General features: G+C 72.2%; 55 protein-coding genes (2 of these 55 running past the window's edge). 13 read left to right on the top strand and 42 right to left on the bottom strand.

What is annotated here, in order from left to right; genetic code table 11:
• The 14 genes from ABTY62_RS28145 to ABTY62_RS28210 all read right to left on the bottom strand — a co-directional run.
• Positions 1 to 644, bottom strand: partial view of an MFS transporter gene (locus ABTY62_RS28145; RefSeq protein WP_352132199.1) — the beginning only. The gene continues 790 nt to the left of window position 1, outside the view; 644 of the gene's 1,434 nt are visible here — the first part of the coding sequence; it begins with the start codon at positions 642 to 644; its stop codon lies off the left edge, out of view.
• A 249-nt stretch (positions 645 to 893) separates the two neighbouring features.
• Positions 894 to 2,447: a mannitol dehydrogenase family protein gene (locus ABTY62_RS28150; protein WP_352132200.1), complete on the bottom strand. Its 1,554-nt coding sequence runs from the start codon at positions 2,445 to 2,447 to the stop codon at positions 894 to 896.
• A gap of 2 nt (positions 2,448 to 2,449) precedes the next feature.
• Positions 2,450 to 3,685 carry a D-mannonate dehydratase ManD gene (gene manD, locus ABTY62_RS28155; RefSeq protein WP_352132289.1) on the bottom strand — a complete coding sequence of 412 codons (1,236 nt, stop codon included), beginning with the start codon at positions 3,683 to 3,685 and terminating at the stop codon, positions 2,450 to 2,452.
• A gap of 8 nt (positions 3,686 to 3,693) precedes the next feature.
• Positions 3,694 to 4,692 carry a 2-hydroxyacid dehydrogenase gene (locus ABTY62_RS28160; protein ID WP_352132201.1) on the bottom strand — a complete coding sequence of 333 codons (999 nt, stop codon included), beginning with the start codon at positions 4,690 to 4,692 and terminating at the stop codon, positions 3,694 to 3,696.
• Entirely contained in the window at positions 4,689 to 5,735 is a 1,047-nt protein-coding gene (locus ABTY62_RS28165; RefSeq protein WP_352132202.1) for a LacI family DNA-binding transcriptional regulator, read from the bottom strand. The genes ABTY62_RS28160 and ABTY62_RS28165 overlap by 4 nt, the downstream gene beginning before the upstream one ends.
• Before the next feature lie 176 nt (positions 5,736 to 5,911).
• A complete protein-coding gene (locus ABTY62_RS28170; protein WP_352132203.1) occupies positions 5,912 to 7,102 on the bottom strand; it encodes a cytochrome P450 in 1,191 nt (396 codons plus the stop codon).
• A gap of 100 nt (positions 7,103 to 7,202) precedes the next feature.
• Entirely contained in the window at positions 7,203 to 8,417 is a 1,215-nt protein-coding gene (locus ABTY62_RS28175) for a right-handed parallel beta-helix repeat-containing protein (protein WP_352132204.1), read from the bottom strand.
• Positions 8,418 to 8,540: 123 nt separating this feature from the next.
• The gene (locus ABTY62_RS28180) at positions 8,541 to 8,777 is read right to left on the bottom strand and encodes a hypothetical protein (protein WP_352132205.1); all 237 of its coding nucleotides are present in this window, start codon (positions 8,775 to 8,777) and stop codon (positions 8,541 to 8,543) included.
• 153 nt (positions 8,778 to 8,930) lie between these two features.
• Positions 8,931 to 9,944 (bottom strand): phosphotransferase family protein, encoded by a 1,014-nt coding sequence (locus ABTY62_RS28185; protein WP_352132206.1) that lies wholly within the window; start codon positions 9,942 to 9,944, stop codon positions 8,931 to 8,933.
• A gap of 83 nt (positions 9,945 to 10,027) precedes the next feature.
• On the bottom strand, positions 10,028 to 10,402 hold the full coding sequence (locus tag ABTY62_RS28190) for a hypothetical protein (protein ID WP_352132207.1): 375 nt from the start codon (positions 10,400 to 10,402) through the stop codon (positions 10,028 to 10,030).
• A 95-nt stretch (positions 10,403 to 10,497) separates the two neighbouring features.
• Positions 10,498 to 10,947, bottom strand: coding sequence for a roadblock/LC7 domain-containing protein (locus tag ABTY62_RS28195; protein WP_311728926.1), 450 nt, complete (start codon positions 10,945 to 10,947; stop codon positions 10,498 to 10,500).
• A gap of 37 nt (positions 10,948 to 10,984) precedes the next feature.
• Positions 10,985 to 11,761: a transcriptional regulator gene (locus tag ABTY62_RS28200; protein ID WP_352132208.1), complete on the bottom strand. Its 777-nt coding sequence runs from the start codon at positions 11,759 to 11,761 to the stop codon at positions 10,985 to 10,987.
• Positions 11,758 to 12,183: a hypothetical protein gene (locus tag ABTY62_RS28205; RefSeq protein WP_352132209.1), complete on the bottom strand. Its 426-nt coding sequence runs from the start codon at positions 12,181 to 12,183 to the stop codon at positions 11,758 to 11,760. Before ABTY62_RS28205 ends, ABTY62_RS28200 begins: the two co-directional genes overlap by 4 nt.
• A 147-nt stretch (positions 12,184 to 12,330) precedes the next feature.
• Positions 12,331 to 12,801: a MarR family winged helix-turn-helix transcriptional regulator gene (locus ABTY62_RS28210; protein WP_352132210.1), complete on the bottom strand. Its 471-nt coding sequence runs from the start codon at positions 12,799 to 12,801 to the stop codon at positions 12,331 to 12,333.
• A 159-nt stretch (positions 12,802 to 12,960) separates the two neighbouring features.
• Here ABTY62_RS28210 and ABTY62_RS28215 point away from each other — a divergent pair, with 159 nt between their 5' ends.
• Positions 12,961 to 13,833, top strand: coding sequence for an NmrA/HSCARG family protein (locus ABTY62_RS28215; protein WP_352132211.1), 873 nt, complete (start codon positions 12,961 to 12,963; stop codon positions 13,831 to 13,833).
• 67 nt (positions 13,834 to 13,900) lie between these two features.
• Here the strand turns inward: ABTY62_RS28215 and ABTY62_RS28220 are convergent, their stop codons facing one another.
• Together ABTY62_RS28220 and ABTY62_RS28225 are read right to left on the bottom strand one after the other, a co-directional pair.
• Positions 13,901 to 14,614: an HAD family hydrolase gene (locus ABTY62_RS28220; RefSeq protein ID WP_352132212.1), complete on the bottom strand. Its 714-nt coding sequence runs from the start codon at positions 14,612 to 14,614 to the stop codon at positions 13,901 to 13,903.
• Positions 14,615 to 14,644: 30 nt separating this feature from the next.
• Positions 14,645 to 16,003 carry an MFS transporter gene (locus tag ABTY62_RS28225; protein WP_352132213.1) on the bottom strand — a complete coding sequence of 453 codons (1,359 nt, stop codon included), beginning with the start codon at positions 16,001 to 16,003 and terminating at the stop codon, positions 14,645 to 14,647.
• Positions 16,004 to 16,084: 81 nt separating this feature from the next.
• Here ABTY62_RS28225 and ABTY62_RS28230 point away from each other — a divergent pair, with 81 nt between their 5' ends.
• The gene (locus tag ABTY62_RS28230) at positions 16,085 to 17,050 is read left to right on the top strand and encodes a PfkB family carbohydrate kinase (protein WP_352132214.1); all 966 of its coding nucleotides are present in this window, start codon (positions 16,085 to 16,087) and stop codon (positions 17,048 to 17,050) included.
• Here ABTY62_RS28230 and ABTY62_RS28235 read toward each other — a convergent pair.
• From ABTY62_RS28235 to ABTY62_RS28270, 8 genes are all read right to left on the bottom strand, one after another.
• Positions 17,037 to 17,537 carry an NUDIX hydrolase gene (locus ABTY62_RS28235; protein ID WP_352132215.1) on the bottom strand — a complete coding sequence of 167 codons (501 nt, stop codon included), beginning with the start codon at positions 17,535 to 17,537 and terminating at the stop codon, positions 17,037 to 17,039. The genes ABTY62_RS28230 and ABTY62_RS28235 overlap by 14 nt on opposite strands.
• 14 nt (positions 17,538 to 17,551) lie before the next feature.
• Entirely contained in the window at positions 17,552 to 18,817 is a 1,266-nt protein-coding gene (locus ABTY62_RS28240) for a UbiD family decarboxylase (RefSeq protein ID WP_352132216.1), read from the bottom strand.
• Positions 18,814 to 19,401: a phosphoribosyltransferase gene (locus ABTY62_RS28245; RefSeq protein ID WP_352132217.1), complete on the bottom strand. Its 588-nt coding sequence runs from the start codon at positions 19,399 to 19,401 to the stop codon at positions 18,814 to 18,816. Before ABTY62_RS28245 ends, ABTY62_RS28240 begins: the two co-directional genes overlap by 4 nt.
• A complete protein-coding gene (gene guaB, locus ABTY62_RS28250) occupies positions 19,394 to 20,554 on the bottom strand; it encodes an IMP dehydrogenase (RefSeq protein WP_352132218.1) in 1,161 nt (386 codons plus the stop codon). The genes ABTY62_RS28245 and guaB overlap by 8 nt, the downstream gene beginning before the upstream one ends.
• Positions 20,555 to 20,592: 38 nt before the next feature.
• Positions 20,593 to 21,207 (bottom strand): GTP cyclohydrolase I, encoded by a 615-nt coding sequence (folE, locus tag ABTY62_RS28255; protein WP_352132219.1) that lies wholly within the window; start codon positions 21,205 to 21,207, stop codon positions 20,593 to 20,595.
• A complete protein-coding gene (locus tag ABTY62_RS28260; protein WP_352132290.1) occupies positions 21,207 to 21,836 on the bottom strand; it encodes a 7-carboxy-7-deazaguanine synthase QueE in 630 nt (209 codons plus the stop codon). Before ABTY62_RS28260 ends, folE begins: the two co-directional genes overlap by 1 nt.
• A 146-nt stretch (positions 21,837 to 21,982) precedes the next feature.
• A complete protein-coding gene (locus tag ABTY62_RS28265; RefSeq protein ID WP_352132220.1) occupies positions 21,983 to 22,372 on the bottom strand; it encodes a 6-pyruvoyl trahydropterin synthase family protein in 390 nt (129 codons plus the stop codon).
• Positions 22,373 to 22,610: 238 nt separating this feature from the next.
• Positions 22,611 to 23,435, bottom strand: a complete 825-nt coding sequence (locus ABTY62_RS28270) for a hypothetical protein (RefSeq protein WP_352132221.1) — start codon at positions 23,433 to 23,435, stop codon at positions 22,611 to 22,613.
• Positions 23,436 to 23,649: 214 nt separating this feature from the next.
• Here ABTY62_RS28270 and ABTY62_RS28275 point away from each other — a divergent pair, with 214 nt between their 5' ends.
• Positions 23,650 to 24,162, top strand: coding sequence for an ArsR/SmtB family transcription factor (locus tag ABTY62_RS28275; RefSeq protein WP_352132222.1), 513 nt, complete (start codon positions 23,650 to 23,652; stop codon positions 24,160 to 24,162).
• 2 nt (positions 24,163 to 24,164) lie between these two features.
• On the top strand, positions 24,165 to 25,265 hold the full coding sequence (locus ABTY62_RS28280; protein WP_352132223.1) for a serine hydrolase domain-containing protein: 1,101 nt from the start codon (positions 24,165 to 24,167) through the stop codon (positions 25,263 to 25,265).
• On the opposite strand, the gene ABTY62_RS28285 is transcribed toward ABTY62_RS28280, so the two are convergent.
• The 3 genes from ABTY62_RS28285 to ABTY62_RS28295 all read right to left on the bottom strand — a co-directional run bounded on the left by ABTY62_RS28285 (position 25,262) and on the right by ABTY62_RS28295 (position 28,304).
• Entirely contained in the window at positions 25,262 to 26,398 is a 1,137-nt protein-coding gene (locus ABTY62_RS28285; RefSeq protein WP_352132224.1) for a hypothetical protein, read from the bottom strand. The two genes, ABTY62_RS28280 and ABTY62_RS28285, sit on opposite strands and share 4 nt — an antisense overlap.
• Entirely contained in the window at positions 26,398 to 26,946 is a 549-nt protein-coding gene (locus ABTY62_RS28290) for a hypothetical protein (RefSeq protein WP_352132225.1), read from the bottom strand. The genes ABTY62_RS28285 and ABTY62_RS28290 overlap by 1 nt, the downstream gene beginning before the upstream one ends.
• A gap of 98 nt (positions 26,947 to 27,044) precedes the next feature.
• Positions 27,045 to 28,304: a cellulase-like family protein gene (locus ABTY62_RS28295; protein ID WP_352132226.1), complete on the bottom strand. Its 1,260-nt coding sequence runs from the start codon at positions 28,302 to 28,304 to the stop codon at positions 27,045 to 27,047.
• A gap of 124 nt (positions 28,305 to 28,428) precedes the next feature.
• Between ABTY62_RS28295 and ABTY62_RS28300 the strand changes: the two genes are divergently transcribed.
• The gene (locus ABTY62_RS28300; RefSeq protein WP_352132227.1) at positions 28,429 to 29,139 is read left to right on the top strand and encodes a FadR/GntR family transcriptional regulator; all 711 of its coding nucleotides are present in this window, start codon (positions 28,429 to 28,431) and stop codon (positions 29,137 to 29,139) included.
• Positions 29,140 to 29,150: 11 nt separating this feature from the next.
• Here ABTY62_RS28300 and ABTY62_RS28305 read toward each other — a convergent pair whose 3' ends face one another.
• The 6 genes from ABTY62_RS28305 to ABTY62_RS28330 all read right to left on the bottom strand — a co-directional run bounded on the left by ABTY62_RS28305 (position 29,151) and on the right by ABTY62_RS28330 (position 34,622).
• Positions 29,151 to 30,455: an SGNH/GDSL hydrolase family protein gene (locus ABTY62_RS28305; RefSeq protein ID WP_352132228.1), complete on the bottom strand. Its 1,305-nt coding sequence runs from the start codon at positions 30,453 to 30,455 to the stop codon at positions 29,151 to 29,153.
• A gap of 227 nt (positions 30,456 to 30,682) precedes the next feature.
• The gene (locus tag ABTY62_RS28310; protein ID WP_502997532.1) at positions 30,683 to 31,789 is read right to left on the bottom strand and encodes an ABC transporter ATP-binding protein; all 1,107 of its coding nucleotides are present in this window, start codon (positions 31,787 to 31,789) and stop codon (positions 30,683 to 30,685) included.
• Positions 31,790 to 31,794: 5 nt separating this feature from the next.
• Positions 31,795 to 32,658 carry an ABC transporter permease gene (locus ABTY62_RS28315; RefSeq protein WP_352132229.1) on the bottom strand — a complete coding sequence of 288 codons (864 nt, stop codon included), beginning with the start codon at positions 32,656 to 32,658 and terminating at the stop codon, positions 31,795 to 31,797.
• Positions 32,655 to 33,482, bottom strand: a complete 828-nt coding sequence (gene modA, locus ABTY62_RS28320) for a molybdate ABC transporter substrate-binding protein (protein WP_352132230.1) — start codon at positions 33,480 to 33,482, stop codon at positions 32,655 to 32,657. The genes ABTY62_RS28315 and modA overlap by 4 nt, the downstream gene beginning before the upstream one ends.
• Before the next feature lie 20 nt (positions 33,483 to 33,502).
• Positions 33,503 to 33,889, bottom strand: coding sequence for a TOBE domain-containing protein (locus ABTY62_RS28325; RefSeq protein WP_352132231.1), 387 nt, complete (start codon positions 33,887 to 33,889; stop codon positions 33,503 to 33,505).
• 160 nt (positions 33,890 to 34,049) lie between these two features.
• Positions 34,050 to 34,622, bottom strand: a complete 573-nt coding sequence (locus ABTY62_RS28330) for a TerD family protein (RefSeq protein ID WP_352132232.1) — start codon at positions 34,620 to 34,622, stop codon at positions 34,050 to 34,052.
• A 341-nt stretch (positions 34,623 to 34,963) separates the two neighbouring features.
• Between ABTY62_RS28330 and ABTY62_RS28335 the strand changes: the two genes are divergently transcribed.
• Entirely contained in the window at positions 34,964 to 36,835 is a 1,872-nt protein-coding gene (locus tag ABTY62_RS28335; protein WP_352132233.1) for a CASTOR/POLLUX-related putative ion channel, read from the top strand.
• A gap of 10 nt (positions 36,836 to 36,845) precedes the next feature.
• A complete protein-coding gene (locus tag ABTY62_RS28340) occupies positions 36,846 to 37,211 on the top strand; it encodes an MmcQ/YjbR family DNA-binding protein (protein ID WP_352132234.1) in 366 nt (121 codons plus the stop codon).
• A 12-nt stretch (positions 37,212 to 37,223) separates the two neighbouring features.
• On the opposite strand, the gene ABTY62_RS28345 is transcribed toward ABTY62_RS28340, so the two are convergent.
• Positions 37,224 to 39,653, bottom strand: a complete 2,430-nt coding sequence (locus ABTY62_RS28345; protein ID WP_352132235.1) for a glycoside hydrolase family 95 protein — start codon at positions 39,651 to 39,653, stop codon at positions 37,224 to 37,226.
• A gap of 123 nt (positions 39,654 to 39,776) precedes the next feature.
• Complete coding sequence (locus ABTY62_RS28350) at positions 39,777 to 41,036, bottom strand: pectate lyase family protein (RefSeq protein ID WP_352132236.1); 1,260 nt, start codon at positions 41,034 to 41,036, stop codon at positions 39,777 to 39,779.
• Between the two features lie 418 nt (positions 41,037 to 41,454).
• Here ABTY62_RS28350 and ABTY62_RS28355 point away from each other — a divergent pair, with 418 nt between their 5' ends.
• The 6 genes from ABTY62_RS28355 (at position 41,455) to ABTY62_RS28380 (ending at position 48,499) form a co-directional block, all read left to right on the top strand.
• Positions 41,455 to 42,999, top strand: coding sequence for a glycoside hydrolase family 43 protein (locus ABTY62_RS28355; protein WP_352132292.1), 1,545 nt, complete (start codon positions 41,455 to 41,457; stop codon positions 42,997 to 42,999).
• A gap of 120 nt (positions 43,000 to 43,119) precedes the next feature.
• Positions 43,120 to 43,821 (top strand): SDR family oxidoreductase, encoded by a 702-nt coding sequence (locus ABTY62_RS28360; protein WP_352132237.1) that lies wholly within the window; start codon positions 43,120 to 43,122, stop codon positions 43,819 to 43,821.
• A 40-nt stretch (positions 43,822 to 43,861) separates the two neighbouring features.
• Complete coding sequence (locus ABTY62_RS28365; protein ID WP_352132238.1) at positions 43,862 to 45,199, top strand: DUF3533 domain-containing protein; 1,338 nt, start codon at positions 43,862 to 43,864, stop codon at positions 45,197 to 45,199.
• 19 nt (positions 45,200 to 45,218) lie between these two features.
• Positions 45,219 to 45,785: a TetR/AcrR family transcriptional regulator gene (locus tag ABTY62_RS28370; protein ID WP_352132239.1), complete on the top strand. Its 567-nt coding sequence runs from the start codon at positions 45,219 to 45,221 to the stop codon at positions 45,783 to 45,785.
• A 45-nt stretch (positions 45,786 to 45,830) separates the two neighbouring features.
• A complete protein-coding gene (locus tag ABTY62_RS28375) occupies positions 45,831 to 47,762 on the top strand; it encodes an nSTAND1 domain-containing NTPase (protein ID WP_352132240.1) in 1,932 nt (643 codons plus the stop codon).
• Entirely contained in the window at positions 47,747 to 48,499 is a 753-nt protein-coding gene (locus ABTY62_RS28380) for a WD40 repeat domain-containing protein (protein WP_352132241.1), read from the top strand. Before ABTY62_RS28375 ends, ABTY62_RS28380 begins: the two co-directional genes overlap by 16 nt.
• 24 nt (positions 48,500 to 48,523) lie before the next feature.
• Here the strand turns inward: ABTY62_RS28380 and ABTY62_RS28385 are convergent, their stop codons facing one another.
• From ABTY62_RS28385 to ABTY62_RS28415, 7 genes are all read right to left on the bottom strand, one after another.
• The gene (locus ABTY62_RS28385; RefSeq protein ID WP_352132242.1) at positions 48,524 to 49,978 is read right to left on the bottom strand and encodes an FAD-dependent oxidoreductase; all 1,455 of its coding nucleotides are present in this window, start codon (positions 49,976 to 49,978) and stop codon (positions 48,524 to 48,526) included.
• Positions 49,962 to 50,264 carry a (2Fe-2S)-binding protein gene (locus ABTY62_RS28390; protein ID WP_352132243.1) on the bottom strand — a complete coding sequence of 101 codons (303 nt, stop codon included), beginning with the start codon at positions 50,262 to 50,264 and terminating at the stop codon, positions 49,962 to 49,964. Before ABTY62_RS28390 ends, ABTY62_RS28385 begins: the two co-directional genes overlap by 17 nt.
• Positions 50,254 to 51,465: an NAD(P)/FAD-dependent oxidoreductase gene (locus tag ABTY62_RS28395; RefSeq protein WP_352132244.1), complete on the bottom strand. Its 1,212-nt coding sequence runs from the start codon at positions 51,463 to 51,465 to the stop codon at positions 50,254 to 50,256. Before ABTY62_RS28395 ends, ABTY62_RS28390 begins: the two co-directional genes overlap by 11 nt.
• Complete coding sequence (locus ABTY62_RS28400; RefSeq protein WP_352132245.1) at positions 51,462 to 52,151, bottom strand: GntR family transcriptional regulator; 690 nt, start codon at positions 52,149 to 52,151, stop codon at positions 51,462 to 51,464. The genes ABTY62_RS28395 and ABTY62_RS28400 overlap by 4 nt, the downstream gene beginning before the upstream one ends.
• Before the next feature lie 13 nt (positions 52,152 to 52,164).
• Positions 52,165 to 53,166 carry a proline racemase family protein gene (locus ABTY62_RS28405; RefSeq protein WP_352132246.1) on the bottom strand — a complete coding sequence of 334 codons (1,002 nt, stop codon included), beginning with the start codon at positions 53,164 to 53,166 and terminating at the stop codon, positions 52,165 to 52,167.
• Positions 53,163 to 54,071 (bottom strand): dihydrodipicolinate synthase family protein, encoded by a 909-nt coding sequence (locus ABTY62_RS28410; protein WP_352132247.1) that lies wholly within the window; start codon positions 54,069 to 54,071, stop codon positions 53,163 to 53,165. Before ABTY62_RS28410 ends, ABTY62_RS28405 begins: the two co-directional genes overlap by 4 nt.
• 95 nt (positions 54,072 to 54,166) lie before the next feature.
• A protein-coding gene (locus tag ABTY62_RS28415; protein WP_352132248.1) for an aminopeptidase P family protein crosses the window boundary here: on the bottom strand, positions 54,167 to 55,466 show its 3' portion. The gene runs 233 nt beyond the window's last position; the window shows 1,300 of its 1,533 coding nt (coding positions 234-1,533); its start codon lies beyond the right edge, outside the window; it ends in the stop codon at positions 54,167 to 54,169.

Raw genomic sequence — 55,466 nt, forward strand, 5'->3', positions numbered from 1 at the left:
AGGCTGCTGCCGAAGACGAGCCGCCAGCCCCAGCTCATCAGGGCGTCCTCCGACAGCCGCTGGGCGAGGATCCAGGCCACGGCGCCGAGCGCGGTGCCCAGCGCGGCCCCGGTCATCACCAGGGAGGCCAGTCTGCCGCGCCGTCCGGTGGCCGCCGTCTCGGTGAGCAGGGTGGCGCCTCCCGACTGCTCGGCGCCCGCGCCGAAGCCCTGCGCCATGCGGCAGAGCAGCAGCAGGATCGGGGCGAGCAGGCCCACTTGGCCGTACGTCGGCAGCAGGCCGATCGCCAGGGTGGAGCCGCCCATCAGCAGCAGCGTCGCCACCAGCACCCACTTGCGGCCGAGGCGGTCCCCGTAGCGGGAGAAGAACAGCCCGCCGAGCGGCCGGGCGGCGAAGCCGACCGCGTAGGTGCTGAAGCTGGCGAGGATGCCGACGGAGGCCGACACATTCGGGAAGAAGAGATCGCTGAAGATCAGGGCCGAGGCGGTGCCGTAGATGACGAAGTCGTACTGTTCCAGGGCGGTGCCGATCAGACCGGCCCAGGCGGCACGACGTACCGCGCCCGGGTCGGCGGGTGTCTCCTCGGGCGGGGCGGTGGTGGTCGTCGTGGGCGGGGGCGCGGTGGTGCGCGGGGTGTTGTCCATGATCCATGCCTCCTTGAACGGATCGATTTCCGGAGCGGTTTCAGGGCAGGGCAGAGCAGGGGTGAGGGGGACGGGGGAGGGACCGGCCCCGGGCCGGGGGCCCGGGGAGCCGGAGAAGGGGGATGAGCGAGGGTTCGCCGAGGCGCCGGCCAGGGGCCGGCGGCCGGGAACGGGCGGGGTGGGTCGCTGTTCCGGCCCGCGGCTGAGCCGCGTGGCCGGAACAGGCGATCGGGATCCGCGGGACGGCGCTCAGGCGCCGGGGCGGCCCGCGGTCCCGACGGGAAGGGGGGCCACGGCCTTGGCGCCGGCCCGCAGGGCCTCGGCCGCCGCGGCGGCCGGGCCGAATCGCACGATGATGTCGATGAGTTCGGCGGTGCGCGCCGCGAACGCGGGGTGTTCGGGCAGCCCGTCGCCGAGCAGCCCGCCCTCCAGAACGGCCTCGACGAAGGCCGCCCCGGACGAGGCGCGGACCCGCTCGGCGACCGCGGCGAGCGATCCCCGGGCCGGATCCACCATCGCGGTGGCGTGCGGGCCCGGCGAGAAGCCGGCCGGGGGCGCCACACAGCACAGATAGGCGGCCACCGTCAGCGCCAGATGGTGCGGCATCCGCCCGGCGCGCAGCTGGAGCAGGGCCGGGTCGGGCACCCGCTGACGGAGCTTGACCGAGCCGTCCGAGCCGACCTGCCGGGTGCGGTGGCCCAGCGCGGAGTTGGCCCAGCGGTCGAACAGCTGGCCCACATAGCCGTCGAGGTCGATGTCGGCGGGCACGGTGAGGCTCGGCAGGTACTCCTCGTACAGCACGCTCCGCGCCGCCTCGGCGATGAACGGTCGGGCGACCGCGTCCGGGATGGTGTCCCGCCCGTCCAGGGCGCCCAGATAGGCGATGAGCGAGTGCGTGCCGTTGAGCAGCCGCAGCTTGAGCAGCTCGTACGGCTCGACGTCCGCCGTGAACAGCGCCCCGGCCGCCTCCCAGCGCGGACGACCGGCGGCGAACCGGTCCTCCATCACCCACATGGAGAACGGCTCGGCCGGCACCGGCACGGCGTCGCGCACACCGAGGTGGGCCGCGACCGCGTCGCGGTAGGCGTCGGTGGTGGCGGGCACGATCCGGTCCACCATGGAGCCGGGGAACGCCACCGAGCTCTCCAGCCACGGCACCAGCTCGTCGCGTTCGGCGGCCGGGAGCGCCTCGGTGAACTCGCGCACCAGCCGCCTCGTCAACTCGCCGTTGCCCACCAGGTTGTCGCAGCTCAGGACGGTCACCGGCCGGGCGTGGCCCCGGCTGCGACGCTGTAGCCCCCGCACGATCCGCCCGATGGTGGTGCGCGGTGGCGTGTCACCGCGCAGATCGGCGCGGACCGCGGGCGCGTCGAGATCCAGCCCGTGCGTGCGCGGGGAGAAGGTGTACCCGTGCTCCGTGACCGTCATGGTGATGACGGCCGTGCCGGGCGCGGCCAGGGCGTCGAGCACGGCGTCCGGCTGCTCCGCGGCCACCAGCGCCCCGGTGTGCACGGCGGGGACGGTGACCCGGGTGCGGCCGGGGGAGATCTCCACGACCGCGTAGCGCAGGTCCTGCTCGCGCATCGCCCGCACCACGTCGGTGGAACGGCCGGCGACGCCCAGGATGCCCCAGGGGCCGTCGGTCCGGGCCAGCGCCGCCGCGGTGTGGACGGCCTGGTGGGCGCGGTGGAAGTTGCCGAGGCCCAGGTGCACGATGCCGGTCTCGGCCGGTGGCCGGGCGAGAACCGGCGCGGCCGGGGGAACGGTCGCCCGGCCGAGGCGGGGCAGAGTCGTCGATCGCATCGTCACCAGTCCGTCATCGAGCCGTCGCGGCGCCGCGCGACGGGCAGGTAGGCGGGCTCGTACGGGAACCGGGCGGCCAGCTCCTCGTCGACCTCGACCCCGAGTCCGGGCCGGTCGCCGGGGTGCAGATGGCCGTCGGCGTAGCTCCACGCGTGGCGGAACACCTCGTGCACGACCGGCTCGTAGCCCATGTACTCCTGAATGGCGAAGTTGGGGGTGGCGAGGCCCACGTGCAGCGATGCCGCGAGGGCCACCGGCGAGACATCGGACGGCCCGTGCGGGCCGAGCCGCACCTGCCAGATCTCGGCGAGCGCCGCGATCCGCCGCAGATGGCTGATCCCGCCCGCGTGGGTCACACAGGTCCGGACGAAGTCGATCAGCTGCTCGGTGATCAGCGTCTGGCACTCCCAGACGGTGTTGAACACCTCGCCGATCGCCAGCGGCACGGTGGTGTGCTGCCGGACGTGCCGCAACACCTCCTGGTTCTCCGCCGGGGTGACGTCCTCCAGCCAGAAGAGGTCCACCTCCTCCAGCGCGCGCCCGAGCCGGGCCGCCTGGCCGGGGGTGAGCCGGTGGTGGGCGTCGTGCAGCAGGGCCAGCTCGGGGCCCACATGCGCGCGGACCCCCGCGAGCACGCCTGGCGCGTGCCGGAGGTAGGAGTCGGTGTCCCAGACCTCCTCCACCGGAGCCACGCCACGCCCGGCCGGCTCGTACCCCGGGCCACCCCTGGTCACCCCGTACACCGTGTCCAGACCGGGGACGCCGCTCTGCGCCCGCACCGCGAGAAAGCCCTGCTCGCGCCGTGCGTCGACCGAGTCGAGCAGCTCAGGCAGGTCCCAGCCGCTGGCGTGGGTGTAGGTCAGGATCCGGTCCCGCACCGCGCCGCCGAGCAGTTGGTACACGGGCTGACCGGTGGCCTTCCCCTTGATGTCCCACAGCGCGAGGTCCACCGCGCCGATGGAGGTCATCGTCACCGGGCCGCGCCGCCAGTACACCCCGCGGTAGAGGTACTGCCAGGTGTCCTCGATCCGCGCCGGGTCCCGGCCGATCAGCAGGGGCGCCACATGGTCGCGCAGATACGAGGCGACCGCCAGCTCACGGCCGTTGAGCGTGGCGTCGCCCCAGCCGACCAGGCCCTCCGCGGTGGTGATCTTGAGCGCGACGAAGTTGCGGCCCGGGCTCGTCACCAGCACATCGACCGCGACGATGGTGTCGCTCCCGGGCGTCCCGGCCTGCATCGGGCGGCTCACGGCGCCACCGCCACGACGTTGCGCAGCGGCTCGCCCGCGGCCAGCCGGCCGATGTTGGCGGCGATGTCTTCGGCCCGGCGCGCGAAGGTCTCGCGAGTGAGGCCCGAGGAGTGGGGTGTCATCAGCACGTTGTCCAGCGTTTCGAAGGGATGGCTGCTGGGGGCCGCGGAGTGTCCGTCGGCCGGGTAGCGGTACCAGACGTCGAGCGCGGCCCCGCCGATCGCGCGGTCGCTCAGGGCGCGGTAGAGCGCGTCCTCGTCCACGACCGGGCCGCGCCCGACGTTGACCAGCACCGCCGACGGGCGCATCCGGGACAGCTCGGCCGCGCCGATCAGCCCCGTCGTCTCAGGAACGAGCGGCGCCGACACCACCACCACATCGGAGCCCTCCAGCAGCGAGCCGAGGTCGCAGATGGTCCCGGACCAGTCCAGCCCCTCGGCCGCCGCGTCCACCTCGCCGCGCCGGGTGACCGCCACGCCCCGCGCGCCGAACGCCCGGAACCGCTGCCAGCAGCGCGCGCCGATGTGTCCGAAGCCGATGAACCCGACCGTCGCCGCGCCCAGCGTGTCCACCCAGGGGGAGCGCGGGTCGTACGCGGGGGAGTCCCACCGCGCGTGGCGCAGCGCCTCGTGCTGCCGCAGAAAGCCGCGGCGCAGCAGGATGGCGGCCGAGACGGCGTACTCGGCGATCGAGTCCTCGTGGTGGAAGGTGTTCGCGACCTGGGTCCCCGGGGGCAGCGCGGCGATGTCGATCCCGTCCGTTCCGGCGCCCGCCGCGTGGACCAGGCGGAGCCGGGTGGCGATCTGGGCCCTCCGGCGGTCGCACTTCCCCGACACCAGCACATCCGCCGCCTTCAGGGCGGCCTCGACCGCGGCGCCGTCCCGGGCGTCCGGCCAGCTGACGGACACCCCGTCCGGGAGCGCGGCCTCGAACTCGGCGCGCAGCGGGTCGAGATTGGGGTCGACGACCACCACGGTCAGTGTGTCGGCGGTCATGATCCGCTCCTTTCGGCTTTCGCGCGGCCCGCCACGGCACCGTGCCCGTCGGGCCGGGTACGGGCCGCGCCGGTCGAGCCGCGCACGATGAGCTGGGTCGGCAGCCGCAGGGTGCGCGGGGTCTGCCGCTCGCCCCCGATGACCTTGCCCAGCAGCTCCAGGGCGAGCGCACCGGCCCGCACCATCGGCACCGCGATGCTGGTCAGGGACGGCTGCGACACTTCCGCGAACGGGATGTCGTCGATGCCGATCACGCTCAGCTCCTCGGGGACGCTCACCCCCAGCGCCCGGGCGCCGGAGACCACCCCGAGCGCCACCAGGTCGTTGTGCGCGATCACCGCGGAGGCGCCCGAGGCCAGCACACCGGCCGCCGCGGCCGTCCCGCCCGCCACCGTCTCGGACTGCCAGCCCAGCAGCGTCAGCTCCAGCCCGGCCCGCTCGCTCTCCGCGCGGATCAGCTCCACGCGCTGCGCGTTGGACCAGGAGCGCTGCATGCCCTGGACGTAGCCGATGTGACGATGGCCGAGCGCGGCCAGGTACTCGACGGCCTGGCGCATGCCCTGGGTGGCGTCGGCCAGCACACAGTCCGCGCCAGGGGTCTCACGGTTGACCAGCACGGCGGGCGTACGGCCGCAGATGTCGAGGACCTCTTCGCCGTCGAGCCGGGGCGAGCACACGATCAGCCCGTCCGCCTGCTCGCGCAGATGGGCGAGGACTTCGCGCTCGTGGTCCGGGTCGAAGTCGGTGTCGGCGAGCACGACGGTCTGCCCGCGGCGCCAGCCCGCACCCTGCGCGGCCTTCACAAAGGCCCCGAACACGGGGTTGGCGATGTCGGGTACGACGACGGCGACCGTGGCGGTGCCCGCGTCGGCGGCCGGCTCGGCCGTGCGCGCCACGGGCGGCTCGTAGCCCAGCTCCTGCGCGACGGTCAGCACCTTGCGCAGGGTCTGCGGTCCGAGCCGGTTGGGGTCGCTGAACGCGCGGGAGGCCGTGGACAGCGCGACATTGGCGCGCTTGGCCACATCAGTGAGGGTGGGGGTCATGGGGACTCCGCTCCTGGTGCGACGGAGTGGGGGAGGTGAACGGCATGTTTCATGGTCGTCACCCTTGCGCAACCTTGTCAACGCTTGCCAAAACATTGGCAAGGGCATCGGAGGCCCTGGGCCGAGGCGTGAGCGGAGGGGCGATCTGCGGACAAACGCTCAGGTGGGGGCCGGTCTCACACCCGGCACGCGACGGTGCAGCCGCGCAGCTCGTAGCCGGCGATCTCGTCCTTGAAGCCGACCTCCGGCGCGGCCGCCATCCGGATTCCCGGCAGGGCGAACAGACGGCTGAGGAAGATGTCCGTCTCCAGGATCGCGATATGGGCGCCGGGACACTTGTGCGGGCCGTCCCCGAAGGACAGCCCGGCCGCGCCGGAGCCCTCGGACACGGGGCGGCCGGGGCAGATCCGCTCCGGCCGTCCGCCCATCGCGCGCGCGTCGACATTGGCGCGCTCGATGTCCACGTCCACCACCGCCCCGGCCGGCACCGTCACGGTGCCGTCGCCGCCGTCCAGCTCCAGCGGGGCGGTGGTACGGCGGCGGAGCCGGCCGATGACCGGCTCCAGCCGGAGGATCTCGTGCAGGATGGCGAGCCGGCCGGCCTCGTCCGCGCCCCGGTAGCGCGCGAGCAGCGCGCCGTCGGTGAACAGATGCCAGGCGGCCACATTGATGAACTCCCGGGTGGTGACCATCCCCGCGGCGGCGAAGGTGAGGCACTCGCCGAGGATCTCGCCCGCCGAGCACCCCTCGTCCAGCAGATGGGAGATCAGGTCGTCCCGGCGCCGCCGGCGGCGGGCCCGCACGGCCGGGCGCACATCGGCCAGATAGACCCGCAGCCAGTTCGCGGTCTGGCGCAGCAGCCAGTGGATCCCGTGCAGGCTGGTCAGCCCCGGCCGCCCGAACTTCTCGGGGAAGAAGCGCTCCAGCCGGTGCCGGATGCCGGGCCGGCTCTCCGTCAGACCGATCACGGACGCGGCCACTTCGATCGACAGATGGAAGCTCAGATCGGCCAGCTGGGCCCGCCCCGCGGCGCGGACCTTGCCGATCTGCGCCTCCGCGGCCCGGACCATGACCTCGCGGTACCGCTCGTCGACGCGGCGGGGCGTGAAGAACCGGGCGGTCTGCCGCCGGTGCTCACGGTGTTCCGGGCCGTCCCGGTACAGCACCGGCCGCCGGAGCCCCGACGGCAGGTTCTCCACGGTCTCGATGCCGAGACCGGCCTGCACGGTGCCGGTGGCGCGCAGCACGGCGCGCGCCTCCGGGTATCCGCGCACCTGCCAGACCCCGTCGGGGCCCCGCCGCACCGGGCAGTCGGAGGCTCCGTCGGGGTCCGCCGACCGCTCGATCTTGCGCGCCCCGTGTTCCATCCGTCCCCCCGCCTCCGGCCGGTCCGTCCGTCCCCAAGGACACTCGTCCCCCGTGGCGGGCCGGATTAACGCATTGCCGAAGCCCGGTGTCCGCGTGGCGTCAGAAGCGGGCGCCGAGGGCCGAGCCGTCGCGGGGGACGAGGAAGGGCGAGGACGGGATCGAGCCGTCCGCCGCGCGCGGACCGGTGATCGTCGCCGGGTCGGTGCTCCGCACCGAGCTCTCGTTCCATACTCCGCCCAGATCCCAGGAGTTGCCCCTGGAGGTGGAGCTGCCGAGGTGGACCGGCTCGGTGTCCAGGAGGGAGAGGTTCGCGTCGAGCGTGGCGTGCGACCGGTCCGTCCGGAAGCCGCTGCCGCCGTTGCGGTAGGTGGTGGTGCGGGTGATGGCGAGGTTGCCCGGGTTGCCGTTGTCGGTGATGCCGTGCGCCGCGTTGCGGAAGGCGAGGGAGTTGCGCAGGGAGTGGTCGGCCGCCGGGTCCACGTCGCCACCGCCGCCCATCTTGAAGCCGTTGCCGTCACCGGTGAAGTCGGGGAAGTTCCACCGGTTGAACCCGTTTCCGTAGGCGATCGTGTTCTCGATGCTGATCGCGGAGGTGAACTGCCAGGCGTCGAAGCCGTCGTCCGCGTTGTTCCACAGCCGGGCGCCGCGGACCCGATTGCCCTCGCCCTGGCCCTCCTTGATGGCCAGGCCATCGGCGCTCTCGCCGTTCTTGCGCGGGTCGTGGTTGCCGTACGAGTCGAGGTTGGTGATCAGGTTGCGGCTGGAGGCGCCCTGGAGCTGGAAACCGGACTCGTAGTTGTCGCGCGTGGTCAGCCCGGTGAACTCGTTGTCGTTACAGCCGGCGCAGTAGATCCCGTACGGCCCGCGGATGATCTCCAGGCCCTGGATCCGCCAGTACGAGGCCTCCTGGTGGATCGCGCCGCGCTCGGCCCGGGGGATGGAGCCGCCCACGGGGGTGTGGCTGGCGGGCAGCCGCTCGCCGTCGATGACGACGTGCTCCCCGGAGTAGTTGGTCAGCGTGATGGGGCTGCCCGCCTTGCCGGAGGTGGCGATGGTGATGTTGTCGGTCAGCTCGTAGGTGCCGCCGCGCACCGCGATGGTGTCGCCGGGGCCGCTGCGGTCCACCGCCGCCTGAATGGTGGCCAGCGGGTCCTCGAGGGTGCCCGCGCCCGTGTCGTGCCCGCCGACGGCCACGACGATCAGCCGCGCGTCGGCCGCGGGCGTCGCGGATGTCGCGGATAACGCCTGCGGCGCGCTCACCGCCGCCATGGACACCGCGCCGAGCAGCACCGTCACGGCTTTGTTGACCTTCACCTGGGCCCATCCCTTCACCGGTCCGTCCTGGCTCCCGGCTCTACGTCGCCGCTCCGGCCGGATAGGTTGCCGCCCCCGGGGCCGGGGCGCCCCGCGGGGGACACCCCGGCGGTGGACGGGGTGCTACAGGCTCTGCGAGAGCAGCAGCTCATGGGCCAGCCGGGCGCCGCGGGACGCCGCCTCCGCGGCGGCGGCGGTGTCCTGCGTCGGGATGTTCTCCAGGCCCTGGGCGAGCGCCCGGACCGCGTCGGCCAGGGTCTGCACATGCGTCTCCAGCAGCCGCAGCCGGTCCTCCTCACTCTGTGTGCCCAAGGTGCTCGGGCGGGTTCCGACCTCGTGTTCGGTGGTGTGGTGCGTCATCTCCGGGCCCTCCTCCCGGGTGCGGTGGTCTCCGAGGAGTGGCGTCTCCTCTCAGCGTCGCACCTGGGACGGCGCCGCGGTATGCGGTGGCGGCGGACACCGACGGTGACGGCGGCGCCACGGGGCCGAAACGGCGCCGGGGCGGTACGGGTGTCAGGCGCGGATCGTCTCCATGTCCCGCAGGGCCGCGAGGAGTTGTGGTGTCACATGCTGGTGGGTGCGGGCCGACTGCTCGGGGGGATATCCCCGGGGCACCGTCTCCACCAGCATGATCAGATAGAGATAGGCGCGGTAGAGCGCCAGCCGCAGCCGCACGGAGGCGTCGAAGCGCGGAGGGCCGGCGACCTCTGCGTAACCGGCCACGAAGTCCGCGTCCTCCTCCAGGCTTCCGAGCAGCGCCAACGAGACGAAGTCGGCCACGGGGTCGCCCCAGAACATCCGCTCGCCGTCGATGACACCGCTGAGGGTCCGGGCCCCCGCCTCGCCGTCGAGCAGCAGGTTTCCGTCCCACAGGTCGAAGTGGACCAGGGCGGGCCGGACCACGTCGTCGAGTGCGCCCGCCGCAGTGGCGAACAGCTTCCTGACCTGGGCCGGTGGCACGGGGAGCGGTGCCCGGTACCGCTCGGCGTCGTCGAGCACCGCGTCCGTCATCGCGGTGAACGCCTCCCGCCAGCTCGCGGACAGGGGGCCGAACGGCTCGGCGGGGTAGCCGAAGGCGGTTCCCGTCACGGTGTGGAGTCGGGCCACCAGCCGTCCGAGCTCCTCCCTGAGGCGGCGGCGCTCGTCGTCCCCGATCGCCCTGGCGAGCTGGTTCCAGGGTGCGCCGGGGCGGAGGGTGCTGATCAGATAGGGCCCGCAGGCCGCGTGCGGGTCCAGCTCGCTGTGCACGATCTCCGGCACCGGGAGGTCCGCCACCTCGGCCGCCGAGGTGTAGAAGACCACTTCGCCCCGCAGGATGTCCCGCTCGTAGCCGAGTACGGGGGTCTGTGCGGGCGGGGGGACCTTCACCACCCACTGCCGGCGGTCGTCGAGGTCGACGCGCACCACGGTGTTGTACGTCCCGCCGGTCAGGGGTGTGCACTGCGCGGCGTCCGCGTCGGCGACCCCCGCGGCCTTGAGCACGGCGGCGGCCGCGGCGACCTGGTCGTCCTGGGGCTGTGGGCTCACGCGTGTTCCTCCTCGGCGGGCCACCCACCCGGCGGCCGGCCCGAGGGACGGGTTCCGGGCCGGAAGCCGGGTGGGCTTTCGGGTCAGACCTCCAGATCGGCCTCGATCTTACGCAGTTGATGACGGGCCATCGCCAGGTTGGCCCGGTTCTTGTCCAGCGCCAGATAGAGGAAGAGCCCCTGGCTGTCCCGCCCTTTCAACAGCCGGATCAGGTGGTACTGGCTGCCGAGGGTGATCAGGATGTCTTCGATGCTGTCCTTGAGGCCGAGCTGCTCCATGGTGCGCACCTTGGCGCGCACCACATCCGTGTTGCCCGCGGCGGCCACCGTCAGGTCGAGCTCCTTCCCTCCGCCCAGGGTGCCCAGGGCCATACCGCTGGAGTAGTCGACCAGCGCGACGCCGAGCGCGCCCTCGATGCTCGTCATCGCCTCTTTGAGCGCGGTCTGGGTGTTCGCCATGATCGTGGCAGTTCCTTTCGGTGAGTGGTGTCCGGATGGTGCCGGTGCCGCTGTCGCGGCGGTGGGGGAAACCAAGGTGGGAGGGGACCGTGTGGTCAGGCCTGCTCGGCTTGGCCGAGTGCGTCGCCGACCAGTTCGGCGACGCGCGCGCCCGCCCTGCGGGCCTCGAGATGGAGCCGGCCGACGTTGGTGCGCCCGTCCGCCAGCACGGTCAGGACCGCCGCGGGACCCGCGGCGTAGGTGGCGACGTAGCCGTCCTCGCCCCGTACCAGCAGCTCGCGGAAGGCCCCCCGGCCGGTGGCCTCCGCCATCGACCGCGCCACCCCGAGGGCCGCGGCGGTCAGCGCGGCGACCCCCTCGGGTTCGATGGCGGCCGTGTCGTGCGCCAGCACCAGGCCGTCGCTGGTGGCGGCCAGGGCCCCGGTCACATCGGCGACGCGCGCCCGCAGCCGCCTGAGCTCCTCCAGCACCTCGGGCTCGGCGGCCATCAGCTGCTTCCTTTCCGTGCGCTGCCGCTCCGTGCGCTGCCGCAGGGTGCGTCTCATGAGGCCGGTCACCGGGCGGGCCGGGCGGTCGGGGGAATCACAGGTGTGCCTCCAAGGCGTCACGGAGCCGGCGCAGCAGAGTGATGTCGGGGTCGGCGAAGACGGCCGCGGCGGGGCCGCGGCCCGGGGTCGGTGGCGGGGGAGTGCGGGGCCGGGGTGTCACGACGTGTCCCGCGGCGGCCAGCCGCCGGATGTCGACGAGCGTGTGGAAGGCGGGGCGCCCCAGGGCCCGGGCGATGGCGGCGGGGGTGCGGACACCGTCGGCGAGCGCCAGCACCGAGCGCTGGCGGCGGGTGACCGGCGGGGCGTGGGCGTCGGAGCGGCGGGCCACCACGGGCTCCTGGTCGACCTGCGGATACGGCCACAGATCGGCGAGCAGTTCCTGGCGGCGGAGGGTCTCCCGCTCGACGGCGCCCGCGTCCACCGGGCGCACCGGGCCCAGCCAGTGGGCCGCGCCCCGGTAGAAGCCGCGCGGACGGCTGTCGTTGCCCAGCGCGAAGTACGCGGCGTCGAACAGCGCGCCCAGGTGGCAGATCTCCAGCTCCGCGAGCGACAGCCGGCCGGTGTCGACGAGGCACCGGCCGACGCCGCCGAACGCCTCCCTCCGGTCCACCGCCTCCCGCCAGGAGTCGGCGGTGAGCCGCCCGCAGACGGTCAGCAGCACATCGATGCCGGGGGCCGCGGCGCTCTCGGCGTGCATGACCCGGCCCTCGGTCAGATACACCGTGCCCGCGTCGCACAGCAGGGCGCCACTGGCCCGCTCGGCGGCGAGTTCGGCGAGGCCGGGAGCGCGATGGGCTCTGCCGGAGGTCATATGAGCGCCAGACGCCGGGCCAGATCGCGCAGCCGCATCCGGGCGAACGCCAGGTTCCCCTCCTGGCGGTCGAGCCACAGATAGAGGAAGACGCCGCTGTCGAAGGCCGTGTCGACGAAGCGCAGCAGGTGGTAGCAGGTGCGGGTGGTGACGATGACGTCTTCCACGGGCGCCGCCCCGGCCGCCTCGTCCTCCGCGCCCGTGTCCGTGCCTGTGTCGTCTGCCATGAGCGCGGCGAACGCGGTCTGTTCGGCGGCCATGCGGGCCAGTTCCGCGGTCTCCGCGGCGGTGGCCTCGGGGTCGCCGCCCCGGGTCTCGCCGACCATGCCGAGCGCGAGCCCGCTGGTCCACTCGATTACGGCCGCTCCCCGCGCACCGTGCACGGTCATGGCCTCGAGCAGACACTCGTCGATTCCGGGCATGCGGCTCCCCTCCAGCGTGGCCCGCGTCGCACCGGCGGCGTTTCGCCAGTGACGACGAGGTTACGCACCGTTCAGCCTTGGGGAGGGAAATCCGGCAATGCTCCGAAACAACGGGGTGTTTGTAGTAGAGTCCGCGGCCCCGTCGGGTCAGGTCACGGGCGGCCGCTCGGCGAGCCGGGCCATCTGGCGGCGCGCCAGTTCGGTGGTCCGCCGCATATGCCGCAGCAGCACGGCGAGATCGGCCTCGCCGTCCTCGTGGAACAGCTCCTCCCAGCCGGCGCCCAGCTCCCGCCACACGGCGCCGAACCGCTCCAGCGCCCCCGGCACCACCTCCACCAGGACCCGCCGCCGGTCCTTCTCGTCCCGGCGGCGGGTGACCTGGCCGGCCTTCTCCAGCCGGTCCACCAGCCGGGTGGCCGAGCCGCTGGTCAGCCCGGTCAGGTCGGCGATCCGCCCGGTGGTGACCGGGCCGTCCTCGAGCGTGAGGAGGTTGAGGCACTGGAGATCGGTGGGGTGCATCCCCAGATGGTCCGCCACCGCCTGGTTGAACAGGATGTACGAGGCCATGTAGCGCCGGGACTCCGGCCCCAGCTCCGCCAGCAGATCTTCGCGTGCCATGGGCAGGGCCTCCCGCGCCTCTCCGTCTCCAAGTGGGGCGTCTCGTGCGGGCCGCGGACGGATGCGCCCCGCGGCCGCTGCGCCGCGCAGACATCCTACGGCCGGACCGGTCGCCTAATTATTTGCGTCACGCAGTCGCTGCGCCCTATGTTTCTCTGCGTGACACAGATAATTGATCAGCTTCCGGTGGCCGTGACCGGTGCCACCGGCGCCCAGGGCGGCGCCACGGCCCGTGCGCTGCTCCGCCTCGGCCGCCCCGTCCGCGCCCTCACCCGCGACCCCGCCTCGCCCGCCGCCGCCGAACTGCGGGTGCTCGGCGTGGACGTGGTCCGGGCCGACTTCGACGACCAGGATTCGCTGGCGGCCGCGCTCGCCGGCAGCGCGGCGCTCTTCGCGATGTCCACGCCGTTCGGCAGCGACCTCTCCGCCGAGGTGCGCCAGGGGATCGCCCTGCTGGACGCGGCGGCCGCCGCCGGGGTGCGGCACACCGTGTTCACCTCGGCCGCCAACGCCGACCGGTCCACGGGCATCCCGCACTTCGAGAGCAAGTGGCGGATCGAGCGGCACCTCGCCACCCTCGATATGCCGTGGACGGTGATCGGCCCGGGCGCCTTCATGGAGAACTACGCGAACGGCTGGACCACGCGATCGCTCCGCGAGGGTGTCTTCCCCCTGCCCATGCCGCCCGGGCGCCCGCTGCCGGTGATCGCCGCGCGGGACATCGGCGCCTTCGCGGCCCTGGCGCTGACCCGTCCGGCGGAGTTCGCCGGCCGCCGGATCGACATCGCCTCGCAGTGGCGGACCCCCGAACAGATCGCCGCCGCGATCAGCGCCGCGAGCGGCCGTGAGATCCGCTTCCAGGAGGTGCCGCTGGCGGTCGCCGAGACCTACTCGGACGACCTGGCCGCCATGTTCCGCTACTTCCAGGAGACCGGGCTGGACGTGGACATCGACGGACTGCACCGCGACCACCCCGGGGTCGGCTGGCACACCCTCGAGAAGTGGGCCGCCGACCGCGCGTGGGACCTCTGACGCCCCCTCGGGCCCCCGCCGGGCCCTAACCGCCGTGTCCCAGCCGGGTGGGACACGGCGTACGAGGTCAGCGGGACGGCTGCTGAGCCGCCCAGGAGTCGAGCACCGTCAGCACGTCCTTGAGGGTGTGCGCGGTGGCGTCGGGCTCCGCCGAATCCGGCCCGAGCTCCTCGTCGGGGATCTCGCTGTGCGGCACCCAGATCGTGCGCATACGGGCCTGCCGCGCACCGTAGATGTCCTCGAAGAGCCGGTCCCCGACGAAGGCGCACGCGCGGGGGTCGTCGGCGCCCAGGCGCTCGGCGATCAGCTCGAAGATGAGCGGGTTGGGCTTGGTCCAGGGCACCTCGCTGGAGTACACCGCGGCGTCGATGAGGTCATGGACGCCGTCCCGCTCGAAGATCTCGTGGTGCCACTGGGCCGACCACAGCGTGTTGGACAGCACGCCGACGCCCAGGTCCCGCTCGCGCAGCGTGCTCAGCAGCTCGGCCCCCTCCGGGTCGAGATAGGTGTGCTCCTCCCAGGCCCGCCGGTAGGCCGCGATCGCGGTGCCATCCGGCACCACCTCCGCGGCGCGGAACACCTCGTCGAGGGTGGCCGAGCCCTGGGTGTCCCGGCAGCGGGCCGCCAGGTCCCGGTCGGCCCGCAGCAGCCGCTGGGCGAGGTCCGGCGCGCCGTCCGGGTCGATCTCGCGCGCGGTCTCGAGCCAGATGCCCGCCAGATCCACCGTGTGCCACGGAGTGAGCGTTCCCGCCCAGTCGAAGACGACGTACTTGATGGTCATGCTGTTCCTCACCCTTCCCGCCCGAACCGGTCATGCCTGCCGTTCCCTGCCCACCGCGGCCCGCAGCAGTACGACGCCGATCGCGCATCCGGCCAGCAGCGTCGGTCCCACCGCCCACCACCCGTCCGCCGCGGTGACGACCAGACCCACCAGCGGCGGTCCCGCGAGCGATCCGACGCTGCCGAGCTGGGCCACCAGGCCGTTGGCGACGCCGACGTCCGCGCTGGTCCTCACCACGAGGGGGAGGGCCGCGAAGACGGTGGCGACGACCAACTCGTTGGTGACCGCGATCAGCACCGCGCTGGTCATGGAGATGCCCAGCCCGCCCGTCGCCCCGAAGGCGGCGAAGGCGCCGGCCGGCATCAACAGAGCAGCCGTGAAAAGGTACTTCATCGGCGCCCCCCGGCGCAGCAGCACACTCGCCGCGAAGCCCCCCGCGACCCCGGCGAAGGACACGCTTCCGGTGAGCGTCCCGGCCGCCGCGGTGGGCACGTCGAACTCGTCGTGCAGATAGGTGGGGTACAGCGCGACGAAGGTGACGATCGTGGCGCTGATGGTGGCGAACCCCGCGCCGAGCGCCACCGGACGGGCGAGCCTGCGGGCGCGCGCCCGCAGGGCGGGGGACCCGGCACCGTCCCCCGATCGCGTGACCCCCGAACCCTCAGGGGCCGGTCCGTCCGCGCCGGGTCTCGCCGATTCCGGTCGGTCCGAGTCGGAGTCCGTGTCCGTGTCCGAGTCCGAATCCGCGTCCGCGGCGCGGGCCCCGGGCAGCCGGAGCGCCACACCGGCCACCACGAGGGTGGCGGCCGCGGCGACCGCCAGGGAGGTCCGCCAGCCGAACCCCCCGGACAGCAGCCCGCCGCCGAAGGCGCCCAGCGCGAGGCCCACCGGCATGAAGGTGCCCCAGATCGCCAGCGACACCGTGCGGTGCTCGTTGTCGCCGAGCCCCAGGATCAGCACGGGGGCCGCGATCACCACGACCACATAGCCCACGCTCTCCACCAGCCGCCCGCCGAGCAGCAGCGGAAAGCCGCCGGCCCGGGAGACCAGCAGCCCCGCGAGCCCCATCACCACCAGACCGCCGATCAGCGTCCGCCGGGGGTCAAGGGGGCGCAGCGCGAAGCTCACGGCCAGACCGAGCACCGCGGCCACCGCGGTGACCGAGGACGCGACCAGGCCGACTTGCCCCAGCGACAGTCCCAAGTCGCTCTCGAGGTCGATGGATACGGGGGTGATCCGGCCGATGCTGGTGGCGGCCATGACCCCCGACAGGTAAATTAATGTGAAATTCCACCAATAAGTGCGCTGCCCATGGACATGCTTGTTCTGCTCGCCGGATTCCGGAATCCCCGCGTCAGCGGTATCAGTGGTGTCGCTCTTCCTGCCCATCGGTCAAAGCCCTTTCCTTACGGGTCGACGAATCGGTCAACGGCATACATCGTGCGGAAACTCAGGGGAGGATCGCTCGACATGGTGGCAGCAGAGGATGGGGCCGCGCCGCGCTCCGGCATTCTTGTGCTCGGCTCGCTGGCGATGGACCGTAAGTTTTTCGCCGCCGGGCTGTTCGGTCGCGGAGCGGCCCACGGTGAAACGGTGTGGGCCGTGGAGCGGCACCACGGCGGCATCGGCCGGAATATCGCCACGAACGCGGCCCGGCTCGGCCTGCCGGTCACCTTCGTCGGCCTGTCCGGATTCGGCCCGGACGCGGCGGAGCTGGAGGGCGCGCTGTCCCGGCTGGGTGTCGCCCTCCACTTACGCCGCGCCGCCGAGGGCGTCGGCCGGTTCGACGTCACGCTGGATACGAACGGCTCACAGCTCTCCGCGCGCATCGCGCTGCCCGACCCGGCCCTCTTCAAGGCGCTGTGCGGACCGGAGCTGGCCAGGAGCATCGCCACCGCGGGTGCGGTGGTGATGGAGGGCGGGCTCGACGAGGACCTGATGGTGTGGGTGTCGGAACAGGCACGACGACACGCGGTGCCGGTGTGCTGCCTGCCCACCCGGCAGGCCGACTTCGGCCCGCGCGCCCATCTGCTGCCCCGCTACGACGTGCTGGTCCTCAACGCCAAGGAGGCGCGCACCCTGCTGGGACAGGACCCCGGCGCGCCGGCCCGCCCCGCCGAGCAGGCAGGTCTGCTGCTGCGCCGGGGCCCGGAGGTGGTCGTGGTCACCGACGCCGCCCGAGGGGCCGCCCTGGCGACCGCGACCGGCCCCGGGCCGGTGCACCTCCCGGCCGAGCCGGGCGTATGCGCCGACGACACGGGCGCCGGCGACGCGCTGGCCTCGGCCTTCGTCGTCGCCCTGGTGAACGGCGAGACACCGCGGGAGGCTCTGGCCCAGGGGCTGCGCGCGGCCCGGGTGACCATCGAGTGCCCGCAGACCACCTGCCACTCCCTGTCTCCGGCGCTCGTCGGCGAGGCGAGATTCAGCCGCAGCTGACAGTGGAGGCCACCCGGTGCGCGCGCATCGCGATGCCGTCCGCGGCGAGGGCGCGCTCGATGACGTCATGGTCGTACGACGCGAGCCCGGCGTCGGTGAGGATCTTCAGATCCGTGGAGTGCATCGGGAAGTCGTCGATGCTCCCCTGGCGGACCTCGCCCACGTTGTGCCCCGAGAAGCCCTCGGGCAGCTCATACGCGCGGTCGGCGAGGCAGGCGAACATCAGCAGGTGGTAGTCGCCCTGCTCCCACGCGCCGGTGAACTCGTAGACGGCGAAGAGCGAGCAGGAGTCCACGAGGATGCCGGTCTCCTCGTGGGCCTCCCGCCGCGCCGCGTCACAGGCCGCCTCGCCCGGCTCGATGCCCCCGCCCGGCAGCAGCCAGCTCCCGGCGTACGGCCCCTTCAGCTGGTGGACGAAGGTCACGGTACGGCCGGGCCCCGGCACCACCAGCAAGGCGGCGGGCAGCACACGGTCGAAACGGCTCATGCTGATGTCCTCATTCAGTACTCGGTGGGCCGCCCCTCGGGCGGAATGACCAAGGCCAGGCCCACGCGTTCGCCCTCCACCCTTCCCTTGCGGTGATATGGCTCCGTGCGCGTGGTGAAGCCATAAGTGGCCAGCGCCTGTCCGGGATTCGACAGGTCCGGGCCGCAGATGATCACCTTCGAGCGCACATCGAACGCCATCGCCTCCGCCACCAGCTCCTGGCTGGGCTCGTCGGACTCGATGTACGCCACGAACTCACCCCTGGCCTTGAGCGAGTAGCGTACCGAGCGCACGGAGTGCCCCCGACCGCGCAGATGCGCGTACATCAGATACTCGTTCTGGAAGCTCATCAGCGTCAGACCCGAGGTGGCCCCCGCCACGATGGTGGGAAACGGCGCGCCCGGCACGGCGGCCACCCGGCCGACCGTCATCACATTGCTGCGGCGGGCCTCCGCGTAATAGCCCTTGAACTCGCCGAACGGGCCCTCGACCTCGTCCCTGGCCAGCACCTGCCCCTCGATGACATGGGTGGCGTCGTCCGGCACCGGAGGGCTGCCGCCGAGGCCGAGCGGGCGCCCCAGCAGACGGGAGGCGATCTCGTAGTCGTCGCCCTCGGCGGGCAGCCGAGAGGCCGCCACCACGCTGATGGCGGGATCCGCGCCCAGGAACACCGAGATGGGCATCGGCCGTCCGCTCTCCAGCCAGGCCCGCAGATTGCGGTGGCCGTCGGTGCGCGGGTCCAGGAAGATGCGGACCTCGTCGGGCGCGACCACCTGGATGCGGTAGAAGCCGAGGTTGACGCCGCTCCCGTCGGGCCGGGTCGTCACCCCCACGCCCGCGGTGATGTACGGTCCGGCGTCGCCCGGGCGGTGCTGGAGGATCGGCAGGGCGTGCAGCAGCCCGCCCAACTCCTCCCGGCGGTGACCGCCTTGGGACGTTCGTACGGGATGCGCGGGGCCCGCCAGCCGGTCCGACATCTCCTCGAGGCGCTTCTCCTCGGTGGTGCCGAGCGCGGCGAGCAGCACCGCCCGCGGATACGGGTGCCCGAGCACCCGCCCGCCGGGACACTCCGCGACCCGGGTGAACACCGTCGTCGGACGTGTCCCCAGGGCCTTCTCGAACTCGGCGAGGGTGCGCGCCACCTCCACCCGTCGGCTGAGCGGGGTGTCACAGGTGTACAGGTCCACCGCGTCGTAACAGGCGGGCAGGGACACCTCGGCGGCGCTCTCCACCGGCACGAGCTCGCGGCCGGGCAGCCCCCGCGGGCCTCCCGCCGTCATCGGCGCCCCGTCCGCGCGGTGGCCGGGAGGGGGCGGCAGTCCGCCGTGCTCTCCCGGTCGGTCTCCCACGGGAAGACGATCCAGTCGTCGATGACCGCGGGACAGTAGTCGGGCACATAGCCGGACCGGTGGTTGCGGACCACCGCGGCGAAGCGCACATCGGACCGCGCCACCCCGGCGTCCGCCAGATACGCCAGCACCACATCGGCCGTGGAGCCGGTGCCGACGATGTCGTCCACCACCAGCACCCGGTCTCCCGGGCCCAGCTCGGGCGGGGAGCCGATGTCGATGACCGGCGCCTGCTTGGCGGCGTAGCGGGTGTCGTCCGCGGTCCTGCGCACCCGGATGGTGTGCTGGACGGGCGCGTCGAGGGCGCAGGTGAGAAAGCCGGCCGGGGTGAGACCGCCGCGGGCCACCGCCAGCACCGCGTCCGGCCGGAAGCCCTCGTCCCGCACCTGTGCGGCGAGGTCCGCCATCAGCTCCCCGAAGGAGGCCCAGTCCAGGAGGTACGGCCCCTGCCGGGACCACATGCCGGGCCGCTCACCGGCCACCGCGGGGGGCGTCGTGTCTCCGGACTCACTCATCGCCCACCGCCCGGGAGACATGGTCGATGTCGATCTGCTCCGAGCGCTCGCGCGCGTGCGGGCGGTTCTCCGCCCGGCCCGCGGAGGTCACCCGGATGAACTCGGCGCGCTCCCGGAAGCCGACCATGTCCCGCGCCCCCGAATAGCTCATCGCCGACTGCACACCGCCCATGAGCCGGCGCAGCGTCCTGGCCACCGGGCCGGTGGCGGGGAAGGTCGCCTCGGTGCCCTCCGGCACATAGTCGTCGACCTCCTCCCGGGTGATCCTCTCGCCCGCCGCATGGCGCAGCGTCAGCTTCATGCCCAGGGAGACGAACCCGTTGCTGACCCGGTACGAGCGCCCGTCCCGGGTCACCGGGGTGGCCGCGCTCTCGTCGGCGCCCGCCAGCGCGGAGCCGAGCATCACCGCGTGTGCCCCGGCCGCCAGCGACTTGGCGATGTCGCCCGACTCCCGGATGCCGCCGTCCGCGATCACCCCCACCCCCCGTTCGGCCGCCGCGGCCGCGCAGTCCATGACGGCGGTGAGCTGGGGGACTCCGGTGCCGGCCACCAGCCGTGTGGTGCACACCCCGCCGGGTCCGATGCCCACCTTCACCACATCGGCGCCGGCCTCCGCCAGGTCCACGACCCCCGCGGCCGTGCCCACGTTCCCCGCGACCAGCGGCAGCCGCGGGTAGGCGGCCCGCAGCTTGGCCACCGCCTCGATCACCTGGTCGCTGTGGCCGTGGGCGACGTCCACGAAGAGGATGTCCACCGCGTGTTCGACCAGGCGCTCGGCGCGCTCCCGCCAGTCGCCGGTGACCCCCACCGCGGCGCCGGCCAGCAGCCGTCCGTCGGCGGCGCGGGTGGCCTCGGGCGCCGCGCCCTCCTCGGACCGGTGCGCCTTGACCGCGTCCAGGTGGTCAAGCTGCTGCTCCACGGTCTGCATCCGGTGCAGCACGCCCAGACCGCCGCTCAGCGCCATGGCCACGGCCATCCGGTCGCCCGTGCACCACTGGGTGTTCGCCGAGATGACGGGCGTGCGCAGCACGACGCCCGGCAGCAGCTCCGAGGCGGTGTCTGCCTGGCGGCGACTGGTCAGCGAGGTGCGCTGGGGCACCAGCAGGACATCGTCGAAACTCAGCCCGGTCCGTGGAGGTTCACTTGTCCGCACGAGGTCTGTGTCCCTTCTCAACTGGGGCGGCCGGGCGCTCAGGAGCCGGGGCCGCGGAACGATTCGCTGGTGAGGGTGAGCAACTCGGTGCGCCGGGCGCTGTCCTGGAGCGCGCCGCGCCACACGGCCGTGGTCATGGTGGCGGGGGTACGGATGCCACGCATGGCCATGCACAGATGCTCTCCCTTGCCGATCACGGCGACGTCCGGGCAGCCGGCGAGCTTCTCGACATCGTCCGCGATGTCCTGCGAGAGCCGCTCCTGCGACTGGAGCCGGTGTGCGTGCTGGTGCGCGATCCGGGCGAACTTGCTGAGGCCCAGGACCTGTCCGCGGGGGAGGTAGGCGATGGTCATCCGGCAGGAGAAGGGTAAGAGGTGGTGTTCGCACAGCGACCACACATGGATGCCGGAGACGGCCACCAGATCACCGCTACAGCTGGACTCGAAGACCGTATCGGTCGAGCCGGGAGCGTACTCGGTGAACTCACGCCACCAACGCGCGTAGCGGGCGGGCGTGTCGCGCAGCCCTTCGCGTTCGGGATCCTCACCGATCTCCACGAGAAGCTGCCGGGCGAGTATTTCCAGGGGATCCTGGGGCGGCGCGCTCCGGTCGATCCGGTTGCTCCCCGGCAATTCGCTTATTCCACTGCTCATCAAACACCTCGTTTACTGCCCCATATGGTCACATGCAGCCGTCCGGACAGATTCCACTTCCGTCCGACGACCTGGTCCGCGAGCGTGCGGATGCCCTCGCCGATCTCCTCGGGAGACTGTCCGCGCGGCATGATCCAAATGTTCTTCAGCGAGTGCTGCGCGACGAGCGCGTCCACCTCTTCCAGGTCGGAGGCCGCCGCACAGACGAACTTGAAGGCCGTGCCGGGAAGCCGGGTGAACTCGCGCAGCACTTCCGGCACGATCCTGCGATTCTCGGCGACCCCCGAGTGGGCGAGTTTCGGCGACACGTTGAACCGCGCTCCGGTCGCGGTGAGCGCGTCTTCGGGGGCCACCGTCCCATTGGTCTCGATCTCCACCGCGACCCCCGCCCCGCGCAGCGCGCGGACCACCGGCAGCAGCCTGCTCTGCTGGTTGAGCGGCTCCCCGCCGGAGACGACGATCAGGCCGACGCCGAAGTCCAGCAGCCGCCGCGTCACGTCGTCCGGGTCCAACGGGTGCAGCTCCTCGGCCGGGCGGTAGGCGATCCCGGTGTCCGAGACGCCCTTCCAGTCCCAGGTGTACGGAGTGTCGCACCAGCGGCAGTCCAGATTGCAGCCTCCCAGCCGCAGAAAGGCGCAGGACGTGCCCGTGGAGGGCCCTTCTCCCTGTACGGCCCTAGGTGGGCCCGAAGATCTCGTTGACCACGAGCTTCGGTGCCGTCACGTCCACCACCCCCTTTCGTGTCCTCCGTCGAGGATCGGGTCCCGGTCCGCCGTCAGAGGGGCGCGTCGACCCCGTTGGGGGAGGGACGGTAGGTCGCCCAGGTCTTGGGGGTCTCCGACACGCGTACGGCGGTGAGTTCGGGGAACTCCTTCACCCACCTCTCGTGAAGCCACATGGCGATGTTCTCCGCGGAGGGATTCACCCCGTCCAGCACATCGTTGAGATGCCGGTGATCCAGCGTCTCGTCGACCCACTTCTGGAAGGCGGAGAGATCGCCGTAATCCCGGACGAAGCCCGGACGGGTGAGATCTTCCGGCGCCGCGGACAGTTCCAGGACGACCACATAGTTATGGCCGTGCAGTCGGGCGCACGGATGGCCGGACCGTAAATGATCCAGCCGGTGGCTCGCCGAGAAGCGAAACTCTTTGGTGATGGAGAGCATGATGAACCCTTCACCTCGCTTAAGTGAACAGGGTGCAGAAAAAAATCTCCGCTCCGCTTTCCCGCTCAACGCCCTGTCGAGGATTCCCGAGCACACGCCGGATCACAAGAGGGCCGTTGGGCCCTTTGGTCCCTTCAACCCAAGCGCGAGCGATCGTTGAGTGGTTCGCCCGCACATGGAAATGTGGGGCCGGCTGCCGCCGACCCCACATTCACCGGTTTCCTCCGCCCCCGGAGGTTCAGGTGCCCTTCGACGCCTTGAAGTTGCGGAAGAGCAGATAGGTGTCGAGGATGTCCGACGAGGCGCTTTCGACGGACCGGTAGATGCCCCACTTGGGCCGCACGTAATCGTCCTGATCCGGGATCTTCACGCCCGACATGCTGCCCTGGACCGCCACCGGGGCCCCGGAGCCGGTGCCCTTGCGGGCCACGAACCCCGCCTTGCCGCTCGAGCCGATGGTGAGCGTCCACTCGATGGTGATCCACTTGTTGCGCAGCGGCGACAGGTTGGTCGAGGCGATGTCCGGCGACCCGGAGTTGGCGTACGCGCGGGCCCGCAGCGTCTCCGTGCTGCCGCTGCGGCCCAGGTCCAGGGTGACGTACGGGCCCCCGTTGTCCACGGGTGTCTTGGTCTGGAAGATGTGCGTGAACTTGCTGGTGCCGTGCAGCGAGGTCGGCATGAACATCTCGTAGCTGATGGTCCATGTCTCGCCGTCGCGCATCTTCAGCTTCGAGCCGTCCTGCACCATGCCCTTGGACTCGGTGCGCTGACGGTCCCCGTCACCGGTGGTGTCCCGGTCGTCCTTCCAGATGTTGAAGCGGTAGTGATCACCTCCCTCGACGGTCACATACTCCCGGTCGGGGTGGGCGCCTCCGCGGTCGGCCTCGATGCCCTCGAAGGCCTTGAGCCCGGCGCTGGACGGGTCCGGGTGCCAGAGCAGCTGCGGCGCCCGCGGGGCGGCCGACGCCTCCCGGCCCAGAACGAGAGATGTGCCGACGGCGGCCGCGGTCATGGAGCCGAGTACCGCCCGGCGGCTGAGGTGGCGTGGAGCGTGTTCGGTCATGTTCGTTGGTTTCCTTCTGAGGATGTCAACTGATGACACACGCGGTGCGGACCTCTCACGATGGGCTGGCCCTATAGGACTGTCAAGGTTCCTAACAATCTTTCATCCGACCTTTGCTCGGGGGACTTTGGTGTCTTTGGTCGTGCGGACTCGCTGAGCTGGGGCGCAGTATGCGAGTTGCTCTGCTATTCCGGAATAACGTAATCTCCGTCCTATGGCTGGTGAGTCCTTGGAGACACGGGTCGCCGCGCTCGAAGAGCGTGTTTCGCGGCTGGAGGCAGAGCCCAAGACGGAGCGGGACAAGGTGTTCTGGGCCCTCGAGGGCCTGCGGCAACGCCTCACCGGCCCCGGCGAAGTGCTGTTCACCGGCGCGCTCGAACTGCCGACGGGCGAGACGTACGAATGGCAGCAAGGCGCCGCCACCGAAAGGCTGTTGGACGCCGACTGGTCGGAGTGCGCCGCACCGCTCGCCGCCCTGGGCCACCCCGGCCGGCTCACGCTGCTGCGCGCCGCGCTCCGCGGCACCCGGTCCGCCGCGGAGCTCCAGGAGGTCGCGGGCCTGCACACCACCGGCCAGCTCTATCACCACCTCAAACAACTCACCGCCACCGGCTGGCTCCAGGCCGAGGGCCGTGGCCACTACCAGGTCCCCGCGGGCCGGGTGGTGCCGCTGCTCGTCGTGCTGTCCACGGTGGTGTCCACGGCAATCCGATCGACAGGGGAGTGACCATGCAGCGGAGAAAGTTCCTCACCGTGGCGACGGCGACGGCGGGCGGAACGCTGCTGGCCGGCAACGCCGCAGCAGCCGACGACCGGCCCGACCTGCCCGCGCTGGTGCGGCGGTATGTGACCCGTGCGCTGGAGGCCGGCAGCCCCAGCGCGGTCTGCGGGGTCATCCACGGCGGCCGGCGCCATGTGGCGGGCGCGGGCGAGGGCCCGGGCGGCGCGGCGCCCGACGGCGGAACCGTCTACCAGCTCGGCTCGATCGCCAAAACACTCACCGCCACGGCCCTGGCCCGCGCCGTGTGCGCGGGCACCACCCGCCTCGACGCCCCGCTCACCCTGCCCACCGGGTTCCCCGTCCCGCACCGGGGGCCGCGCCCGATCACCCTGGTCGATCTGGCCACCCACAGCTCCGGCCTGCCCTCGCTGCCGCCGAACCTGCTCGCCGGCGCGGACCCTTACGACCCGTACGCCCACTACACGCTGGACGATCTGTCGAGCGGCCTCGGCGAGACCACCCTGGCCACCGAACCGGGCAGCCAGTACGCGTACTCGAACCTCGGGGTCGGCCTCCTCGGCCAGGCGCTGGCCTTCGACGCCGTGGACACGATGCTGCGCCGCCGGGTGGCCGGGCCGCTCGGCCTGAAGGACACCACCACCGCGCTGCGGCCCGACATGGCGGCCCGCAAGGCGGTCGGACACCTCGCCGGAGAGCCCGTCCCCGACTGGCGCGACCCCGTGCTCAGCGCGGCCGGCACCTCGATGTACAGCACCGCCGACGACATGGTGCGCTTCCTGGACGCACAGCTCCACCCGGGGGGCTCCCCGCTGCGGGCCGCCATCGAGCTGACCCAGCGCCCCCACTTCACTGCCGAGGGCGGTCTGCGGCTCGGGCTCGGCTGGCACCTCAGCCCGCTGCCCGGCGGGCGGACCCTGACCTGGCACACCGGCGGCACAGGCGGGTTCAGCACCTGTGCCGCCTTCAGCCGGGAGAGCGGCTCGGCGGTGGTGATGATGGTGAACACCTTCAGCGAGGAGACCGCCACCGACCCCCGCCCGGTCGACGCCCTCACCTTCGGCCTGCTCGGCGAACTCACCGCGGCTTAGCGGTCGTCCGGGTCGATGCGCTCGGTCCAGACCATGGTTTCCTGGATGTCGGCCGTCGGCCCGGAGTCATGGTTGAACCGTCGCTGCCAGGTCTGGTAGCCGGGCAGGAACGACTCCATGTCGGTGTCGTTGCGCAGGGTGTACTGCACGATGAGCCTGCCATCGGGGTCGGTGCCCTTGACGACGTAGTCCACGTTGTACGAGCCGAGCAGGGACTGCGCCTCGTTGGTGTCGCCGCCCCACAGATTGTCGATCCCGGACATGGCGGCCATGTCCCCGATGAAGGTCGTCACCTGGTCGGGGAGCGACTTGCCGGAGATCCGGTATGCGAGCTGGCCCTCCCCCCTGCCCGCCTGCCACCCGGCGAGCGTCTGGCTCCGGATGCTGTCCATGCTCTCGCTCTCGCGGAGCTGTTCGACGAACGCGTCGTGCTGGGAGAAGGAGTAGTGGTCGTCCCCCGTCCCGGCTATCCAGTTGGCCGCGAGGGTGCGCGGGGTGAGGTGGTTGGTCGAGGGGAAGGGGTCGAGGCCGTTCATGTCCCGGCCGAGCGTGTCATAGCGGTCGGTGCTGATGCCGCTGGTGTGGTTGATGTCCGTGCGTATCTCGCCGGTGTTGAACCACTGCTCCAGGCCGACGTTCTCCATCAGCGTGATCGACAGGTTCTGGTCGGCCTCGAACGCCTCCCGCAGGATCTGGTTGAGCCGGGTCTGGGCGGCGTTCACCTTGCTCACGTCGTCCTCGTCGTAGTTCTCCGGGGTGCACCCCTCGGCCAGAACCACCTGGGCGTTCTTGGCGCTGACGTACATCCCCTGCTCGCCGAACTCCCGCACCGCGTCGTTGAGTTTGCGCTGCGCGACCTTCAGCTCACCGGCTCCGTCCTCGATGCTCCGGCGGACCCCGTCGGCCACCTTGGCGGCGGCGGTCACCTGGCGCTGGATGTCGTCGATCTGCGTCCAGGCGAAGGGGGCGGCCATGCCCTCCCAGTACCCCTTGTCCTTCAGGGGCTTCAGCACCTGGTCACGGACCTTGTCATCGAGGTCCTTGATCCTGTCGTGGACGCCCTTCCACTTGGTGGCCAGGGTGTCCAGCGCCCCGAAGTCGGCCGATCGGAACTCCTGATAGAAGCTGGCCATCAGTACCTCCAGATCGACGAGGAGCACGGGTCGTCGACGGGCGGCAGTAACCAGGGTTGCTGCTGGCCGAACGAGTCCCCCGTGCCCAGGTCCTGTTGTACATGTATGTCGGCCGCGGCCCGCAGGCTCTCGGAGATGTGGGCGAGCCAGGCGGTGACCGTGCCCGCCTGCTCCTCCCAGTGCTTGTGGGACCGTCTCAGCGCGCTCTCGACCTGGAGGCCGTCCACGCCCCTGGCCGCGATGGAGGTCGGCTCCTCCAACGACGCCGCCTGCCGGTGCAGGGTGTTGTACACCTCGTCCGCCTTGCCTGCCGCGCCGCGCAGCACGGCGGGGGCGATCGCGAGGTTCTGCGGCACCGGGCCCTGAACGCCGGGGGCGAGCGGGCGCCGGGGCGGGGGCGCGGGCGCGAAAGGAGGGCTGTAGATGTTGGGCTGGCACGGCAGGGCCCCTAAGGGGGGCGGGGCGAACCCGCCCCTCCCTTCGCCTGATGGTCCGGGCGGAATGGGAAGTTGGTCGTCTTGCGGCTCCGGCAGATCGTTGTCGCTCATGACACCCCCGTTGTGTGCACGACAGGGTACGTCGGCCGACCCCGCGGGCACCCCCCAAAACGACCGAAACACGTCACCGGTGTGTCACAGCGCGCCGGTCAGCCCAGCAGCAGCGTGTTGCACTCCCGTTGCAGGGCGAGGTCCTGCCACATCGGGTGGTGGGGCGCGGCGTTGGAGCACACCACCGTGCCCCAGGCGCCCACCCGGGCGGACTCGGCGACCGCGCGGCGGCAGAACGCGGCCCCGACCGGGCCCTCCTCGAAGGTGCCGTGCAGCGGGGTGTAGCCGATCCAGCCCTCGCCGAAGACCAGCGGGACTCCGGCCCCGGCGGCCCAGTCGGCGGCGGCCTCGATCCAGGTGACCAGCCGCTGCTCCATCGCGAGGCGGTGGACGGCGTACCGCTCGTACAGCCAGGCGTCCCACTTGACGGGGTCGCACCAGTCGTGTGCGTAGATCTCGCGGCCGACGAGCGTGGCCTCAAGACGCCACAGGTCGCCGGCGGGCGGCGCCCAGTCGGCCAGGTCCGGGGCGTCGGGGCGCAGCAGGTGCTCCCGGGCGAAGTCCTGGGGGAAGGGGCGGGACGGGGCGCGCAGGGCGAAGGCGTCGATGAGCTCGTCGAGCACGCCGTAGACATACGGGTGGAAGACGGCGACGTCCACGTCGCGCGGGACGCCGCGCAGCGATCCGACCGGGACCTTGGCGTAGTTGACCGTGACCGGCCGGTCGGGGTGGCGCTCCCGGAACCGGGCGAGGCCGCGCTCCAGGCGCGGCCGCAGGGCGACCACGGTGTCGGGGCCCGTCAGCCCCTCGGTGAGCCGCCCGCCCTGGACCTCGTTGTGCAGCTCGGTGAAGGCGATCCGGTCGTCCAGTCCGTGGACGGCGAGGAAGTCGATCAGGTCGGCGAGCGCGTCGGCGAGGGCCTCGGCGCGCCGTTCGGGAGCGACGGCCATCAGGGCGTCGTACCAGGAGCGGTCGCCGCCGAACGACGGGCTCTGCTGGTACTCCCAGCTGGAGAGGATGACGAAGCAGCCGTGCCGGCGGGCGGCCTCGAACAGCGCGCGCAGATGGGCGCGGCCGTCGATCTCGGTGCTGCCGCCGACGTCGTACCAGCGGGTCCGCTGCCCGTATCCGCCGCCCAGGGGTGCCAGCCGGAGCCGGCTGGTGTCGAGCCCGGAGCCGAAGAGCAGGAAGGGCATGGCGCAGACGCGCACCGTGTTGTATCCGCGCGCCACGGCCTCCGCGAAGGCGCGGTCGAGGTCGGCGAAGGGCTCCCCGGGGCCGGTACGGGTGTACCAGCTGAAGTCCCACAGGGAGATGGTCAGTTTCTCCGGCAGGTGGTCGGGCGGCGCGACGGGCACGGTGGACCGGCCTTTCGGTAGGGGGACGGTTCATCGTCGGCGGGTGTCACAGGCAGTGTCAAGATGTATTCATAATTAATGCCCGCGATAGGGTGAGCGCCCGGATCTGCGAGGAGGAACCCCCATGCCGTCCTATTCCGGCCGAGGCGTGCACGGCCAGGTGGTCCGGCTGCTGGGGGCCCGCATCGTGGGCGGCGAGTTCGCCGAGGGCGAGGTCCTGGACGTACGGGCCCTCGGGGCCGAACTGGACGTCAGCCTCACCGTGATGCGCGAATCCCTGAAGGTCCTCGCCGGCAAGGGGCTCATCGACGCCCGCCAGAAGCGCGGCACCTTCGTATGCCCCCGGGCCGCCTGGAACCTCCTGGACTCCGATGTCATCCGCTGGCGCGTGGAGGCGGGGGACGGCGAGCGGCTGATGCGCGATCTCGCCGACGTGCGCTCCCTCGTGGAGCCCGCCGCCGCCCACCGCGCGGCGCTGCGCCGCACCGAGGCCGATCTGGTCGCGCTCGGCGCCGCGCTCGCCGCGATGGCGGACGCCCGCGGGGCCGCCGCGGAGGAGGAGGCCGACGCCTCCTTCCACCGCGCGCTGCTCGCCGCCACCGGAAATGAACTCCTCGCCCGCCTCGATCTGTTGCTGGAGCCCGGCCTGCGCGAGCGGGACCGCCTGGTGCACGCCCACGGCGGCGCGGACGACCCCGTGCCCAGCCACCGCGCGGTCCTGGACGCCATACGCGACCAGGACGCGCCCCGCGCCGAACTCGCCATGCTGGACCTGCTCGCCAAGGCGGCCGAGGACCTCGGTCAGGTGTCGGCCACGCGGGCCGATATGAACTGACGCCGGCGCGCTCAGCCCCTCGCCGACCCGGCCGGTACGGGTTCGGTCCCGCCGCCCCTCGGGCCGGCCGGTTCGGTCAGGCCGGCCAGGTCGACGGCGTCGGCCATGGCCTGGAGCCCCGTGTCGTTGAAGTGCAGATGGTCGCCGGTGTCGTAGGCGGGGAGGATGCGGTGCGGGTCCGCGGGGTCGCGGACCACGGCATCGAAGTCCACCACCGCGTCGAACACCCCGCTGTTCCTGATGAACTCGTTCACGGCCTGCCGCACGGCCTCGCGGGCCTCGGTGTAGCCGCCGTTGCCGCCGTACGGGGTGATGGTGCCCCCGATGACGCGGATGCCGCGCGCGTGGGTCTGCTCGACGATGCCGCGGTAGGCGTCCGCGAACGCCGTGGGGTCGGTCTGGTTGGGGTTGCCCTTGATGTCGTTGATGCCCTCCATCACGATCATCGAGCGCACCCCGCTGCGGGAGAACACGTCCGCGTCCAGCCGGGACAGCGCGCTGGGCCCGGTCCCGTCCAGCAGCACCCGGTTGCCCGAGATGCCGGCGTTGAGCACGCCCAGCTGCCGGCGCGGGGGCAGTTCGCGCAGCCGCGCGGCCAGCCGGTCGGGCCAGCGGCGGTTGGCGCTCGCCGTCGATCCCGAGCCGTCGGTGATGGAGTCGCCGAGCGTGACCACGCTGCCGGGGGTGCGCGGGCTGAGCACGTCCACGCCGGTCACGTAGTACCAGGAGCTCGTGGTGGCCGTGAACGCGGCGCCGTCCTGGTCGGCGGTGTGGTCGCCGTCCGGGGCGAGGAACGAGGTCTGGAGAGCGGAGCGGTGGTAGGTCGCGGGTCCCGAGTCGGTCGGGGTGTACAGGGTGATCAGCAGATTGGTGTCCGCGGGGACGCGCAGCCGCACCGGGTCGCTGACCGCGTCCTCGCCGGCCGGCACGGTGGCCGAGGTCCGGCCGTGGAAGGTGATCCGGCGGGTCGTCCCTGCGATGGCGTTCGGGCTCTTCGGTGCCGCGGCCTCCTGGAGTGCCACGGTGGCCGCGCCGAGTTCGAGGGGGGCCGTGCCGAGCCGGTTGGACACCCGGATCCGGGCCGCCTGGCCTCCGACGCTGGTGTGCACCACGTTGCGGATCGAGTTGCCGGGCAGGGCGGGTACGGTGCCGGCCGCGGCGGCCTCCCAGGTGCCGACCCAGCCCCGGCCGCCGTGGCCGCCGGGGCCGGGGGCTGGTCCGCTGTCCGCCCAGGCGGTTGCCGCCCCGCTCAGCGGCACCAGGGCGAGTGTCAGTGTCGCGGCCAGAGTTGAGAGAACGTGCCGAATCGAGACCATGTGGTGCTGCCCTTCCAGGTGAGAGCCAGCCGGAGTGAGGTCACGTGCGGAACGGGGGCGCCGCGCCCGGCCGGGGTGCGGGCCGGGCGACATGGAGCGCGCCGTAGGCAATCATCACCAATACGTCGGATGCGTCAAGGTGTCAGGCGTCGGAAACCTGGAGGCGCTGAAGACTGATGGGTTGATACACCCGATGTATCAGGGGTTGCTGCTCACGCCCTTCGGCGTCAGGCCGGGTAGGCGTGGGTCTGGGCGGCCTTGACCGAGGCCCAGACCGTGACCCCCGGGTGCAGGTCCAGCTCCGCGGCGGCGACGGTGGTGAGGTCGGCGGCGAGGGGGAGTTCGCCCGTGAGGTCGGCGCGGATCTGGTCGCCGTGGGACTCCAGCCCCGCCACCCGGACGCGCCAGACGTTGCGCGCGCTGGACTGGGTGGGGCGGTCGCGGTGCAGGGTGACGGCGCCGGGCGGAAAGGCGACGAAGGCGGGGCCGGTCAGGTCGTCCGCGGTGGTGATGGCGGGGCCGTCGGCCAACCGCACGGTGTGGCTGTCGGCGTGGCCCTTGTAGAGGTTGAGCCCGACCAGGTGGGCGATGTAGTCGGTCCGGGGGCGGCGGGCGACCTCGCCGGGGGTGCCCTCCTGGACGGCCCGGCCGCCCTCGATGACGACGAGCCGGTCGGCGAGCACCATGGCGTCCAGCGGGTCATGGGTGACCAGGACGGCCACGGCCTCGAACTCGGCGAGGTGGCGGCGGAGCTGCGCCCGTACGTCGAGGCGGGTGCGGGCGTCCAGCGCGGCCAGCGGCTCGTCGAGGAGCAGCAGCCGGGGGCGGGTGGCCAGGGCGCGGGCCAGGGCGACGCGCTGGGCCTGCCCGCCGGACAGCCGCCGGGGCTTGACGGAGGCGTGGCCGGCCAGGCCCATGCGGTCCAGCCAGGTGGCGGCCAGTGCGCGGGCCTCGGCCTTGGACAGGCCCTGGCAGCGGGGGCCGAACGCCACGTTGTCGAGCGCGCTCAGATGGGGGAAGAGCAGATAGTCCTGGAACACCACGCCGACCGGGCGGGCCTCGGGCGGCGTGTCGCGCAGGGACCGGCCGTCCAGCCGCAGATGGCCGTCGCCGAGCGGGGCCAGCCCTGCCAGGGCGCGCAGGGCGGTGGTCTTGCCCGCGCCGTTCGGGCCGAGCAGCGCGAGGACATCGCCGGGCGCGGCGGTCAGCGCCACATCGAGGGAGAAGGCGCCCCGGTCGACGACGAGCCGCGCGTCCAGCCCCCCGGCGGGGGCGGCGGACGTGGCGGAGGCGACGGCGGAGGCGGCGGCACCGGATCCGGCGGTGGAGTCGATGTCTTTCACGGCGTGGTCATCCAGCGGTCGCGCAGCCCGGCCAGGACCGCGATGGACACGGCGAGCAGCACCAGGCTCAGCGCGATCGCCGCGGCCGGGTCGCTCTGGAGGGCGAGATAGACGGCCAGCGGCATCGTCTGGGTGCGGCCGGGGAAGTTGCCGGCGAAGGTGATGGTGGCGCCGAACTCGCCCAGCGCGCGGGCCCAGGCCAGCACCGCCCCGGCGGCGATGCCGGGGGCGATCAGCGGCAGCGTCACCCGGCGGAAGGCGGTGAAGCGCGAGGCGCCCAGGGTCGTGGCGGCCTCCTCGTAGCGCGGATCGGCGGCCCGCAGCGTGCCTTCCACGCTGATGACGAGAAACGGCATGGCCACGAACGCCTCGGCCACGATCACCCCCGCCGTGGTGAACGGCAGCGTGATCCCGAAGGCGTCGTCCAGCCAGCGGCCCACCACCCCGTTGCGGCCCAGTGCCAGCAGCAGTGCCACACCGCCCACCACCGGCGGCAGCACCAGCGGCAGGGTCACCAGGGCCCGGACCAGGCCGCGCCCGGGAAACTCCGTACGGGCCAGCAGCCACGCGAGCGGCACCCCGAGCACCAGCGCCACCGCCGTGGCGGCCGTGGCGGTCACCAGCGACAGCCGCAGAGCCTCCCAGACGCCCGGGCTGGTCAGCTGCTCCGGAAGGCTGTGCCAGGGCGCCCGGACCAGCAGGGCGAACAGCGGCAGCAGCAGAAACGCCAGCCCGAGCAGCGCGGGCAGCAGCAGCGGCAGCGGCGCGAGACCCCGCCCGCCGGCCCGCCGCCTCGGACGCCGGGGCCGCCGGCCACCGCCGGTGAGGGTGTCGACCGCGGCGTCCGAGGGGCCGGTCACGGCTTGAGGAACCCGGCGGCGGTGAGGACCTTCTGGCCCTCGGCGGACTTCACCAGGGCCACGAAGGCCTTGGCCGCCGCCGCGTTGGGCGCGTCCTTCAGCGGGGCGATCGGGTACGCGTTGATCGCCTCGGCCGACTCGGGGAACTCCACGCCGTCGACCTTGCCGCCCGCCGCCTTCACATCCGTCTTGTACACGACCGCGGCGTCGACCTCCTTCAGCTCCACCTTGGTCAGGGCGCCCTTCACATCCTGCTCATAGCTGACCGGGGTCAGCTTGAGACCGGAGGCGTCGAGCGCCTTCTGCGCGGCGGCACCGCAGGGCACCGTCTTCGCGCACAGGGCCACCTTCAGCCCGGACTTGGTGAGGTCCTTCAGGGTGCCGATCTTCTCCGGGTTGCCGGGGAGCGTCGCGATCGCCAGCTGGTTGCGGACGAACGTCGTCGGCGTGCCGTCGGTGTCATGCGCGTCGGTGACGATCTTCATCGTCTTGTCGCTGGCGGCCGCGAAGACATCGGCGGGCGCGCCGGAGGTGATGCTGGCCGCGAGGGTGTCGCTGCCGCCGAAGTTGAAGGCCACCTTCGTCCCCGGGTGCTCCGCCTCGAACTTCTCCTTCAGCGTCGTGAAGCTCTCCTTGAGCGAGGCGGCGGCGAACACCGTGACCGTGCCGGACAGCTTCTTCGAGGAGTCCTTCTTCGCGGAGTCCTTCTCCGAGGAGGAGTCGGAGGAGGACGAGCAGGCGCTCAGCGCGAGCAGCAGCGCCGCGGCCCCCGCCGCGGTCGTCGTCAGCGCGCGCGTCCTGCGGTGTGCGGAACGGGTCGTCACGGAAATCTCCCTCTGCCCTGTCATGCCTTTTCGACGACCACGTTCGTCGACTTGATCACGGCGACCGCGGGAACGCCGGGCTCGAGACCGAGCTCCTCGGCCGACTCCCGGCTGATCATGGACACCACACGGAACGGCCCGGCCTGGATCTCCACCTGCGCCGACACATCCCCGAGGATCACCTCGGTGACGATGCCCGAGAAGCGGTTGCGCGCCGAGGAGCCGGTGCTCTCCCGCTCGGCGCGGTTCAGCTCCCGTACGAACGCGGCCAGCTCCGGCCCGGGGATGATCCGGCGGCCCTGCTCATCGCGCTCGGCGCGCAGCCTGCCGCTGTCGACCCAGCGCCTGAGCGTGTCGGCGCTGACGCCCATCAAGGCGGCGGCGTCCCCGATCCGATAGGTGTGCATACGCCGATCATACTGCCGCAGGTGCCAGCCTTACGATGCGTCTCGCATCGCAGAAGCGGAACAATCAGAGGGAAGGCCTCGCAGATGCGGGTCGGCCGAGACGGAACCAGCGGTGTTCCGGGGAACACCGCTGGAAGGAGGGACACTCGCGCCGGCGCCGTTACACGTTGACGCCGTAGTCCTTGGCGATGCCGGCCAGGCCCGTCGCATAGCCCTGGCCGATGGCGCGGAACTTCCACTCGCTCTCGCGCCGGTAGAGCTGTCCGAACACCATGGCGGTCTGGTCGTGCGCGTCCTCGGTCAGCTCGTAGCGGCACATCTCCACGCCCGTCGCCTGGTGCACCAGGCGGATGTACGCGTCACGGATCCGGCCGAAGGTGGTGGCCGCCCCGCCCTCGTTGTGGATCGACACCACGAACACCACGGACTCGGCCTGCGCCGGGAGCAGGTTGAAGTCGACGGCGATCTGCTCGTCGTCGCCCTCGCCCTCGCCCGTCTTGTTGTCGCCGGTGTGGCGGACCGAACCCTCCGGCGTGGTGCGGCTGTTGAAGAAGACGAAGTGCTGGTCCGACAGAACCCTGCCGTTGCCACCCAGCACGAGGGCGCTCGCGTCCAGGTCGACATCGCCCGGGCCGGTGTTCACCTTCCAGCCCAGGCCGACGACCACGCTGGCGAGACCGGGCTCGGTGCGGGTGAGGGAGTAGTTGCTGCCCTTGGTCAGGCTCACGGCCATGAGGTGTTTCCCCTTTAGTGCGAATGACTGCGAATCACATGTGCGTGAACGCGCGGCGTGGCATGAAGCGGACGGGCATGCCGATGGCGCCGGGAATCGCCGGGCACAGCCCGTCCACGCGTCGTAATCTACAACGATGTAGAAGATGGATGGTGGCCCTCAGTCGATCTTCGGCCAAGCGGCCGACCTCCCCAAGGCGCCGTGCAGCGCGCCGTGTTGGGCGGTCGGGCGCGGGTCCGATTGGCGTGGTGAGGGGCTTGGACGACACCCTGTCGGCGTACAGAGCTGATCATGAAGCCGGTCGCGGCTGGTGACGGCAGGGGCCAGGGAGGGTGTGCGGCATGCGCAAGAGGCTGCGGGAGCGGCTGCGTTACTGGTTCGACGGGACGATGGACCGTGGCACCTCGGCGCTGATCGGCTGGCTGGGGCTGGCCTCATTGGTATTGATCACCGTGGTGTCCTGCACGGTGGCGGTCTTCGCCCACAAGGACACCGAGGAGAACGGGGGCTGGCCGGGCGTCATCTGGATGAGCCTTCTGCGCACCCTCGACCCGGGCACGATGGGAGGGGACACCGGGCGGCCGGTGTTTCTGCTGCTGATGCTCACGGTGACCGTCGGGGGCATCTTCATCGTCAGCGCGCTGATCGGTGTGATCACCACCGGCCTGGAGTCCCGGATCCAGGAGCTGCGCAAGGGCAAGTCGCGGCTGATCGAGCACGGGCACACCATCGTGCTGGGCTGGTCGGAGCAGATCTTCACGGTCATCGCCGAGCTGGTGGAGGCCAACCAGAGCGAGCGGCGCTCGTGCGTGGTGATCCTCGCCGACCGGGACAAGGTCGACATGGACGACGAGATCCGGCGGCGGATCCCCGACACCGGGAAGACGAGGGTGATCTGCCGTTCCGGCAGTCCGCTCCAGCGGGGGGACCTGGAACTGGTGAGCCCGGACGCCGCCAAGGCGATCATGGTGCTGCCGCCCGTCGGGGAGGACAGCGACATCGACGTCATCAAGCAGCTGTTGCTGCTGAACAGCCGCGTGTGGAGCGGGACGCGCCCGCATGTGGTGGCGGCGGTGCAGAGCTCCGAGAACCTGGCGGCCGCCCGCTTGGCCGCGGGGGAGAGCGCGCTGGTGGTCGACGTCGACGACATCGCCGTCCGGTTGATCGTCCAGTCCCACCGGCAGTCCGGCCTGTCCACCGTCTTCAACGAGCTGCTCAGCTTCATGGGCAACGAGATCTACCCGTTGGCCGAGCCCTCGCTGGACGGTTCCACCTACGGGGAGTCCCTGAACGCCTTTGAGCTCGGCGTGCCCATCGGCCTGCACCGCGCGGACGGAGAGGTGCTGGTCAACCCCCCGATGGACACCGTCATCGGGAACGGCGACCAGCTGCTGTTGGTCGCGGAGGACGATCTCCTCATCAAGGCGGCGAGCGAGCGGCCCAGGATCGTCCGCTCGGCGATCGCCACGGCCGACGTCGCGTCGCCGATGCCGGACCGGACCCTGATGATCGGCTGGAACCCCCGCGCGTCGAAGATCGTTTCACTGCTCGACCGGCTGGTGAAACCAGGGTCCGTGGTGGATGTCGCGGCCCCGCACCGGCCCGAGGAGGACCTGAGCGGAGAGCTGGCGAACCTGACGGTCGGCTACAAGCACTGCGAGCCGGTCCGCCGGCCGTCGCTGGAGTCCCTGGACCTGGACACCTATCGGCACATCGTGGTGCTGACGGACGACGAGATCGATGCCGGACGGGCCGACGACCGCACCCTGGTGACCCTCCTCCATCTGCGCGACATCGAAATCCAGCTCGGCGACCCGTATTCGATCGTCACCGAGATGAACGACGACGCGAACCGCGAGGTCGCGCAGGTCACCAAGGCCGACGACTTCATCGTCAGCACCAAGGTGATCAGCCTGCTGCTCACCCAGCTCACCGAGAACCGCCATCTGTACGCCGTGTTCGCCGACCTCTTCGACCCCGAGGGGTCGGAGATCTACCTCAAGCCCGCGCCGAGCTATCTCACCCCGGGCGCGAAGGCGAACTTCGCCACCGTGGTCGAGGCCGCCCGGCAGCGCGGTGAGTCGGCCATCGGCTACCGGCTGGCGCGGCAGAGCGACGAGCCGCCGCTCTACGGCGTCCATCTCAACCCGTCCAAGACCGCCCCGCTCGTCCTCCAGGAGGGTGACACGGTCGTGGTGCTGGCCGAGGACTAGGGTGATCCGTGTGACCCCTGAGCAGCTGCGCTCCTTCTGCCTCTCCCTCAACGCGGCCGTGGAGGACTTCCCCTTTCCCCGGTTCGAGGAGATCTCGGCCTTCAAGGTGGGAGGCAAGGTCTTCGCCCTGACGACCCTGGACGCCCGCCCGCTCACCGTGAACCTGAAGTGCGACCCCGACGACGCGCTGCGCCTCCGCGGTGAGCACCCGGGGCTGATCGTCCCGGGGTGGCACATGAACAAGCGCCACTGGAACACGGTGACGGTGGACGGCGGGCTCCCGGACCGGCTGGTCCGGGAGCTCGTCGAGGACTCCTACGACCTGGTGGTCGCGCGGCTGCCGAAGGCCGAGCGCCTCAGGCTCGACCGCCCCTGAGGCCGTCCACCGTCACGCGGGGACGAGGTGGTACGTCCGTCCGGGGACGGTGTCGAACGAGGTGAGGTCCGGCTCGGGGTGGTCCACCCGCACCGGTGTGCCCTGCGCGATGACCTTCAGCCGGCCCGTTGACCGGACCACGGCCCGGGCTCCGGTGCCCGAGCGCAGCCGGCACTCGGCCAGGGCGCCGCCGCTCCAGGCGAGATCCGCCTCGAAGCCGCCACGGGCCAGCAGCCCCCGGATCCGGCCGTCGGGCAGCGACGAGGGCAGGGCGGGGAGGAGATGGAGTTCACCGGCGTGGGACTGGAGCAGCCACTCCGTGATCCCGGAGGTGGCGCCGAAGTTGCCGTCGATCTGGAACGGGGGGTGCAGATCGAAGAGGTTGGGCGCGGTGCGCTCGGGCGTGAGCAGGTCGCCCAGCAGTTTGAGGGAGCGGTCGCCCTCGTGGAGCCTCGCCCAGAAGTTGATCTTCCAGGCGAGCGACCAGCCGGTGCCCGCGTCGCCGCGCTGCTCCATGGTCCTGCGGGCCGCCGCGAACAGCTCGGGGGTTCCGCGCTCGGTGATCTGGTGGCTGGGGTGGAGCCCGTACAGGTGCGAGATGTGCCGGTGGTTCTGTTCCGGGGCGATGGCGTCCCAGTCCTCCTGCCATTCCTGGAGCTGGCCCTGGGCGCCGATCTTCATGGGCGGCAACTTCTCCCGCGCGGCCCGCGCCTCGCCCCGCGCGGCCGGGTCCTCGCCGAGCAGTTCGGAGGCCTTGACGAAGCCGTCGAAGAGATCGCGGAGGATCTGGTTGTCCATGGTCGGCCCCGCGCAGAGGGACACGTCCGGGTGGTGGGCGTGCTCGGGGGACATCGACGGGCAGGTGACCAGGTGGCCGCTGGTGGGGTCGGTGACCAGGGCGTCGAGGAAGAACCGCACCGCGCCGGCGAGCACCGGATAGCGCTTGCCCAGCGCCTCCTTGTCGCCCGTGAACAGATAGTGGTCCCAGATGCCGGTCGCCAGCCAGGCCCCTCCGGTGGGCCAGGTCCCGTAGAAGGCCTTGTCGCAGGGGGCGGTCCCACGCCAGCCGTCCACGTTGTGATGGGCGACCCAGCCGCCCGCTCCGTACAGCGTCCGGGCGGTCTTCGCGCCGGACACCGACAGGTCGGCGAGCAGGTCGAAGACCGGCTCCCAGCACTCCAGAAGATTGGTGAGGGGGGCCGGCCAGTAGTTCATCTCGGTGTTGATGTTGATGGTGTACCGGCACGACCAGGGCGGGCTGAGCATGTCGTTCCAGATGCCCTGGAGGTTGGCCGGCTGGGTGCCGGGCCGTGAGCAGGCGATCAGCAGATAGCGCCCGAACTGGTAGTGCAGGGTGATCAGTTGAGGGTCGGAGACGGAGGCGAAGTTCTTGACCCGTTCGTCGGTGGGCAGCCCGGCCGCGTCGGTCACCCCCAGGTCGAGACCCACCCGGCGGAACAGACGTCGGTGATCCTCGACATGGCGCTCGCGCAGCGTTCCGAACGGGACGTTGGAGGCGGCGTTGAGCGGGGTGGTGGCGCGGGCGAGGTGGTCGCCGGTCGGGTTCCGGAAGTCCGTGTAGCTGGTGCCGACGGAGATCAGCAGGGTGACGGAGTCGGCGCCGGTCACCGTGAGTTCTCCGCCCTCGCTGCTGACGGCTCCCCCCTCCGCGTGGGCGCGGGCCAGCGCCCGGAACCGCACCTGCCCGGCGATGCCGCTCCGGGTCTCCCCTGAGCCGTCGATGGCGACGGTGATCCGGTCGGGCGAGGAGCCGGTCACGTCCTGGGGACTGTCGAAGGTGGCGGTGAAGGAGACGGAACCGGGGGTGTCCGCGGTCAGCCGCATGGCGATGACCTGGTCGGGATGGCTGGCGATCACCTCGCGGCGGTAGGTGACGCCGCCCTGGGTGTAGCGCACGGACGTGACGGCGGAGTCGATGTCGAGCTCGCGCCGGTAGTCGCTGACCTCGCCCTGGGCCGGGAAGGTCAGCCGCAGCTCGCCGACCGTCTGATAGGGCAGCTCGGACAGCGGATTCCCCATGAACGTCTCGTCGATCAGGTCTTGGGCGCCGGCCCACTCCCCGGCGAACACCCGCCTGCGGATCTCGGGAAGGTTGCTCAGGCCCTGAGGACTGGCCGGGTCGTACGGCCCTCCGGCCCACACCGTGTCCTCGTTGAGCTGGAGCCGTTCGGTGTCGGTGCCGCCGAACACCATGGCGCCGAGCCGTCCGTTGCCGATGGGCAGCGCCTCCAGCCACGCGGCGGCGGGCCGCGGATACCAGAGGGCGAGCTCGCCGGGGAGGGTGGCGCCCGCGCCGGTGCCGGATGCCGCGGAGCCGGATCGCCCGGCGGCGTGGGCGCCTCCGGCCGGGACTCCGGACGCGATTCCGGCCGCGCCCGCCGCGGTCGCTGTGGACAGAGCGAAGAAATGTCTGCGGTCCATGGCCCCAAGACTCGATTCGTCGAATGGCTGGTGACTAGAGGCTGGCGACTGGTTTCAACGGGGGTGTGTCGCCCGCCGGAGCGGCGGATGTCCCCGCCCGGAGGCCGTCAGCGCAGGTGGCCGTCAGCGCAGGTGGCCGTCGGCGAGCCCGTTGAGGTACCTCTCGACGTGGGTGTAGCCGTCGGCGCCGGTGGCCTTGGCGTCGGCCGGGTCGGCCGGGTTCAGCCCCTGCGCGCGTTCCCAGGCGTCCGGCATGCCGTCGCGGTCGCCGTCGGGCGGCGGGGTGCCGCCGCGCAGGGTGCCGAAGCCGCCCACGCTCTCCGGATCGCTGATGATGGCGCCGGTCTGCCGGGTCACATCGTCGACCAGACGGGTGTCGATGGCGTCACGCGGCCGTGAGGCGCCCGCGCCCGCCAGCACCGTCCGGTACGCCTGTTGCGCCGTTTCCACGGTGACCGGCGGGAACGCGAAGGGCTTGTCCTCGACCGTGGCGGGCCCGAGATCCGCCTGCGTGGTCTCCCGGCCGTTGAGCTGCCCGTCGAGGTCTCCGTCGTAGAAGTTGCCGGCCGCGTAGATGTGGTAGTTGGCGTTGGCGCGCGAGAACGGACCGCCGGACGACGAGGGGCCCTTGATGAAGTAGTTTCCGATGGCGTTGGCGTTGCTCACGCCCGCCGAGTCGCCCAGGATGTAGGCGTCCGAACCCCAGTCGTAGATCACGCTGTTGACGTACTGGAGCCGCCCCTTGGACTTGGGGTTGCGGGTCTTGTTGTGCAGATACAGATTGTGGCTCAGCGTCACACCATCGCTCTGCACGAGGCCGCCGCACGAGTGCGGGGACAGGCCCTCGGCGATGATCGAGTTCTGGACGGTGACGTTGGTGCTCGAGTTGATGGAGAAGTTCTCGTCACGCCCCCAGGAGGTGGAGACATGGTCGAGGATCATGTTGCTGCCGCTGTCGATCCCCACGGCGTCCCGGTTCTGGTTCGGCGTGAGCCCATGACGGAACCGCATGTACCGCACGATCACGTTGTCGGAGTTCGACAGGGAGATCTGGTACCCCCGGGTGGACACCCCGTCGCCCGGCGCGGTCTGCCCGGCGACGGTGATGTCACTGGCGATGTGCAGCGGCGAGGCGAGCGTGATGTAGCCCCCCACGTCGAAGACGACGATGCGCGGGCCCTTGCTCACCGCGTCACGGAAGGAGCCGGGACCGGAGTCGGCCAGGGTGGTGACGTGATAGACCTCGCCGCCTCTGCCCCCGGAGACCTGCGCCCCGAACCCCTCCGCGCCGGGGAAGGCGACCGGTGCCATGACCGTACTGCCGCCCGCCGCGGCCGCGGCCGCAGCGCCCCCGGCCATGGGCGGCGTCAGCGGGCCGGACACGGCGGCAAGCGCGATCGCCCCAAGGGCTGTCTTCCACCTGCGTAACACGAGTGGCGCTCCCTTCGGTTGGTTCTCCTGGTCCGTTGTCGCACCTGGACGCCGGAAAGTTGCCGTGGACGAGCACAGGCGTTCTTGTCCACGGCGCCCCTCGCTGACACACTCATCCGCTGAAAGCGCTTACCCCGGAAATGCCCCTGACCGATCCAGTTCGAGGTGCGGAGACACGGTGAGCGAACACAGTCGCAGGCATGTGTTGCGGACCGGCCTGGGCGCGGCGGCCGGAACGACGGTGGTCGGCGGGGTCGGTGGTGCCGCCCATGCCTCGGCGCCGGCCCGGGCCGGCGGGGCGGCCGAGGCGGGCGGGGAAGCCACGGAGGCGGCGGCCTCGGCGCGGGGGCGGCTCCCATGGGTGGCGGACCTGGGGGACGGCCGCTATCAGAACCCGGTGCTCAACGCCGACTGGTCCGATCCCGACGCGATCCGCGTGGGCGAGTACTTCTACCTGGCCGCCTCCACCTTCAACCGCGCCCCCGGACTGCCCATCCTGCGCTCGGCCGACCTGGTCAACTGGACCGTCATCGGACACGCCCTGACCGAGTTGGAGCCCAAGGACCACTTCAGCCGGCCCCGGCACGGCGAAGGGGTGTGGGCCCCGGCGCTGCGCCACCACGACGGCAGGTTCTGGATCTTCTATCCGGACCCGGACTTCGGGATCTTCATGGTGACCGCCACGGATCCGCGCGGGCCGTGGAGCAAACCGCACCCGGTCAAGCCGGGCAAGGGGCTGATCGACCCCTGCCCGCTGTGGGACGACGACGGGAGCGCCTATCTGATCCACGCCTGGGCGAAGAGCCGCAGCGGCATCAACAACCGCCTGACGCTGCACCGTATGAGCCCGGACGGAACCACCCTGCTCGACGAGGGCAGGATCGTGGTCAACGGCGACGAACTGCCCGGCTACACCACGCTGGAGGGGCCGAAGCTGTACAAGCGGGACGGCTGGTACTGGATCTTCGCCCCGGCCGGCGGGGTCACCAACGGCTGGCAGTCGGCCTTCCGCTCCCGCTCCGTCTGGGGCCCCTATGAGGACCGCGTCGTGCTCGCCCAGGGCGACACCCCGGTCAACGGGCCGCACCAGGGGGCGTGGGTGGCCACCGCGAGCGGCGAGGACTGGTTTCTGCACTTCCAGGACCGCGGGCCCTACGGGCGGGTGGTGCATCTCCAGCCGATGCGGTGGCGCGCCGACGGGTGGCCGGTGATGGGCGCCGACGACGGCAGCGGCCGGGGCACCCCGGTGCCGGTGCACACCAAGCCGCGCGTCGCCGGCCGGGCGAGGGTGACCGCGCCGGCCACCGGAGACGAGTTCACCGGGCCGGGGCTGGGAAAGCAGTGGAGCTGGCAGGCGAACGCCGATCCGGCCTGGTGGTCGCTGCGCCGCTTCCCGAGCCGGCTCACCCTGGCCTGCCGGCCCAGCCCGGACACCGATGATCTGCGGTTGCTGCCCAACGTACTGGGCCAGCGGCTGCCCGCCGAGTCCTTCGTCGCGACGACCTCGCTGACGCTGTCCACCAGGGACGGAGGGGCCCGGGCCGGGCTGGTCATGCTGGGCGGGAGCTACGCCTGGGCGGGTCTGCGCCACGACGGCGACCGGATCGTCCTGGCGTATCGCACCGCGGCCGAGGGCGCCGCGGAGGTGGACGCCGCCCCACCGGTACCGCTGGGGAGAAGGCGCGCGGCGGTGCGGCTGCGGGTGAGCGTGAGCCCCGGAGCGGTGTGCCGGTTCGCGGCCGACGTGGACGGCGGTGGGTTCGCTCCGCTCGGCGGGCCCTTCCAGGCGACGGCGGGCAAGTGGATCGGCGCGACGGTGGGGCTCTTCGCCACCGCGCCGGAGGCCGCCGGGCCGGGCGGTGCGGCGGCGTTCGACTGGTTCCGGGTGGGTCCGGGCCCGGCGCCGCGCCCGTAGGCCGTGTCCGCCCCGGGGCTGAGCAGCCGGGTTTGAACGAGGAAACCGATCGGTTTACGATACGTGGAAACCGATCGGTTTCATCGTTCCGTTTTCTGGTTGCGTCTTCTGGAGATCACCATGACCACGATCAAGAACTCCGTCGTCCTCGTCACCGGCGGCAGCCGCGGCATCGGCAAGGCGCTGGTGGAAGAGGCCTACGCGCGCGGCGCCGGCAAGGTCTACGCCACGGCCCGCGACCCCCGCACCGTGACCCACCCCGACGCCGTCCCGCTGGCCCTGGAGGTCACCGACCCCGACTCGGTGGCGGCCGTGGCCGAGCAGGCCCAGGACGTCACCGTCCTGATCAACAACGCCGGCATCTCGACCGGCGCGCGCTTCCTCAGCTCGCCGATCGACGACATCCGCCGCGAATTCGAGATCAACTACTACGGCCCGCTGCTGCTCGCCCGCGCCTTCGTCCCGGTCCTCGAGCGCAACGGCGGCGGCCACGTCCTCAACGTCCACTCCGTGCTGTCCTGGCTGGCCAACGGCTCCGCCTACAGCTCCTCGAAGGCCGCGATGTGGTCCCAGACCAACAGCCTGCGCCTGGAGCTGGCGCCACGCGGCATCCAGGTCACCGGGCTCCACATGGCGTACGTCGACACCGACATGACCTCCGGCATCGAGGGCCCCAAGTCCAGCCCGCGCGACATCGCCCTCGCCGCGCTGGACGGCATCGAGTCCGGAGCCGACGAGGTGCTGGCCGACGACCTCACGCGCTGGGCGAAGGGGGCGCTGTCGGGTGACCTGGCGTCGATGTACCAGCAGCTCGCCCAGTAGCGCCCGCGTAGTGGATCAGTCGAACGGACCCGAACGAGTCATGAACCGTGTTCATCCCTTCCGTGTGCTGCGCGCCAAACCCCTGTGGATCGCCAACGGCGTGATCCTCGGCGTTCTGGCGCTGCTGTTCACCGTGTTCTACGTCGGCGCGAACGTCGACCCGGCCGGTCATCTGCGCAAGCTGCCGGTCGGCCTGGTCGACGCCGACAAGGGGGCGGCCGCCGACGGCGAGCGGATCGACCTGGGCGCACGGATCACCGAGTCGATCGGGAAGTCGGCCGCGGGCGGCGACAAGATCGACTGGAAGGTGATGAGCGAGAAGGAGGCGAAGGAGGAGCTCGGCAAGGGCAAGCTGTACGGGGCGCTGCTGGTCCCCGCCGACTTCTCCTCCTCCGCCACCGCGCTCACCGCGAACACGGCCACCGCGAACACGGCCACCGCGGACCCGGCCACCGCGGACCCGGTCCGCCCGCGGCTGACCGTGCTGACCAACCAGTCCGCCGGCAGCCTCGGCTCCAGCCTGGCGCGGGCGGCCATGACCACGGCCGCCGAGTCCGCCTCGCTCCAGGTCGGCAAGGAGCTGACCGCGCGGATCCCGCCCGCGCAGCAGGCGAAACTGCCCGCCGCCGCGCGGGTCCTGCTGGCCGACCCCGCCGCGGTCACGGTCGAGGACGGACATCCGCTCGACTCGCACAGCGGCCTGGGCCTGACCGCGTTCTACTACGCGCTCGTCCTCGTCGTCTGCGGAATGCTCTCCGCCAACGTCATCAGCGGCCAGGTGGACCACGCCCTCGGCTACACCCACAACGACATGGGCCCCCGCCGTGTGCACCGCCCCCTGCTGCGCGCCACCCGGGTGCAGACCCTCGCCATCGGCAGCACCCTCATGGCCGCCCTGTCCGTACTGATGGGCACCCTGGTGCTCGCGGGTGCGGTCGGCATCATGGGCATGGACGCCTCCCATCTGCCGCTGCTGTGGCTGTACTCGGTGGCCGCCATCGCCGTCTGCGGCATCGGCGCGCTCGCCCTGCTCGCCGTCTTCGGCACGCCCGGCATGCTGCTGGTCACGCTGGTGTTCATCGCCATGGCGGTGCCGACGGCCGGAGCCACCACGCCCCTCCAGGCGCTGCCCGACTTCTACCGCTTCCTCGCGGAGTTCGAGCCGCTGCGGCAGATCACCGGCGGCGTCCGCTCGATCCTCTACTACGACGCCCAGGGCGACGCGGGCCTGACGCGAGGCTGGATCATGCTGGCCGTCGGCCTCGGGGCCGCCTGCCTCTTCGGCTTCGGCATGACCCGGCTGTACGACCGCAAGGGGCTGCACCGCGTACCGGACGAGGACGCGGTGCCCACAGAGGCCGGCGTTCCGGCGCGGTGAACGGAGTTAGCCTCTCACCATGACCACGGATGCGAAGCCCAGTTCCCGCGACCGGCTCCTGGAGGCGGCCGCCACGCTCACCTACGCCGAAGGCGTCGGCATCGGTGTCGAGGCGCTGTGCAAGGCCGCGGGGGTGTCCAAGCGCTCGATGTACCAGCTGTTCGAGAGCAAGGACGAGCTGCTGGCGGCGAGCCTGGAGCGGCGCGCCGCCGCCGCAGGCCGGCTGCTGCCCGAGGAGGACGACGCGCGGTCGCCGCGCGAGCGCATCCTGCACGTCTTCGAGCGGCTGGAGTCGCAGTCCGTCGCGCCGGAGTTCCTGGGCTGTCCGTATCTGGCCGTTCAGATCGAGCTGAAGAACCCCGAGCACCCCGCCAGCCAGGTCGCACGGCGGATCAAGCAGGGGATGACGGAGTTCTTCCGCAAGGAGGCCGAGCGGGGCGGCGCGGGCGACCCCGAGCTGCTGGCCAGACAGCTGGTCCTGCTCTTCGACGGGGCGAGCGCCCGCGCCGGGATCCGGGCCGACAGCCTGGCCGGTCTGATCGCCCCGACCGTCGCCACCCTGCTGGACGCGGCCGGCATGGCCTGACGACCGAGGTCCGATGCCACGGGGACGGCTGGAAGGGGTGAGGCTGTGGCGGGGCGTCGTGAGGCGCCGGTGGACCCCGGGGCGGGTCCGGTGCAACGGTTCGCGTTCGCGTTACGGAAGCTGCGGGAAGAGGCGGGCGGGATCACCTACCGGGCCATGGCGCACCGGGCGGGCTACTCGGTCACCACGTTGTCGCGGGCGGCGAACGGTGAGCAACTGCCCACGCTGCCCGTGGCGTTGGCCTATGTGGCGGCCTGCGGGGGCGATGCGGACGAGTGGGAGGCGCGCTGGCGCGAGGCGGGCGAGGAGACGGCCGCCCGGCCATCCGAGGACCGCCAGGACGACGCGGATCCGCCGTACCGGGGGCTGGCCCGGTACGAGACCGGCGACAGCGGGCTGTTCTTCGGCCGCGACAGGCTCACCGGGGAGCTGCTCGATCTGGTACGCCGGGAGCGGTTCGTGGCGGTGTTCGGCCCGTCCGGCAGCGGCAAGTCCTCCCTGCTGCGCGCCGGTCTGATCCCCGCCCTCCGGAACGCCGGGGGTCAGGACCCGGGGCCGGCGGCGATCCGGGTCCTGACCCCCGGAGAGCGCCCCTTCCGCACCCGGGCCCGCTTGTTCGTCCCCGTCGACAGCGCCGACGGCGCGGACACGTTGGTCATCGTGGACCAGTTCGAGGAGACGTTCACCCTCTGCCACGACCCGGCCGAGCGCGCCCGGTTCATCGACCTGTTGCTCGCCGCCCGCCGACCCGGCAGCCGGCTGCGCGTCATCATCGCGGTCCGCGCGGACTTCTACGGCCACTGCGCCGGCCACCGCCGGCTCGCCGAGGCCCTCAACGACGCCAATCTGCTGGTCCGCCCCATGAGCCCGGACGAGCTGCGCGAGGCCGTCGTCGGACCCGCCCAGTCCGCCGGCCTGATCGTCGAACGGGCGCTGACCGCGCGGATCGTCGACGAGGTCGACGGCGAGCCCGGCGGGCTGCCGCTGATGTCCCATGTCCTGCGGGAGACCTGGCAGCGCCGCCGCGGCCGCGCGCTGACCGCGGAGGCGTACGACGCGGCGGGCGGCCTCCACGGCGCCGTCGCCAAGACGGCCGAGGACTTCTACACCCGGCTGACCCCGGGCCGGGCGGAGCTGGCCCGCCGGATCCTGCTGCGCCTGATCAGCCCCGGCGAGGGTGCCCAGGACACCCGCCGGCCCGTCGCGCGCGACGAACTCGACACCGGCCACCCTGAGGACACCGACACCGACACCGACACCGACACCGACACCGGGGTCGTCCTGGAGCGCATGGCCCGCGCCCGCCTGATCACCCTCTCCTCGGACACCGTCGACCTGGCCCACGAGGCGCTGATCGGCGCGTGGCCGCGCCTCCACGGGTGGATCGAGGCCGACCGCGACCGGCTGCGGCTGCACCGGCGCCTGACGGAGGACGCGCGCGGCTGGGAGGACCTCGGCCGGGACCCGGGAGCCCTGTACCGAGGCGTCCGCCTGGCGGCGGCCGAGGAGGCGTTCCCGGACACCTCTTCCGCGCAGCCGCGGGATGAACTCACCGCGCTCGAGCGGTCGTTCCTCACCACCGGCTCACGCCGCCGGCTGTACGAGCGCAGACGGCTGCGGGCCTTCCGGGGAGCGCTCTCCCTGCTGGTCGTCCTCGTGCTGGTGGCGGGGGCGGTCGCCTGGCAGCAGAGCCACGCCCGCGATCGGCGCCGGACCGAGGCGGTGGCTCGGAACACGGCCGCGCTGGCGAACAGCCTGCGCCGGTCGGACCCGATGGCCGCCCTGCGGCTCAGCGTGGCCGCGTGGCGGACGGCCGATCTGCCGGAGACCCGTTCCGCCCTCCTGGAGGCCGCCTTCCAGCCGGAGCAGGACGCGGATACCGACCCGGACCCCGACCCCGAGGCCCAGCGGTTCCTCGACGCCCACGGTCGCACGCTGACCACGTTCGGGGGTACCGGCTCGTGCGGCGAGACGTGAACACCCACCGGCAGACGGGCTCCTACGGTCTGCTGCTGGATGTGCGGGACATCGGCCCGGACGGGCGCATGGCCCTCCTGATGGGCCAGCAGGGAGCCCAGCTGTGGGATGTCCGCTGCCGGGTCAGAACCAAGGTCCTGCCCCCAACGGGGGCGGCCATTGTCGAGTTCCTGTCCGACGGGCGCCGTGTGATCACCGCGGACGGCATGATCACCGATGTGAAAACCGGCGGGGTGAGCCGACTCCCGTTCATGGAGGGGGGAATCAACGGGGCCACGGCAACGAGTGCGGATGGCCGGCTGCTGGCAGCGGGCACCTACGTCAGCCAGATCACCCTGTGGAACGGGCGTACGCAACGCCGTCTCGCGGCCCTCACGGCCACCTCCACCGGCATGTCGCGGAACAGCCCCGCGGGACTGATCTCAGCCATGGCGTTCTCCCGGGACGGCCGCATCCTGGCCGTGGCCGGCGAGGACGGCGGGATACGGCTCTGGGACACCGAATCCCACCTCCAGCTGGGCCCGACCCTGTCCACCCAGGGCGACCGGATCCTGGCGCTGGCCTTCGACCGGGACGGTGACACCCTGTACGCCGCCGGGCCGCGCGTCCCGCTGCACACGTACCCGATCGCCCCAGGGCGCGTGGCCCAGGAGGTCTGCCGACGCGTCCAGGGGCAGCCGTCGACGGCGCAGTGGCGTGCGCTCATGCCCGATGTGCCGTACCGGAACCCCTGCTGAGCCGGCGGGACCCGCCGCCCCGGGTCAGGACTCCTCGCCCAGGGCCGCGATGTCGCCGAGCGGCACCGGCGCCGCCAGCGGCCGGCGGGCCAGCGACAGGAGATCGCTCTCCTTGGGAGATCCGCCGGTGAGCGCCGCCGCCACCTGGGCGGTGGCGAACCCGCACACCCGGCCCTGGCACATGCCCATGCCGGGGCGGGCCAGCAGCTTCAGCGTCCGGGGGTCCTCGGCGCCGAGTTCGCGGGCCGCGTGGCACAGGTCGTGGTAGGTCACCTCCTCGCAGCGGCAGATGACCGTGGACCGGTCGAGCCAGTCGGTCCAGCCCGGCGGGATCGGACAGGCGGCGTGCAGGGCGGCGGCGAACCGCCGCCCCCGGCGCACCCCGCGCTGGAGCCGGCGCAGCCGGCCCTCGTCGACCGCCCTGCCCAGATCGGCGGCAGCGGCGAGCCCGCTCAGCCGGCCCTCGCGGACGGCGAGCGCCGCGCCGCCGATCCCGGTGGCCTCACCCGCCAGATAGACGCCGGGGACGCCGGGGACGTCGGCCCGCTGCCGGGCGTCGACCACGGCGACCAGCGAACCGTCGACGTCCAGCCGGGTGGCCGCGCCGACCATCAGCGGCAGCTCGAGCGACGGGGTGAAACCCCAGCCCAGCGCGACCAGATCGGCCTCCACCTCGATCCGCACGCCGTCGCGCGGACGCCCGTGGCGGTCCAGCGGCGCGATGCGCACGGAGCGCACCCGGTCCTCCCCGCGGATCCCGGTGACCGCCGTCCTGGTCCGGTACGGGATGCGGTGCCGGGCCAGGAGCCCGGCGTACTGGGCGCCCTCGACCGCCTTGGCCGGTTCGCGCAGCGCGCCGCCCGGGTCGTGCAGCCAGCCGCGCAGCGGATTGGCCTCGCAGACCATGACGATCTCGGCCCCCGCCGCGGCGAGGCCGGTCGCCACCGGGAGCAGGAAGGGCCCCGTCCCCGCCACCACGGCCCGCCGCCCGGCGAGCGTGCCGCTCCCCTTGAGCAGGGCCTGCACCCCGCCGGCCGCCATGACACCGGGCAGGTCCCAGCCGGGCACCGGGAGCTGGCGGTCGTAAGCGCCCGGGCAGAGGATCAGCGAACGCGCGGTCAGCGCGCGGGCCTCGGGCTCGCGTGCGTCATGGCTCGGCCGCAGATGGAGGGTGAACCGGTCGGCGCCGCGCTCGATGAGCCACACCTGGTGCCCGAAGAGGGTGCGGGTCCCGGTGCGGGCCAGGCCCGCGCGCAGGGCGGCGAACGTACGGCGGCCGTGCTGACCGGGGCCGGGGCCGTCGTCGTGCGGGCCATGCCGCCAGTACTGGCCGCCGGGCCGCTCACCGGCGTCCACCAGGACCACGGTCAGCCCGGCCGCCGCCGCCTCGACCGCGGCGGCCAGGCCCGCCGGTCCGGCGCCGACCACCGCCACATCGGCCACCGGCACATCTGCCGTCGTGTCACCGTTCCCGCGCATCGGCGTCCCTCCCCGCGTGTCCGGACTCCAGCCGCATGCCGTCGGCCGCGGGCACCAGGCAGGCCCGCTGGTCGGGGTGGCCGTCGACGGTGATCAGGCAGTCGTAGCAGACCCCGATCCCGCAGAACAGCCCGCGCGGCCGCCCCTCCCCACGGGTGGTGCGCCAGGCGACCACCCCGGCCGCGACCAGCGCCGCCCCGACGCTCTGGCCCGGCCGGGCGTGGATGGTCCGCCCGTCGAAGGACAGCCGGCAGGGCGGGTTGTCGGGGGGCATCTCAGGGGGCATCGGGGCTCACCTCGTCGCCGGGCAGGGCTCGCTCGAATCGTTCGGGCGAGAAGGGGGTCAGGTCCAGGTCGGTCGGGCGGTCCGTCAGCGCCTGGGCGAGCAGCTTGCCGGTCCCCACCGACAGCCCCACCCCGGCGCCTTCGTGCCCGCAGGCGTGCCACAGCCCGGGGGCCCGTGGATCGGGGCCGATCACCGGCAGATGGTCGGGACAGTACGGCCGGAAGCCCAGATAGCTGCGGATGGCCTGGACGGAGGCCAGAAACGGGAAGAGCGCGATCGCGTTGCGGGCCAGCGCCGCGAGGACGGAGGGCGGGACGTCGCGGTCGAAGCCGACCCGCTCCCGGGACGAGCCGATCAGGACGGTGCCCGCGCGGGTGCCCTCGACGACGGGGGAGGTCTGGAGCGCCGCGTCCGAGCTGGCCACGTCGCCCACATACTCCGCGGCGTACACCTTGTGCCGGATCATCACCGGCAGGGGCTGGGTGACCAGCACACATCCCCGCCTCGGCAGCACCGGCACCCGCACCCCGGCCAGCTCGGCGACCGCGCCGGCCCAGGTGCCCGCCGCGTTGAGCACGGCGGGTGCGGCGAGCGGCCCGCGGGCGGTGCGGACTCCGGTGATCCGCTCACCGGCCCGGAGAAACCCGGTGACCTCGGTGTCCGTCAGCACCTCGGCGCCCGCCTGCCGCGCCATGCGCAGCAGATGCGCCACCACCAGCATGGGCTGGACCTGTGCGTCCTGCGGGTAGTGGACGCCGTGGACCAGCTTGGGGGAGAGGTGGGGCTCGTACTCCCGCAGCTCGTCCCATGGGACGTCGACGGCCTCGATCCCGTGGGCGCGCTGCTCTCGGACGAGTTCGGCGAGCGGGCCCGCGCTGTCCGGGGAGGAGGCCACCACCAGGCCGCCCTTGGACTCGAACTCCCACAGCCCGGCGTGTTCGGCCAGTTCCTCGCGCCAGACCCGCTGGGAGTAGAGCGCCAGGTCGAGTTCGGGCCCGGCCTCCTTGTCGGACACCAGCAGATTGCCCTCGCCGGCGCTGGAGGTGCCGCCGGCCAGCGGGCCTCGGTCGACGACGGTGACCCGGAGCCCGGAGCGGGCCGCGAAGTACGCGGCGGCGGCGCCGACCACCCCGGCTCCGATCACCACCAGGTCGGCGGTGTCGGCGCGCCCCGCCCGACTGCCTTGGGAGGGCCCGGTCATGTGCCGCCCGCCCAGATGCCCCGTACATGTCCGATGTGACGGTGCATGAAGAGCTCGGCCGCCTCGGCGTTCCTGGACTCGACGAAGTCGAGGAGCTGGTGGTGCTCCGCCGCCGACTCCACCAGGGTGCCGTTCTTCACCAGCGGCGCCAGCCCCAGCAGGCGGGTCTGGGCCCGGAGGTTGGACACCACCTCCAGCAGGCGGCGGTTGCCGCCGTGCGCCAACAGCGCGAGGTGGAAGACCCGGTCGGCCTCGACGTAGCCGATCAGGTCGCCCCGCTCCGCGGCCTCCACGATGCGCTGGGCCAGCTCCCGCAGGGCGGGGAGGGCCTCCGCGGGGACCAGCGGCACCACCGCCCGGACCGAGGGCGGCTCCACCAGCAGCCGCACCGCGGTCACCTCGTCCAGGTCCCGCTCGGAGACCTCGGTGATGAGGAAGCCCTTGTTGGGCTGCGCCACCACCAGCCCCTCCTTGACCAGATCGATCATCGCCTCGCGCACCGGGGTGGAGGACACCCCGAACTTGGCGGCCAGCGTCGGCGCGGAATACACCGTGCCGGCCGTCAGCTCTCCGGAGATGATCGCGGCGCGCAGCGCGTTTCTGACCCGGTCGCGGAGGATTTCACGCTTTCCCACGGTGCGCAGGTGCGTCGTCGAGTCCTCCGCGACCGGCAGTTCGCCGTTCAACTGGTTCGCCTTTCTACAACAGGAATCCGGCCGGAAACGGGTCGTCCGGATCCAATGTGAACTGAGAGGTGCCGGTGACCCACGCCCGTCCGGTGATGGTAGGCACCACGGCGGGTCGCCCGGCCACCTCGGTCTCCTCGATCAGCCGGCCGACGAAGCGTGTGCCGATGAAGGACTCGTTCACAAACTCGGCCCCCAGGGCCAGTTCGCCGCGCGCGTGGAGCTGGGCCATGCGGGCACTGGTGCCGGTGCCGCACGGCGAGCGGTCGAACCAACCGGGGTGGATGGCCATGGCGTGCCGGGAGTGTGCCGCGGTCGAGCCGGGCGCCTTGAGGTAGACGTGGTGGCAGCCGTGGATGTCGGGGCGGCCGGGGTGGACCGGCTCATCGCTCTCGTTGATCGCGGCCATGATCCCCTTGCCCGCCGCCAGCAGTTCGCCGGCGGCCCCCCGGTCGAACGGCAGGCCCAGCTCGGCCAGATCGACGATGGCGTAGAAGTTGCCGCCGAAGGCCAGATCGTAACGGACCTCGCCGAGGCCGGGCACCTTGACCGTGCGATCCAGGGCGTGGGCGAACGAGTCCACGTTCCGGAGGGTCACCGAACGCGCGCGGCCGTCCTGCACCGCCACCTCGGCCGTCACCAGCCCGGCCGGGGTGTCCAGGCGGATGACGGTGACCGGTTCGCGCACCTCCACCATGCCGGTTTCCACCAGCACCGTGGCGACCCCGATGGTGCCGTGGCCGCACATCGGCAGCAGCCCGGAGACCTCGATGAACAGCACGCCCCAGTCGGCCTCCGGGGTGGTCGGCGGCTGGAGGATGGCACCGCTCATCGCCGCGTGGCCGCGCGGCTCGTACATCAGCAGCGTGCGCACATCGTCGCGGTTCGCCATGAACCACGTGCGGCGCTCGGCCATCGTGTCGCCCGGGATGACGCCCACTCCGCCGACCACGACCCGGGTGGGCATGCCCTCGGTGTGTGATTCGACGGTGTGGAAGACGCGGCTGGATCTCACTTGTATCCCTTGGCGACAGCGGCCTCGGTGTCCCGGACGACCCGCTCGGTGATCTCGGGCGGGAGCGGAGTGCGCGGCGGGCGGCAGGGGCCGCCGCGCAACCCGACGACATCCATGGACAGCTTGATGGACTGGACGAACTCGGTCTTGGAGTCCCAGCGCAGCAACGGGTGCAGATCGCGGTAGAGCGGCAGGGCCTTGGCGATGTCGGCGGGTTCGCCGGAGGTGGCGAGCCGGTAGAGCTCCACGCAGCTCTCCGGGAGGACGCCCGGGTAGCCGGCGATCCAGCCGACCGCCCCGGCCAGTCCCAGCTCGAGCAGCACGTCGTCGGCGCCGATGATCAGGTCGAGGCCGGGGGCGAGTTCGGCCAGCTCATAGGCGCGGCGGACATCTCCGCTGAACTCCTTGACCGCCACGATCAGGCCCTCGCCGTGCAGTTCGGCCAGCAGCTCGGGGGTGAGATCGACCCTGGTGTCGAAGGGGTTGTTGTAGGCGACCACCGGAAGGCCGACCGCGGCCGCCTCGCGGTAGTGCCCCACCACGGCCTCGCGGTCGGCACGGTAGGTGTTGGGCGGCAGCAGCAGCACCGAGGCGGCGCCCGCCTCGGCCGCCTGCTCGGTCCACCGGCGGGCCTCCAGCGCGCCGTACGCGGACACGCCGGGCATCACGGTGTGGCCCTCGGGGGATGCCTCGACGGCGGTGCGCACCATCCGGGCGCGCTCCTCGTCGGACAGCGTCTGGTACTCGCCGAGGGAGCCGTTGGGGCAGACGCCGTCACAGCCGCCCTCGGCGAGGAAGCGGACGTGCTCCGCGTAGGCGTCGTAGTCGATGGAGAGGTCGTTGCGCAGCGGCAGCGGTGTCGCGACGTGAACACCGCGCCAGGGCTTGTCGGGGGCAGCAGTCATGGGTCCTCCTTGATAGTGCAATGTTACATACGACGTGTCGACTCGTGACGACCCCCCGGCCGATGGGCCATCGGCCGGGGATTCCGAGCGACGGCTCACCGCGTCGTCATCCAGCGCTCCAAACCCGTCGCGTCGAGCGGCAGGGCCGAGGACAGCACATCCGTGCCGTCCTCGGTGACCAGCAGATCGTCCTCGATGCGCATTCCGATCCCGCGGAGCTCCGGCGGGAGGGTGAGGTCGTGCTCGTGGAAGTACAGCCCGGGCTCCACGGTGAGCACCATGCCGGGCGCCATCCGCGCCCCCTGGTAGGCCCCGTAGTCCGCCCGCGCGCAGTCGTGCACATCGAGCCCCAGGTGGTGGCCGATGCCGCAGACCAGATAGCGCCGGTGGTGCTGGCCCTGCGGGGACAGCGCCTCGTCGACGGAGACCGGCAGCAGCCCCCAGTCGTGGAGCCCCCGCGCCACCACCTCCATGGCGGCGGTGTGGAAGTCGGAGAAGTTCCGGCCCGGGGCGACGGCGGCCAGGCCCGCCCGGTGCGCCCGCTCCACCAGGTCGTGCACGGCGCGCTGGGCGGGGCTGAACTCGCCCGAGGCCGGGAAGGTTCGGGTCACATCCGCGGTGTAGTAGCTGTTGGTCTCCACGCCCAGGTCCAGCAGCACCGGCTTGTCCTCCACCACCGGGCCGTCGCACCGCACCCAGTGCAGGGTGGCCGCGTGGCCGGCGCTGCCCACGATGGACGCGTAGCCGGGGCCGTTGCCGTGCGTACGGGCGTAGCGGTCGAAGGTGCCCTGGAGCCAGCGCTCACCGCCGCCCGCGACGGCCGCCGGGAACTCGCGCACCACGGCGGCGAATCCCTCGACGGTACGGTCCACGGCCTCCCGGAGCTGGCCGATCTCCCAGTCGTCCTTGATCATGCGCAGCTCGGACAGCGTACGGCCCAGGTCGGCGGACGGGCCGAGGCCGTGGCGGAGCGCGGTGTCGCGGTCCAGCCCGCCGGTCAGCAGCGGCTTCTCCAGCCCGCCGAGCGCGGCGTCGAGCTCGCCCAGCGGACGGACGTCCAGGCCCAGCGCACCGCTCCACTCGGCGAGCCCGGGCGCGCCGCCGACCCACAGCTCGCCGTGCTCGGCGTCGGCGAAGAACCCCGGGTGGCCGGGGCGGGCCGGCTCGGGCAGATGGAGGGTGGCGTCATGGCCCCCCGGCACGGGCCGCATCACCAGCACGCCGTGCTCCACCCCGCACCCGGTCAGCCAGAAGAAATCGCTGTCCGGGCGGAAGTCGTAGCGGGTGTCGTTGGAGCGCACCGGGGCCTGCCCGGCGGCGACCACGACCGGCTGTCCCGGGTGGGCGGCGCTGAGCCGCGCCCGGTGGTGCGCGGCGGCCTCCGCAGCCCCCGGC

The sequence above is a fragment of the Streptomyces sp. NPDC097640 genome, from assembly GCF_040302705.1.
Classification (GTDB): Bacteria; Actinomycetota; Actinomycetes; order Streptomycetales; family Streptomycetaceae; genus Streptomyces.

Excerpts from the sequence above, each read along its gene's own strand:
- ABTY62_RS28150 (WP_352132200.1), bottom strand. The coding sequence starts at position 2,447 with ATGCGATCGACGACTCTGCCCCGCCTCGGCCGGGCGACCGTTCCCCCG.
- manD (WP_352132289.1), bottom strand. The coding sequence starts at position 3,685 with ATGCAGGCCGGGACGCCCGGGAGCGACACCATCGTCGCGGTCGATGTG.
- ABTY62_RS28160 (WP_352132201.1), bottom strand. The coding sequence starts at position 4,692 with ATGACCGCCGACACACTGACCGTGGTGGTCGTCGACCCCAATCTCGAC.
- ABTY62_RS28165 (WP_352132202.1), bottom strand. The coding sequence starts at position 5,735 with ATGACCCCCACCCTCACTGATGTGGCCAAGCGCGCCAATGTCGCGCTG.
- ABTY62_RS28170 (WP_352132203.1), bottom strand. The coding sequence starts at position 7,102 with ATGGAACACGGGGCGCGCAAGATCGAGCGGTCGGCGGACCCCGACGGA.
- ABTY62_RS28180 (WP_352132205.1), bottom strand. The coding sequence starts at position 8,777 with ATGACGCACCACACCACCGAACACGAGGTCGGAACCCGCCCGAGCACC.
- ABTY62_RS28190 (WP_352132207.1), bottom strand. The coding sequence starts at position 10,402 with ATGGCGAACACCCAGACCGCGCTCAAAGAGGCGATGACGAGCATCGAG.
- ABTY62_RS28195 (WP_311728926.1), bottom strand. The coding sequence starts at position 10,947 with ATGAGACGCACCCTGCGGCAGCGCACGGAGCGGCAGCGCACGGAAAGG.
- ABTY62_RS28200 (WP_352132208.1), bottom strand. The coding sequence starts at position 11,761 with ATGACCTCCGGCAGAGCCCATCGCGCTCCCGGCCTCGCCGAACTCGCC.
- ABTY62_RS28205 (WP_352132209.1), bottom strand. The coding sequence starts at position 12,183 with ATGCCCGGAATCGACGAGTGTCTGCTCGAGGCCATGACCGTGCACGGT.
- ABTY62_RS28210 (WP_352132210.1), bottom strand. The coding sequence starts at position 12,801 with ATGGCACGCGAAGATCTGCTGGCGGAGCTGGGGCCGGAGTCCCGGCGC.
- ABTY62_RS28220 (WP_352132212.1), bottom strand. The coding sequence starts at position 14,614 with ATGACCATCAAGTACGTCGTCTTCGACTGGGCGGGAACGCTCACTCCG.
- ABTY62_RS28225 (WP_352132213.1), bottom strand. The coding sequence starts at position 16,003 with ATGGGCAGGAAGAGCGACACCACTGATACCGCTGACGCGGGGATTCCG.
- ABTY62_RS28230 (WP_352132214.1), top strand. The coding sequence starts at position 16,085 with ATGGTGGCAGCAGAGGATGGGGCCGCGCCGCGCTCCGGCATTCTTGTG.
- ABTY62_RS28235 (WP_352132215.1), bottom strand. The coding sequence starts at position 17,537 with ATGAGCCGTTTCGACCGTGTGCTGCCCGCCGCCTTGCTGGTGGTGCCG.
- ABTY62_RS28240 (WP_352132216.1), bottom strand. The coding sequence starts at position 18,817 with ATGACGGCGGGAGGCCCGCGGGGGCTGCCCGGCCGCGAGCTCGTGCCG.
- ABTY62_RS28245 (WP_352132217.1), bottom strand. The coding sequence starts at position 19,401 with ATGAGTGAGTCCGGAGACACGACGCCCCCCGCGGTGGCCGGTGAGCGG.
- folE (WP_352132219.1), bottom strand. The coding sequence starts at position 21,207 with ATGAGCAGTGGAATAAGCGAATTGCCGGGGAGCAACCGGATCGACCGG.
- ABTY62_RS28265 (WP_352132220.1), bottom strand. The coding sequence starts at position 22,372 with ATGCTCTCCATCACCAAAGAGTTTCGCTTCTCGGCGAGCCACCGGCTG.
- ABTY62_RS28270 (WP_352132221.1), bottom strand. The coding sequence starts at position 23,435 with ATGACCGAACACGCTCCACGCCACCTCAGCCGCCGGGCGGTACTCGGC.
- ABTY62_RS28275 (WP_352132222.1), top strand. The coding sequence starts at position 23,650 with ATGGCTGGTGAGTCCTTGGAGACACGGGTCGCCGCGCTCGAAGAGCGT.
- ABTY62_RS28280 (WP_352132223.1), top strand. The coding sequence starts at position 24,165 with ATGCAGCGGAGAAAGTTCCTCACCGTGGCGACGGCGACGGCGGGCGGA.
- ABTY62_RS28285 (WP_352132224.1), bottom strand. The coding sequence starts at position 26,398 with ATGGCCAGCTTCTATCAGGAGTTCCGATCGGCCGACTTCGGGGCGCTG.
- ABTY62_RS28290 (WP_352132225.1), bottom strand. The coding sequence starts at position 26,946 with ATGAGCGACAACGATCTGCCGGAGCCGCAAGACGACCAACTTCCCATT.
- ABTY62_RS28300 (WP_352132227.1), top strand. The coding sequence starts at position 28,429 with ATGCCGTCCTATTCCGGCCGAGGCGTGCACGGCCAGGTGGTCCGGCTG.
- ABTY62_RS28305 (WP_352132228.1), bottom strand. The coding sequence starts at position 30,455 with ATGGTCTCGATTCGGCACGTTCTCTCAACTCTGGCCGCGACACTGACA.
- ABTY62_RS28325 (WP_352132231.1), bottom strand. The coding sequence starts at position 33,889 with ATGCACACCTATCGGATCGGGGACGCCGCCGCCTTGATGGGCGTCAGC.
- ABTY62_RS28330 (WP_352132232.1), bottom strand. The coding sequence starts at position 34,622 with ATGGCCGTGAGCCTGACCAAGGGCAGCAACTACTCCCTCACCCGCACC.
- ABTY62_RS28335 (WP_352132233.1), top strand. The coding sequence starts at position 34,964 with ATGCGCAAGAGGCTGCGGGAGCGGCTGCGTTACTGGTTCGACGGGACG.
- ABTY62_RS28345 (WP_352132235.1), bottom strand. The coding sequence starts at position 39,653 with ATGGACCGCAGACATTTCTTCGCTCTGTCCACAGCGACCGCGGCGGGC.
- ABTY62_RS28360 (WP_352132237.1), top strand. The coding sequence starts at position 43,120 with ATGACCACGATCAAGAACTCCGTCGTCCTCGTCACCGGCGGCAGCCGC.
- ABTY62_RS28365 (WP_352132238.1), top strand. The coding sequence starts at position 43,862 with ATGAACCGTGTTCATCCCTTCCGTGTGCTGCGCGCCAAACCCCTGTGG.
- ABTY62_RS28370 (WP_352132239.1), top strand. The coding sequence starts at position 45,219 with ATGACCACGGATGCGAAGCCCAGTTCCCGCGACCGGCTCCTGGAGGCG.
- ABTY62_RS28385 (WP_352132242.1), bottom strand. The coding sequence starts at position 49,978 with ATGCGCGGGAACGGTGACACGACGGCAGATGTGCCGGTGGCCGATGTG.
- ABTY62_RS28390 (WP_352132243.1), bottom strand. The coding sequence starts at position 50,264 with ATGCCCCCTGAGATGCCCCCCGACAACCCGCCCTGCCGGCTGTCCTTC.
- ABTY62_RS28395 (WP_352132244.1), bottom strand. The coding sequence starts at position 51,465 with ATGACCGGGCCCTCCCAAGGCAGTCGGGCGGGGCGCGCCGACACCGCC.
- ABTY62_RS28410 (WP_352132247.1), bottom strand. The coding sequence starts at position 54,071 with ATGACTGCTGCCCCCGACAAGCCCTGGCGCGGTGTTCACGTCGCGACA.